The organism is Azospirillum sp. UENF 111221, from assembly GCF_058780625.1.
Genome location: NZ_JBSNCH010000003.1, coordinates 585,877 through 641,997 on the forward strand (window position 1 = coordinate 585,877; position 56,121 = coordinate 641,997).

General features: G+C 67.0%; 53 protein-coding genes and 2 pseudogenes (2 of these 55 cut by a window edge). 19 read left to right on the forward strand and 36 right to left on the reverse strand.

The window, feature by feature from the left end; all coding sequences use genetic code 11:
* Window positions 1-298, forward strand: partial view of a YchJ family protein gene (locus ACWPN3_RS10795; protein ID WP_492242771.1) — the 3' portion only. 176 nt of this gene lie to the left of the window's left edge; only the last 298 of its 474 coding nucleotides appear in the window; the start codon falls outside the window, past its left edge; its stop codon occupies window positions 296-298.
* Window positions 299-321: 23 nt separating this feature from the next.
* On the opposite strand, the gene ACWPN3_RS10800 is transcribed toward ACWPN3_RS10795, so the two are convergent.
* Together ACWPN3_RS10800 and ACWPN3_RS10805 are read right to left on the reverse strand one after the other, a co-directional pair.
* The gene (locus ACWPN3_RS10800; protein WP_492261355.1) at window positions 322-828 is read right to left on the reverse strand and encodes a YitT family protein; all 507 of its coding nucleotides are present in this window, start codon (window positions 826-828) and stop codon (window positions 322-324) included.
* 155 nt (window positions 829-983) lie between these two features.
* Window positions 984-2,156: an amino acid aminotransferase gene (locus ACWPN3_RS10805; protein ID WP_492242772.1), complete on the reverse strand. Its 1,173-nt coding sequence runs from the start codon at window positions 2,154-2,156 to the stop codon at window positions 984-986.
* Between the two features lie 194 nt (window positions 2,157-2,350).
* Here ACWPN3_RS10805 and kynU point away from each other — a divergent pair, with 194 nt between their 5' ends.
* From kynU to ACWPN3_RS10820, 3 genes are read left to right on the forward strand one after another with little or no spacing between them, the layout of a single operon-like run.
* Window positions 2,351-3,544 (forward strand): kynureninase, encoded by a 1,194-nt coding sequence (gene kynU, locus ACWPN3_RS10810; protein WP_492242773.1) that lies wholly within the window; start codon window positions 2,351-2,353, stop codon window positions 3,542-3,544.
* Window positions 3,541-4,392, forward strand: a complete 852-nt coding sequence (gene kynA / locus ACWPN3_RS10815) for a tryptophan 2,3-dioxygenase (RefSeq protein WP_492261356.1) — start codon at window positions 3,541-3,543, stop codon at window positions 4,390-4,392. The genes kynU and kynA overlap by 4 nt, the downstream gene beginning before the upstream one ends.
* Window positions 4,389-5,222, forward strand: coding sequence for a hormone-sensitive lipase (locus ACWPN3_RS10820; protein ID WP_492261357.1), 834 nt, complete (start codon window positions 4,389-4,391; stop codon window positions 5,220-5,222). The genes kynA and ACWPN3_RS10820 overlap by 4 nt, the downstream gene beginning before the upstream one ends.
* Before the next feature lie 30 nt (window positions 5,223-5,252).
* Here the strand turns inward: ACWPN3_RS10820 and ACWPN3_RS10825 are convergent, their stop codons facing one another.
* From ACWPN3_RS10825 to ACWPN3_RS10840, 4 genes are all read right to left on the reverse strand, one after another.
* The gene (locus ACWPN3_RS10825) at window positions 5,253-5,783 is read right to left on the reverse strand and encodes a P-loop NTPase family protein (protein WP_492242776.1); all 531 of its coding nucleotides are present in this window, start codon (window positions 5,781-5,783) and stop codon (window positions 5,253-5,255) included.
* 92 nt (window positions 5,784-5,875) lie between these two features.
* Window positions 5,876-6,031 (reverse strand): hypothetical protein, encoded by a 156-nt coding sequence (locus ACWPN3_RS10830; protein WP_199237599.1) that lies wholly within the window; start codon window positions 6,029-6,031, stop codon window positions 5,876-5,878.
* A 22-nt stretch (window positions 6,032-6,053) separates the two neighbouring features.
* Window positions 6,054-6,356 (reverse strand): cytochrome C oxidase subunit IV family protein, encoded by a 303-nt coding sequence (locus ACWPN3_RS10835; RefSeq protein WP_492242777.1) that lies wholly within the window; start codon window positions 6,354-6,356, stop codon window positions 6,054-6,056.
* Between the two features lie 11 nt (window positions 6,357-6,367).
* Window positions 6,368-6,982: a cytochrome c oxidase subunit 3 gene (locus tag ACWPN3_RS10840; RefSeq protein ID WP_109447056.1), complete on the reverse strand. Its 615-nt coding sequence runs from the start codon at window positions 6,980-6,982 to the stop codon at window positions 6,368-6,370.
* Window positions 6,983-7,212: 230 nt separating this feature from the next.
* Here ACWPN3_RS10840 and ACWPN3_RS10845 point away from each other — a divergent pair, with 230 nt between their 5' ends.
* From ACWPN3_RS10845 to nirK, 6 genes are all read left to right on the forward strand, one after another.
* The gene (locus ACWPN3_RS10845; RefSeq protein WP_109447054.1) at window positions 7,213-7,665 is read left to right on the forward strand and encodes a c-type cytochrome; all 453 of its coding nucleotides are present in this window, start codon (window positions 7,213-7,215) and stop codon (window positions 7,663-7,665) included.
* A 13-nt stretch (window positions 7,666-7,678) separates the two neighbouring features.
* Window positions 7,679-9,028: a cbb3-type cytochrome c oxidase subunit I gene (locus ACWPN3_RS10850; protein WP_109447052.1), complete on the forward strand. Its 1,350-nt coding sequence runs from the start codon at window positions 7,679-7,681 to the stop codon at window positions 9,026-9,028.
* Between the two features lie 76 nt (window positions 9,029-9,104).
* Window positions 9,105-9,908 (forward strand): CbbQ/NirQ/NorQ/GpvN family protein, encoded by an 804-nt coding sequence (locus ACWPN3_RS10855; RefSeq protein WP_492242778.1) that lies wholly within the window; start codon window positions 9,105-9,107, stop codon window positions 9,906-9,908.
* Between the two features lie 25 nt (window positions 9,909-9,933).
* Entirely contained in the window at window positions 9,934-11,850 is a 1,917-nt protein-coding gene (locus ACWPN3_RS10860; RefSeq protein WP_492242779.1) for a nitric oxide reductase activation protein NorD, read from the forward strand.
* A gap of 46 nt (window positions 11,851-11,896) precedes the next feature.
* A complete protein-coding gene (mog, locus tag ACWPN3_RS10865; RefSeq protein ID WP_492261358.1) occupies window positions 11,897-12,418 on the forward strand; it encodes a molybdopterin adenylyltransferase in 522 nt (173 codons plus the stop codon).
* 147 nt (window positions 12,419-12,565) lie between these two features.
* A complete protein-coding gene (gene nirK / locus ACWPN3_RS10870; RefSeq protein WP_109447044.1) occupies window positions 12,566-13,633 on the forward strand; it encodes a copper-containing nitrite reductase in 1,068 nt (355 codons plus the stop codon).
* 313 nt (window positions 13,634-13,946) lie between these two features.
* On the opposite strand, the gene ACWPN3_RS10875 is transcribed toward nirK, so the two are convergent.
* The 3 genes from ACWPN3_RS10875 to ACWPN3_RS10885 form a co-directional block, all read right to left on the reverse strand.
* Entirely contained in the window at window positions 13,947-14,966 is a 1,020-nt protein-coding gene (locus ACWPN3_RS10875; RefSeq protein ID WP_492242781.1) for an SDR family oxidoreductase, read from the reverse strand.
* Between the two features lie 156 nt (window positions 14,967-15,122).
* Window positions 15,123-16,610, reverse strand: coding sequence for a SulP family inorganic anion transporter (locus ACWPN3_RS10880; protein ID WP_492242782.1), 1,488 nt, complete (start codon window positions 16,608-16,610; stop codon window positions 15,123-15,125).
* Window positions 16,611-16,943: 333 nt separating this feature from the next.
* Complete coding sequence (locus tag ACWPN3_RS10885) at window positions 16,944-17,177, reverse strand: hypothetical protein (RefSeq protein WP_492242783.1); 234 nt, start codon at window positions 17,175-17,177, stop codon at window positions 16,944-16,946.
* Window positions 17,178-17,317: 140 nt separating this feature from the next.
* Between ACWPN3_RS10885 and hypF the strand changes: the two genes are divergently transcribed.
* Window positions 17,318-19,558 (forward strand): carbamoyltransferase HypF, encoded by a 2,241-nt coding sequence (hypF, locus tag ACWPN3_RS10890; protein ID WP_492261359.1) that lies wholly within the window; start codon window positions 17,318-17,320, stop codon window positions 19,556-19,558.
* Here hypF and ACWPN3_RS10895 read toward each other — a convergent pair.
* The 21 genes and pseudogenes from ACWPN3_RS10895 to ACWPN3_RS10995 form a co-directional block, all read right to left on the reverse strand.
* Complete coding sequence (locus tag ACWPN3_RS10895) at window positions 19,528-19,890, reverse strand: hypothetical protein (RefSeq protein ID WP_492242785.1); 363 nt, start codon at window positions 19,888-19,890, stop codon at window positions 19,528-19,530. The genes hypF and ACWPN3_RS10895 overlap by 31 nt on opposite strands.
* 136 nt (window positions 19,891-20,026) lie before the next feature.
* Window positions 20,027-20,821, reverse strand: coding sequence for a Ni/Fe-hydrogenase, b-type cytochrome subunit (cybH, locus tag ACWPN3_RS10900; protein WP_492242786.1), 795 nt, complete (start codon window positions 20,819-20,821; stop codon window positions 20,027-20,029).
* Window positions 20,822-20,846: 25 nt separating this feature from the next.
* Window positions 20,847-22,661, reverse strand: a complete 1,815-nt coding sequence (locus ACWPN3_RS10905) for a nickel-dependent hydrogenase large subunit (protein WP_109447030.1) — start codon at window positions 22,659-22,661, stop codon at window positions 20,847-20,849.
* A 2-nt stretch (window positions 22,662-22,663) separates the two neighbouring features.
* Window positions 22,664-23,737 carry a hydrogenase small subunit gene (locus ACWPN3_RS10910; RefSeq protein ID WP_492242787.1) on the reverse strand — a complete coding sequence of 358 codons (1,074 nt, stop codon included), beginning with the start codon at window positions 23,735-23,737 and terminating at the stop codon, window positions 22,664-22,666.
* A 193-nt stretch (window positions 23,738-23,930) separates the two neighbouring features.
* Entirely contained in the window at window positions 23,931-24,479 is a 549-nt protein-coding gene (locus ACWPN3_RS10915; RefSeq protein WP_492242788.1) for a HupE/UreJ family protein, read from the reverse strand.
* Between the two features lie 57 nt (window positions 24,480-24,536).
* Entirely contained in the window at window positions 24,537-25,871 is a 1,335-nt protein-coding gene (locus ACWPN3_RS10920) for a sigma-54-dependent transcriptional regulator (protein WP_492261360.1), read from the reverse strand.
* 199 nt (window positions 25,872-26,070) lie between these two features.
* On the reverse strand, window positions 26,071-26,403 hold the full coding sequence (gene hypA, locus ACWPN3_RS10925) for a hydrogenase maturation nickel metallochaperone HypA (RefSeq protein ID WP_492261361.1): 333 nt from the start codon (window positions 26,401-26,403) through the stop codon (window positions 26,071-26,073).
* Window position 26,404: 1 nt separating this feature from the next.
* Complete coding sequence (locus tag ACWPN3_RS10930) at window positions 26,405-27,256, reverse strand: [NiFe]-hydrogenase assembly chaperone HybE (protein ID WP_492242790.1); 852 nt, start codon at window positions 27,254-27,256, stop codon at window positions 26,405-26,407.
* Window positions 27,253-27,756 (reverse strand): hydrogenase expression/formation protein, encoded by a 504-nt coding sequence (locus ACWPN3_RS10935; protein ID WP_492261362.1) that lies wholly within the window; start codon window positions 27,754-27,756, stop codon window positions 27,253-27,255. Before ACWPN3_RS10935 ends, ACWPN3_RS10930 begins: the two co-directional genes overlap by 4 nt.
* A 363-nt stretch (window positions 27,757-28,119) precedes the next feature.
* Window positions 28,120-28,548 carry a thioredoxin domain-containing protein gene (locus ACWPN3_RS10940; RefSeq protein ID WP_492242792.1) on the reverse strand — a complete coding sequence of 143 codons (429 nt, stop codon included), beginning with the start codon at window positions 28,546-28,548 and terminating at the stop codon, window positions 28,120-28,122.
* 4 nt (window positions 28,549-28,552) lie between these two features.
* Window positions 28,553-28,864, reverse strand: coding sequence for a HypC/HybG/HupF family hydrogenase formation chaperone (locus tag ACWPN3_RS10945; RefSeq protein ID WP_492261363.1), 312 nt, complete (start codon window positions 28,862-28,864; stop codon window positions 28,553-28,555).
* A gap of 19 nt (window positions 28,865-28,883) precedes the next feature.
* A complete protein-coding gene (locus tag ACWPN3_RS10950; protein ID WP_247873013.1) occupies window positions 28,884-29,486 on the reverse strand; it encodes a HyaD/HybD family hydrogenase maturation endopeptidase in 603 nt (200 codons plus the stop codon).
* 261 nt (window positions 29,487-29,747) lie between these two features.
* Window positions 29,748-31,043 (reverse strand): hypothetical protein, encoded by a 1,296-nt coding sequence (locus ACWPN3_RS10955; protein WP_492261364.1) that lies wholly within the window; start codon window positions 31,041-31,043, stop codon window positions 29,748-29,750.
* A gap of 625 nt (window positions 31,044-31,668) precedes the next feature.
* On the reverse strand, window positions 31,669-32,586 hold the full coding sequence (locus tag ACWPN3_RS10960) for a nickel-dependent hydrogenase large subunit (protein WP_492261365.1): 918 nt from the start codon (window positions 32,584-32,586) through the stop codon (window positions 31,669-31,671).
* 262 nt (window positions 32,587-32,848) lie between these two features.
* Window positions 32,849-32,971, reverse strand: a pseudogene (locus tag ACWPN3_RS10965) (hypothetical protein); the annotation flags it as partial.
* A 166-nt stretch (window positions 32,972-33,137) separates the two neighbouring features.
* A complete protein-coding gene (locus ACWPN3_RS10970; protein ID WP_492261366.1) occupies window positions 33,138-35,501 on the reverse strand; it encodes an NADH-quinone oxidoreductase subunit B family protein in 2,364 nt (787 codons plus the stop codon).
* A gap of 58 nt (window positions 35,502-35,559) precedes the next feature.
* Complete coding sequence (locus tag ACWPN3_RS10975; protein WP_492261367.1) at window positions 35,560-37,866, reverse strand: FUSC family protein; 2,307 nt, start codon at window positions 37,864-37,866, stop codon at window positions 35,560-35,562.
* Between the two features lie 10 nt (window positions 37,867-37,876).
* Complete coding sequence (locus ACWPN3_RS10980; protein WP_492242800.1) at window positions 37,877-38,794, reverse strand: efflux RND transporter periplasmic adaptor subunit; 918 nt, start codon at window positions 38,792-38,794, stop codon at window positions 37,877-37,879.
* A gap of 93 nt (window positions 38,795-38,887) precedes the next feature.
* The gene (locus ACWPN3_RS10985; RefSeq protein WP_492261368.1) at window positions 38,888-39,250 is read right to left on the reverse strand and encodes a MarR family winged helix-turn-helix transcriptional regulator; all 363 of its coding nucleotides are present in this window, start codon (window positions 39,248-39,250) and stop codon (window positions 38,888-38,890) included.
* A 269-nt stretch (window positions 39,251-39,519) separates the two neighbouring features.
* A complete protein-coding gene (locus ACWPN3_RS10990; protein WP_492261369.1) occupies window positions 39,520-40,128 on the reverse strand; it encodes an MFS transporter in 609 nt (202 codons plus the stop codon).
* An 85-nt stretch (window positions 40,129-40,213) separates the two neighbouring features.
* A pseudogene (locus ACWPN3_RS10995) lies at window positions 40,214-40,765 on the reverse strand (MFS transporter); the annotation flags it as partial.
* Window positions 40,766-40,797: 32 nt separating this feature from the next.
* On the opposite strand from ACWPN3_RS10995, the gene ACWPN3_RS11000 reads away from it, so the two are divergent.
* The 3 genes from ACWPN3_RS11000 (at window position 40,798) to mazG (ending at window position 44,670) form a co-directional block, all read left to right on the forward strand.
* Window positions 40,798-41,784, forward strand: coding sequence for an AraC family transcriptional regulator (locus ACWPN3_RS11000; protein ID WP_492242802.1), 987 nt, complete (start codon window positions 40,798-40,800; stop codon window positions 41,782-41,784).
* A 353-nt stretch (window positions 41,785-42,137) separates the two neighbouring features.
* Window positions 42,138-43,751, forward strand: coding sequence for a sensor domain-containing diguanylate cyclase (locus ACWPN3_RS11005; protein ID WP_492242803.1), 1,614 nt, complete (start codon window positions 42,138-42,140; stop codon window positions 43,749-43,751).
* A 109-nt stretch (window positions 43,752-43,860) separates the two neighbouring features.
* Window positions 43,861-44,670, forward strand: coding sequence for a nucleoside triphosphate pyrophosphohydrolase (gene mazG, locus ACWPN3_RS11010; protein ID WP_109446550.1), 810 nt, complete (start codon window positions 43,861-43,863; stop codon window positions 44,668-44,670).
* Window positions 44,671-44,674: 4 nt separating this feature from the next.
* Here mazG and ACWPN3_RS11015 read toward each other — a convergent pair whose 3' ends face one another.
* The 6 genes from ACWPN3_RS11015 to crtI form a co-directional block, all read right to left on the reverse strand.
* Window positions 44,675-45,787 (reverse strand): sulfotransferase family protein, encoded by a 1,113-nt coding sequence (locus ACWPN3_RS11015; protein ID WP_492242804.1) that lies wholly within the window; start codon window positions 45,785-45,787, stop codon window positions 44,675-44,677.
* Window positions 45,784-46,953 (reverse strand): glycosyltransferase family 2 protein, encoded by a 1,170-nt coding sequence (locus ACWPN3_RS11020; protein ID WP_492242805.1) that lies wholly within the window; start codon window positions 46,951-46,953, stop codon window positions 45,784-45,786. Before ACWPN3_RS11020 ends, ACWPN3_RS11015 begins: the two co-directional genes overlap by 4 nt.
* Entirely contained in the window at window positions 46,950-47,561 is a 612-nt protein-coding gene (locus ACWPN3_RS11025) for a lysophospholipid acyltransferase family protein (RefSeq protein ID WP_492261370.1), read from the reverse strand. The genes ACWPN3_RS11020 and ACWPN3_RS11025 overlap by 4 nt, the downstream gene beginning before the upstream one ends.
* Before the next feature lie 258 nt (window positions 47,562-47,819).
* A complete protein-coding gene (locus tag ACWPN3_RS11030) occupies window positions 47,820-48,233 on the reverse strand; it encodes a phytoene desaturase family protein (protein WP_492261371.1) in 414 nt (137 codons plus the stop codon).
* 97 nt (window positions 48,234-48,330) lie between these two features.
* Window positions 48,331-49,374, reverse strand: a complete 1,044-nt coding sequence (locus tag ACWPN3_RS11035; RefSeq protein ID WP_492261372.1) for a phytoene desaturase family protein — start codon at window positions 49,372-49,374, stop codon at window positions 48,331-48,333.
* On the reverse strand, window positions 49,371-50,924 hold the full coding sequence (gene crtI / locus ACWPN3_RS11040; protein WP_492242808.1) for a phytoene desaturase family protein: 1,554 nt from the start codon (window positions 50,922-50,924) through the stop codon (window positions 49,371-49,373). Before crtI ends, ACWPN3_RS11035 begins: the two co-directional genes overlap by 4 nt.
* A 63-nt stretch (window positions 50,925-50,987) precedes the next feature.
* Between crtI and ACWPN3_RS11045 the strand changes: the two genes are divergently transcribed.
* The 5 genes from ACWPN3_RS11045 to ACWPN3_RS11065 all read left to right on the forward strand — a co-directional run.
* Complete coding sequence (locus ACWPN3_RS11045) at window positions 50,988-52,460, forward strand: aldehyde dehydrogenase family protein (protein ID WP_492242809.1); 1,473 nt, start codon at window positions 50,988-50,990, stop codon at window positions 52,458-52,460.
* Window positions 52,461-52,525: 65 nt separating this feature from the next.
* Window positions 52,526-52,987 carry a DUF4126 domain-containing protein gene (locus tag ACWPN3_RS11050; RefSeq protein ID WP_492242810.1) on the forward strand — a complete coding sequence of 154 codons (462 nt, stop codon included), beginning with the start codon at window positions 52,526-52,528 and terminating at the stop codon, window positions 52,985-52,987.
* Between the two features lie 182 nt (window positions 52,988-53,169).
* On the forward strand, window positions 53,170-53,793 hold the full coding sequence (locus ACWPN3_RS11055; RefSeq protein ID WP_492242811.1) for a TetR/AcrR family transcriptional regulator: 624 nt from the start codon (window positions 53,170-53,172) through the stop codon (window positions 53,791-53,793).
* Between the two features lie 211 nt (window positions 53,794-54,004).
* On the forward strand, window positions 54,005-55,366 hold the full coding sequence (locus ACWPN3_RS11060) for a methyl-accepting chemotaxis protein (RefSeq protein ID WP_492261373.1): 1,362 nt from the start codon (window positions 54,005-54,007) through the stop codon (window positions 55,364-55,366).
* 108 nt (window positions 55,367-55,474) lie between these two features.
* On the forward strand, window positions 55,475-56,121 hold the 5' portion of the coding sequence (locus ACWPN3_RS11065; RefSeq protein ID WP_492242814.1) for an AbrB family transcriptional regulator. 439 nt of this gene lie beyond the right edge of the window; 647 of the gene's 1,086 nt are visible here — the first part of the coding sequence; its start codon is at window positions 55,475-55,477; the stop codon falls past the right edge of the window.

Genomic DNA, 56,121 nt, shown 5'->3' on the forward strand with positions numbered 1-56,121 from the left:
CAGCCGCGCCGATGTGGAACGGGTGGCGGACGAATGCGACTGGGGGCCGCTGACCGTCATGAAGGCGGAGGAGGCCGGCGACGACGGGATGGTTGAGTTCTTCCTGACCTTCCATCGCGATGGCGAGGAGTGGCCGCTGCATGAGCGGTCGCGCTTCCGCCGCGTCGACGGCCGCTGGTTCTATGTCGACAGCGTCTTGAACCCGAAGGACCCGCCGCGCCGCGTGGTCAAGGTCGGCCGCAACGATCCCTGCCCCTGCGGTTCGGGGAAAAAGCACAAGGCCTGCTGCGGGCGCTGACCGACGCCCGCAGCGGTCGCCTCTCAGCTGATGCCGAGATAGCGGCCCGGCTTGTGGTTGATCGCCAGCGTGACGTTGACGATGGTCGCCCCCAGCACCGACAGCAGAAGTCGGTCCGGCGCGAGGACGAAGAAGGCGCCGGCCAGGATCGCGAAATCGACACCCAGCTGGAAATAGCCGGCGCGGATGCCGTAGGTCTCCTGCAGGTAGATCGCCAGGATGTTGACGCCGCCCAGACCGGTGCGGTGGCGGAACAGCATCAGGAGGCCGGTGCCGCACAGGCCGCTCCCCACCACGGTGGCATAGACCGGATCCAGATGGGTGAAGCCCACCCATTGGTCGGTCAGGCGCGAGAACAGCGTCACCAGCGCCACGGCGGTGAAGGTGCGGGCGGTGAATTTCCAGCCCAGCCGCTTCCAGGCCAGCCAGTAGAAGGGCAGGTTGATCGCGAAGAAGATGATGCCGAACTGGACCTTGGTGACATAGCTCAGCAGCAGAGCCAGCCCGGCGGTGCTGCCGGTCAGCAGCATCGTTCTTGGAATAGATCAGCATGCCCAGCGCGATGAACAGCGTGCCCATCAGCATGGCAAGCGCGTCTTCATAGAGCTGGTGACGCTCCACCGCGGCGGGCGGAGCCTGGAGGGTCGCGGCCATCGTCGTCTGTCCCCGGATCAAACCAAAGGGCTCAACGAAGAGCGGCGAATTTCGCCACCACATCGTCCACCTCGGCCGTCTTCAGGCCGGCGATGTTGATGCGGCCGGAGGTCGGCATGTAGATGGCGTGGTCGGCGCGCAGCCGCAGCACCTCCGCCTCGGTCAGCGGCAGCAGCGAGAACATGCCCTCCTGCTCCGCCACCGCGGCCAGGGTGGGGAAGGCGCCGGCCAGACCGGCGGCCAGCTTGCGGCGGATGCCGGTGATACGGGCGCGCATGACGTCCAGTTCCGCCGTCCAGTCGGCGGTCAGCGCGGCATCGCTCAGGATGGTGCGGACGACGGCGGCGCCATGGTCGGGCGGCATCGAATAGCTGGTGCGGGCCAGCGCCATCAGGTTGGACTTGGCGAGATCGGCGGCGGCCGGTGCCGCGGCAACGGCGAAGATGGCGCCGGTGCGCTCGCGGTAGAGGCCGAAGGACTTCGACGACGACACGGCGACCAGCGTTTCCGGCACGACGCCGATCAGGTGGCGCAGCCCCTCGGCATCCTCGTCCAGACCGCGGCCGAAGCCCTGATAGGCAAGGTCGACCAGCGGCAGGACGCCGCGCTTTTCCAGCACCGCCGCCAGTTCCTTCCATTGGTCGAGCGACAGCGGCGCGCCGGTGGGGTTGTGGCAGCTGGCGTGCAGCAGGGCGACGTCGCCGGGCTGCGCCGCCTCGAACGCCGCGACCATGCGGTCGAACAGCACGGTCTGGCCGGCGGTGTCGAAGAAGTGATGGCTGACGACCTCAAGGCCGGCGGCGGCGAAGATGCCGACATGGTTGGGCCAGGTCGGCTGGCCAACCAGCACCCGTTTCGACCCGCCGCGCAGGACGAGGTCGGCGGCCAGCCGCAGCGCGCCCGACCCGCCGGGGGTCTGCACGCCGGCCGTGGCGACCTTGGTGCCGGCGCCACCGCCGACCAGCGACCACAGCCGCTCCAGATACCCGGCGTCGCCTTCCAACCCCAGATAGGCCTTGCTGTCCTGCCCGTCGAGCAGCAGCCGTTCCGCCGCCTTCACCGCGCGGAAGACCGGGGTGCGTCCCTCCTCGTCCCGGTAGACCCCGACGCCGAGATCGACCTTGCCCGGACGCGGATCCTGCTTGTAAAGCCCGATCAGGGCGAGCAGGGCATCGTCGGGCTGGCGGGAAAGCGCGTTGAACATGGCGGTTCGTCCGGTCCTTGGGTGAGTGGGAAGGGAGCAATATTGGCCGGTTGCCCCGGCCGGTGTGATCCTCCACTTTCGCGGCCTCCGGGACAATGGCGATTTCCTATCGTCTGATACGCTTGATTGTCGCAACAATTTGCAATCCCAGCGATAGATCGGCATCCTTTGCCGGGGAAGGAGCAGTCAGATCGATGACCGATTTTCAGAAGACCCGCGCCCGCTTCCGCATTCCGGATGGCGTGATCTATCTCGACGGCAACTCGCTGGGACCGCTGCCCATCGGGGTGGAGGAGCGGGTGGCCCGTACCCTCGCCCGGGAATGGGGCGGCCAACTGATCCGCGGCTGGAACAGCGCCGGCTGGATGGTGCAGCCGGGCAAGGTCGGTGACCGCATCGCCCGGCTGATCGGCGCGCCGTCCGGCAGCGTGGTGGTCGGCGATACCCTGTCGATCAAGGTCTATCAGGCGCTGGCCGCGACCCTGGCGATGCGGCCCGACCGCCGGGTGATCCTGTCCGACAGCGGCAACTTCCCAACCGACCTCTACATGGCGGAAGGACTGATCGAAACGCTGGGTCGTGGCCATGTCCTGAAAGTCGTGGCGCCGGAGGAGGTTGAAGCGGCAATCGGCGAGGAAGTCGCCGTTCTGATGCTGACCCAGGTGGATTACCGGACCGGCCGGCTGCACGACATGGCGGCGCTGACCGCCAAGGCCCATGCGGCGGGGGTGGTGACGGTGTGGGACCTCGCCCATTCCGCCGGTGCGCTGCCGGTCGATCTGGCCGGCGCCGGGGCCGACTTCGCGGTCGGCTGCACCTACAAATACCTGAATGGCGGACCGGGGGCCCCGGCCTTCATCTATGTCGCTCCGCAACATGCGGCGACGGTTCGGCCGGCCCTGTCCGGCTGGATGGGGCATGAGGCGCCCTTCGCCTTCGATCCCTCCTACCGTCCCGGTGCGGGGGTGGAGCGCATGCGCGTCGGCACACCGCCGGTGATCGCGCTGGCGGCACTCGACGCAGCGCTGGATGTGTGGGACGAGGTCGAGATGGCCGATATCCGCCGCACCTCCATCGCGCTGTGCGACCTGTTCATCGGGCTGGTCGAGGCGCAGTGCCCGATGCTGGAGCTTGCCTCCCCGCGCGACGGCAACCGGCGCGGCAGCCAGGTGTCGTTCCGCCATCCACAGGGCTACGCCATCATGCAGGCGCTGATCGACCGCGGCGTGATCGGCGATTTCCGGGCGCCGGACGTGCTGCGCTTTGGCTTCACGCCGCTCTATATCGGCGAGGCGGAGGTGCGCGGCGCGGTCGCCGTGCTCAAGCAGGTGATGGATGACGGGCTTTGGGACCGGCCCGACTACCACAGGAAGGCGATGGTGACATGAGCGGGCAGGATACCAAGAAGCCCTACGATCCGGCAGCGGAGGGGGCCGAAATGGCCTTCGATGGGCGGATGTCCTATGGCGACTATCTGCAGCTGGACCGCATCCTGGGTGCGCAGACTCCACGCTCCACCGCCCATGACGAGATGCTGTTCATCGTCCAGCACCAGACGTCGGAGCTGTGGATGCGGCTGGCCGTCTACGAGATCCGCGCCGCCCGCGAGGCGATCCGCGAGGACCGGCTGTCGCCCGCCTTCAAGATGCTGACCCGCGTCGCCCGCATCTTCGAGCAGCTGAATTCGGCCTGGGACGTGCTGCGCACGATGACGCCCAGCGAATACACCCGCTTCCGCGACGATCTCGGCCAATCCTCCGGCTTCCAGTCCTACCAGTACCGGGAGATTGAGTTCCTGCTGGGCAACCGCAACCCGGCGATGCTGCGCCCCCATGCCCACCGGCCGGACATCCATGCCCTGCTGGAACAGGAACTGTCGCGGCCCAGCCTGTATGACGAGGCGCTGCGCCTGCTCGCCCGCAACGGCATTCCGGTTCCGGCCGAGGTGCTGGAGCGCGACGTGTCGCAGACCCACCAGCCCCATGACGGCGTGACCGAGGCATGGCGGATCGTCTATCAGTCGCCCGAAGCCCATTGGCCGCTCTACGAGCTTGCCGAGAAGCTGGTCGATTTCGAGGATTACTTCCGCCGCTGGCGCTTCAACCATGTTACGACGGTTGAACGGGTGATCGGCTTTAAGCGCGGCACCGGCGGGACCGGCGGCGTGTCCTACCTGCGCAACATGCTGGCCGTGGAACTCTTCCCGGAACTCTGGCGGGTGAGGACGGTGCTGTGACGGAACTGCACAGGATCACGGATTGGGACGACGCCTACAGCAACGGTGCCCACATTCCCGGCGGCGACGCCTACCCCGCGCGCTGGGCGGAGCGGGCGGCAGCTTTCCGGAGCGAACGCGCAGCCGCCGGACGGGCGGAGCTGGATTTGCCTTATGGCGAGGGGGAGCGGGAGCGCTACGACCTGTTCCGGCCGGAGGGAACCGCGAAGGGCACCGTGGTCTTCGTCCATGGCGGTTATTGGATGGCCTTCGACAAGGCGCGCTGGTCGCATCTGGCCGCCGGGCCGCTTGCACGAGGCTGGGCGGTCGCCATGCCCAGCTACACGCTGTGTCCCGAAACCCGGATCGCCGGCATCACCCGGCAGATGGCCTGGGCGGTGGAGGTCATCGCAAGGGCTGAGGCCGGTCCTCTGCGCCTGACCGGCCATTCCGCCGGTGGTCATTTGGTCAGCCGGCTCGTTTGCGCGGACGCCCCGCTGTCGGACGATGTCCGGGTGCGGGTGGAGCATGTCGTCTCCATCAGCGGCCTGCACGACCTGCGCCCGCTGCTGAACACCCGCATGAACGCGACGCTGCGGCTGGACGAGGCGGAGTCCGCGGCAGAAAGCCCGGCGCTGCTGCGCCCGCAGCCCGGCATCGGCATCACCTGCTGGGTCGGGGCGGCCGAGCGGCCGGAATTCGTCCGCCAGACGGAGCTGCTCGCCAATGTCTGGCTTGGATTGGGCGCTGCGACCGCGCTGCGGTTGGTGGAGGGGCGGCATCACTTCGATGTCATCGACGATCTTGCCGACCCGGAGTTCGATCTGGTTGCGGCGTTGCTCGATTCTTAGGGGGCTACGCCGGGGCGGAGGGAAGCCGGGCTATCTCTCCAAGCCCCATAGCCGGTAGCAGTCCTTGATCGCGCGGATCGACGGCAGGCGAATTTTCGGCAGATCGGCCTGATCGAACCGGGCCGCATTGCGGCTTCGGTTCCGCGGAGTGACGACGGCGATGTGATGGATCATGTCCCATTTGATGCTGTCCCGCCCGCCATCCAGCCCGCCGAGCCGTTCGCGCTCGAACAGGGTCCGGCGGAAATACCGCAGCAGGCTGGTCGGCATGGCGATGTCCAGCATGATCAACCCGGTCGCCCGCGCGAAGCGCTGCTGCATGCAGACGGAGTAGTTTCCGTCCATCACCCACCGGTCGCCGCCGATGGCGTCGTCGTGCAGGCGGACGAACTCTTCCCTGGGGCGGGGCTCCCAATCGGTGCCGGGCCGATGGTAAAGCTGGTCGAGGTGAATGACCGTCAGGCCGCACTTTCGCCCGATGGCCGACGCAAGGGTGGATTTGCCGCTGTTGGACGGTCCCAGGATGCAGATGCGCTGTCCCAAATCCTCAAGCTGCATCATTTCCGCTTTTCCCGCCCGACGCCGATCCGAACCGGCGATCTTACGCATACGGATCGTCGGGTCCAGCGGCGTCGATGGCGGGCGGGCTCCGATTATTGGGTAAAGAACATCGCGGCGAACACGGTGGCGGTGGCGGCGATCACCGTCACCAGTCCATTGCGTCCCAACGCGCGCTGGCGATAGAGCGCCACCGCCATGGTGATGACGGCGATGCTGGTCAGGATCAGGCCGAGCTTGGCTTCGGTCATGGCGGCTTCCCCCGGTCTTTTTTCAGTGTGGGCCGACCCAGCCCAGGGTGCCGGCGGCGGTGATCAGCAGGATGGCTCCGCACAGCAGGACCAGCCATCCGGTCATCAGAAACCGCCAGCCCGGACCGGCATGGTCCAACTCCAAATAATGCAGCAGGATTTCCCGTCCCTTCGTCACCGCCAGCGTCAGCAGCAGTGCCGCCCCGGCGATGCCGACGCTGCCGCCCGCATCGCCATGGCGCGCGAACAGCAGGGTGACGGCGGTCAGCCCCATCAGGATCAGCCAGGACAGCGTCAGCCGGTCGATGTTCTTGAAAACAGTCATGGCCGGTCTCCTCAACGGATCAGATAGACGAGCGGATAGAGGATCACCCAGACCAGATCGACCATGTGCCAGAAGGCCGCTCCCGTCTCCAGATTCTCCACCAGCGTGTCGGGGCCGGAACGGCCGACCAGCAGCAGGATGACGATCCCCAGCACCACATGCAGGGCGTGGAAACCGGTCAGCAGGAAATAGAGGGTGAAGAAGCCGTCGGTGTCGATGGTCAGCCCGGCGCCCAGCGTCGCCGAATATTCCACCGCCTTCACCGCCAGGAACACCGACCCGACGGCCGCCGCCATCAGCATCGCCCGGCGGGCCTGCGGCACGGCACCGCGCCGTCCGGCGGCAACCCCCTTGGCGGCCAGATAGCCGCTGGTCACCAGAACCATGGTGTTCAGCGCGCCGGCCGTGCCGTTCAAATGGGCCTGACCGGCGGCAAAAATCGCCGGGTCCAGCACGCGGGCGATGGCGAAGCCCAGGAAGGCGACGCCGAACACCGCCAGTTCGCTGAAGATCAGGATCCACATCATCAGGTTGCCGGGCAGGGCGGCAAGGCCGCTTCCCCGCTCCACCGGACCCGCGGCTTCCGCACCGCCGGTCTCCAGGCCCGTCATCTCAACGTCGGCCATATCCACTATCCAAAGCTTGTCATCATGTACGCGAATGATAGGGCGGCGATCCGCGGACCGGCTTGACCGCGGTCAAGGAATGCCCTTCCTCCACGGTCAATTATTCGCCCGACCCGTGGCGATAGGACGCTGCGACGCCCGGCTTCCCGCCTCCGGCCTCGCGCACCCGACGCCCTTCCGAACCGACCCCCTCTCGACCGACAGATCGAGATTTCCAGGGATCCCAAGCGATGACCGAACGCTTCACCAAGGCGGCCGCGCGAAACATCTTCTATGGCGGATCGCTGTTCTTCTTCGCGACCTTCGTCGCGTTGACCGCGCTCAGCCACAATTACATCGTCAATACCAGCACCGACAAGAAGACGCTGACCGATGCGGTCGCCCGCGGCAAGCATGTGTGGGAGAAGAACGCCTGCATCAACTGCCACACGCTGCTGGGCGAGGGCGCCTATTTCGCCCCCGAACTGGGCAATGTCTGGCTGCGCTATGGCGGCGACAAGGACCCCGAGGGCGCCGTGATGGCGCTGAAGGGCTGGATGGCGGCACAGCCGTCCGGAATTGAAGGCCGGCGCCAGATGCCGCAGTTCCACCTGACCGAAGGCGAGGTCGAGGATCTCGCCGCGTTCCTGGAATGGACCAGCCGGATCAACACCCAGAACTGGCCGCCCAAGCTGTCGGGCTGAGGAGATTTCCGTTATGAAGTACGAATCGCAAAAAGTCGCCCTCTATTACTTCGCGGCCGCCATGGGGCTGTTCGGTGTGCAGATCCTGGTGGGTCTCCTGGCCGGTACCGTCTATGTCCTGCCCAACACGTTGTCGGAGCTTCTGCCCTTCAACATCATCCGGATGATCCACACCAACTCGCTGATCGTCTGGCTGCTGATCGGCTTCTTCGGCGCCGCCTACTACCTCGTGCCCGAGGAGGCGGAGACCGAGCTGTACAGTCCGAAACTGGCGCTGATCCAGCTCGGCCTGTTCGTCTTCGGCGCGCTGGCGGCGGTCGTTGGCTATGTCTTCCGCATCCATGAAGGGCGGGAGTTCCTGGAACAGCCGCTGTGGATCAAGGCCGCCATCGTCGTGGTCGCGCTGATGTTCCTCTACAACATCACGATGACGGTGCTGAAGGGCCGCCGCACGGTCATCACCAACATCCTGCTGGTGGGCATGTGGGGCATCGCTCTGTTCTTCCTGTTCTCCTTCTACAACCCGGCCAACCTGTCGCTGGACAAGATGTACTGGTGGTACGTTGTCCATCTGTGGGTCGAGGGCGTGTGGGAACTGGTCCTGGCCTCCATCCTCGCCTTCCTGATGATCAAGATGACCGGCGTCGACCGTGAGGTCGTCGAGAAGTGGCTGTACGCCATGGTCGGTCTCGCCCTGTTCAGCGGCATCCTCGGTACCGGCCACCATTATTACTGGATCGGCACGCCCGGTTACTGGCAGTGGATCGGCTCGCTGTTCTCCACGCTGGAAGTCGCCCCCTTCTTCACCATGGTCGTCTTCGCCTTCATGATGGTGTGGAAGAGCGGCCGCCGTCACCCGAACAAGGCGGCGATGCTGTGGTCGCTGGGCTGCGCGGTCTTCGCCTTCTTCGGCGCCGGGCTGTGGGGCTTCCTGCACACGCTGGCGCCGATCAACTACTACACCCACGGCACCCAGGTCACCGCGGCGCATGGGCACCTCGCCTTCTACGGCGCCTATGCGATGATCAACCTCGCCATCATCACCTACGCCATGCCCTACCTGCGCGGCAAGCAGCCCTACAACCAGATCCTCAACATGTGGAGTTTCTGGCTGATGAGCGGCGGCATGGCCTTCATGACCTTCGCGCTCACCGTGGCCGGCGTCGTTCAGACCCATCTGCAGCGGGTCCTGGGCATGAGCTACATGGAGGTCCAGGAGCAGATCGCGCTGTTCTACTGGATGCGGCTTGGCGCCGGTTTCGCCGTGGCGGTGGGCGTCGCGCTTTACCTCTACGCCGTCTTCGGCCCGGCCCGCGAGGAACGGCCCGCCTCGATCCCGGCCAGCTACCAGCCTGCCGAGTGACGTCCCCTTCGGCCCCTGCAACCTACCGGATGCCCGGTCGGTGCAGGGGCCGTTCCATTCACGGAGTTCCATCGCGATGCCCGACAGCGCCGTCCCCATCCTGCCGTCCCTGCCGTTCTATCAGCCGACCGCCGACGAGTGCGCGCTGTTCGAGCATGCCTACACTCATCGCTTGCCGCTTCTGCTGAAGGGGCCGACCGGCTGTGGCAAGACCCGCTTCGTCGCCCATATGGCGGCCAGGCTGGGCCGGCCGCTCTACACCGTGTCCTGCCACGACGACCTGACCGCCGCCGACCTGACCGGCCGCTATCTGCTGAAGGGCGGGGACACCGTCTGGGCGGACGGGCCTCTGACCCGTGCCGTGCGCGAGGGCGCCATCTGCTATCTCGACGAGGTGGTCGAGGCGCGCAAGGACGTCACCGTCGTGCTGCACCCGCTGACCGACGACCGCCGCATCCTGCCGCTGGACCGCACCGGTGAAACGCTGGAAGCGCCGCCGGGCTTCATGCTGGTGGTGTCCTACAACCCCGGTTACCAGAATGTGCTGAAGGCGCTGAAGCCCAGCACCCGCCAGCGCTTCCTGGCCGTCGAATTCGACTTCCCGCCGCCGGAGCGCGAGATTCCCATCGTCTCGACCGAAAGCGGCCTGCCCGAGAACCGCGTCGTCCCGCTGGTCCGCCTCGCCAACGCCCTGCGTGCCCTGAAGGGCCAGGATTTGGAGGAAGGCGTTTCGACCCGCCTGCTGATCTATTGCGCCACGCTGATCCGCTCCGGCATGAAGCCCGAGCGCGCCATCCGTGCCGCCCTGATCGAGCCGCTGACCGACGACCCGGACATCCGCGCCGCCCTGCTGCGCGTCGCCGAGGTCACGCTGGGCTGATCTGAAAGGGCCGAGGGCTATCGCCATGCTGGAGTTTTTCGACCCGGAAGAGACCGTCGGCCGTTTGTGGCACCGCCTGATCGGCGGGCGGTCGAGCTATCCGCACCATCCGGACGCAGCCGTCACGCTGGAGACGATGCGCCCGCGGCTCGCGGTGTTCTTCCGGGCGCTGGGCGGCGACCGCGGCGTTCGGCTTGCCGCCGGGACCGCCGCGGTGTCGGGGCACCGGCTGTCGCTGCTCGGCCGCATCGGGCTGGGGCAGGAGCGGGTGGAGCGGGCGGCATTGGACGGCAATGTGCTCCAGTTGCCGACTGCCATCGACCTGTTTCCCGACGCTGCCCTGAACGAGCGGTTGTATGAATGGCTGGCCGCCTTCTTTGCCAATGCCGAGGGCGAGCCGGCCCCCGCCGACCCGTTGCAGGCCGATGTGCAGGCGCTCCGCAGCGCCGCCACTACCACCGCGCGGGTTCTGACGCGCTGGCCCGGCCTGTCCCGCATGCATGCGGAACTGGCCCGCGCCGTCGCCGCCACCCGCCCCGCCCGCCGCCCGCCGCCGGTCGAGGCCGATGTCGAGCGCGCCGTCCTGGCGCTGCTCGGCGCCGGTGCCGTCACCAGCGACGGCGCACGCATGCTGGCGCCCAGCGTTCCGCTGTCGGATTTCACCGCCCCTTACGGTTATGCCCGCATGCTGCCGGTGCCGCTGTGGGGGTTGGTGTCGCCAAGCGTCGGCCGTGACGCTTCCGCTGCCGTCGAAAGTCCCGGCGAAGGCGGACAGGCGGCCGAGGGCGACCAGCGCCGCCGGGCCGCGACGCGTCGGCAGACCGACCAGATCCAGCGCAACGACCCGCTGATCCTCAACCGCTTCGAGAAGATGCTGAGCCTTGCCGAGGCACTGAACATCCCGCGTGCGGTCGATGACGACGATGCGGAGAATGCCCGCAAGGCCGCCGACGATCTGGACGAGATCGCTGTCGGCGCGCACCAGCGCAAGGCATCGACCACGCTGAAGCTCGACCTCGACCTCGGGGCGCCGGCAGTCGACGACACGCCGCTGGCGGCAATCCTGACCTATCCGGAATGGGATCATGGCCGGCAGGCCCATCTCCCCAACCACTGCCGGGTGATCGCGGAAACCGCACCGGCCGACGGCGACTCCTGGCAACCCGATGCCGCCGCCCTGCGCCGCATCCGTCAGGTGCGCCGCCAGTTCGAGGCGTTGCGCCCGCGCCGCATGCTGTTCACCGGTCAAGCCGACGGCGACGAACTGGATCTGGCCGCCCTGGTGCGCAGCCGGGCCGATCTCCGGGCCGGCGGTTGCGGCAGCGACCGTGTGCACCAGCAGGTGCGCAGCGCCGCCCGCGATCTGGCGGTGGCGGTGCTGGTCGACGGCTCCTTGTCGACCGATGGCTGGATCGAGGGACGACGGGTTCTGGATGTCGAGAAGGAGGCGCTGCTGGCACTGAGCCATGGGCTGACCGCCTGCGGCGACGACCACGCGCTCTATTCCTTCACGTCGCGGCGGCGCCACTGGGTGCGGGTCCAGACGCTGAAAGGCTTCGAGGAGCCGCTGGGGCCTCCCGTCACCCGCCGGGTCGGTGCGCTGAAGCCCGGCTACTACACCCGCATGGGGGCGGCGATCCGTCACGTGACCTCCCAGCTTGCCGACCGGCCGAACCGGAACCGGCTGCTGGTTCTGCTGACCGACGGCAAGCCGAACGACGTGGATCATTACGAGGGCCGTTACGGCATCGAGGACACGCGGCAGGCGATCCGCGAGGCGCGGCGCGACGGGCTGGCGGTTTTCGCCATCACCGTCGATGCGCAGGCCCGCGACTATATCCCGTATCTGTTCGGACGCGGCGCCTATGCCATATTCCCGCAGGTTTCCCACCTGACCAAGGCGTTGCCGGCACTCTACCGGCAGGTCGCCTGCGCCGCCTGACCGAAAAGGACCTTGAGACATGACCGCACCGGTGAAGATTGGCCCCGTGAAGATCGGAATCGTCACTGTCTCCGACCGCGCCAGCCGCGGCGTCTATGAGGACAAGGGCGGCCCGGCGATCAACGAGGAGCTGTCACGCATCATCTCCTCCCCCTGGGTGGCGGAAGCGCGGGTGATCCCGGACGAGTTGGACCTGATCGCCTCCACCCTGGTCGAGCTGTGCGACGTTGCCGGCTGCGGTCTGGTGGTGACCACCGGCGGCACCGGCCCGGCCCCGCGCGACGTGACGCCGGAGGCGACGGAGCGGGTCTGCGACAAGATGATGCCGGGTTTCGGCGAACTGATGCGGTCGGTCAGCCTGCGGGTGGTGCCCACTGCGATCCTGTCGCGCCAGACCGCCGGCATTCGCGGGAGCAGCCTGATCGTCAATCTGCCGGGCAAGCCGTCCGCCATCCATGATTGCCTGGAAGCGGTGTTTCCCGCGATCCCCTATTGCCTGGATTTGATCGGTGCCGGCCGGATCGAAATCGATCCCGAGATCTGCGTTTCCTTTCGTCCGAAATCTTGACGCCCAAAGTCATTATACTTAGTGTGGAAATAAAAAGGAGCATGCGACAAAATAGCGTTCGGTAGTTACACTTGACGGCGGTCAAGCATCGATCTCGGAAGCGGGAGGAATATTACCTCACAAGAAACATTCAACCGAGACGACGCCATGAAGACCAAGCTCTCTCTCGTCACCGTCAGCACCGCCGCCCTGATGATCCTGTCCGGTATCGGTGCCGCCTCGGCCGCCGACACGCTCTATGCCGACCCGAAGGTCAAGCAGCCGACGGTCAGCGTCGTCCAGGACCCCGCCGCCGTGCCGGCTCCGGAGAAGGCCGGCAAGCGCGCGCCGAAGACCCACAAGGTCTCGCTGATGACGACCGAGGTCGAATCCAAGCTGGACGATGGCACCACCTACACCTACTGGACCTTCAACAACACGGTTCCGGGGCCGATGGTGCGGGTGCGGGTCGGCGATACGGTGGATGTTTCGATCTCCAACGCGCCGGAATCGACGATGAACCACTCCGTCGACTTCCACGCCGCGACCGGCTTCCTCGGCGGCGGCCAGATCACCCAGGTGGAGCCCGGCCAGACCAAGGCCTTCAGCTTCAAGGCCCTGACCCCCGGCGTCTATGTCTATCACTGCGCCACGCCGATGGTTGCCCACCACATCTCCAAGGGCATGTACGGCCTGATCGTGGTGGAGCCGGAAGCCGGCCTGCCGCCGGTCGATCACGAATTCTATGTGATGCAGCAGGAAATCTACGCCACCAAGGCCAAGAACCTGGCGAATGCCGAGGACGACTATGACGGCCTCGTCAACGAGCGTCCGAGCTATCTGGTGTTCAACGGCACGGTCGGCGCCCTGACCAAGGACAAGCCGCTGAAGGCCAAGGTCGGCGAGACGGTTCGCCTGTTCTTCGGCGTCGGCGGTCCGAACCTGACCTCGTCCTTCCACGTCATCGGCGAGATCTTCGACAAGGTCTATAATCTGGGCGGCCTGGAAAGCGAGCCGGCCAAGGGCATCCAGACCGTCACCGTCGCCCCCGGCGGCGCCACCATGGTGGAGTTCAAGGTCGATTACCCCGGCAAATATGCCCTGGTCGACCACGCGCTGAGCCGCGCAACCAAGGGCCTGATCGGCATTCTGGAAGTCGAAGGCAAGCCCGACGACAGCATCATCCTCGACAAGAGCGGCGACAGCCGCAAGAAACTGGGCGAGATGCAGCACTGATCCTGCCTATGGATTAAAACAAAGCCCCTTTCCCGAGAGGGTGGGGGGCTTTGCATATCCAAAAACAAAGAAGGGCCGCCGTTTCCGGCAGCCCTTCCATTGTCAATCCGTGTGTCGTCGACACCACGGCGCAGTCCTTAGCGGACCGAAATCCCTTCCGCGAAGAAAGAGACCTCGGCCTTGGCGCTCGACGACGAGTGAGACGGACAATGAGACACGAGATCACCTCCTTTCAGTTGTTGACGTACGACACCCTATATAGGCGGCAAGGCGGAGGCCGCAAGTGCCGCCCCTGACCGCTCCGCTGTGACATTTACCGGTGAGTTGCCCGGCTCATCATGAAGCCCAGCCCGCCTGCCAGGATCAGGCCGGCGGCCATTGCCAGCCCCCTCGCGGCGCCGCTGGGTGCGGTCAGGCGCAGGCTGTTGTGCGGCAGTCCGAAGCGCCCGCGGGCGCGGTGCAGACCGTAGACGGGGTGGTAGAGATTGTCGGGCCGGCCGGGGATTTCCTGCTCCTCCGTCATCTGGCCCTCCACCGCAGTGTTGGCGAGGTAGCGGTCGGCAAAGCCCGGCGCCAAAAAATTGCCGAGGATCGCCTGCATCGCCGATCCGCCCAGCCAATATTCCCGGCGGGGAGTCTCGGCGGCGTGCAGGATCGCACGGGCGATGTCCTCCGGCTGGAAGATGGTCCCCATCGGCCGGGCCCGGCGCGGCATGTGGCTGCGTGCCCAGTCGAATTGCGGGGTATTGACCGCCGGCAGATGCACGGTGGTCAGCCCGATCCGGCTGTTGTCATGGATCAGTTCGGAATGCAGGCTGTCGATGAAGCCGGTGATCGCATGCTTCGCCGCGCAATAGGCGGACTGCAGCGGGATCGACCGGTAGGCCAGTGCCGAGCCCACCTGCAGGATCGTGCCGCTGTCCCGCAGCCGCATCCGCCGCAAGGCCGTCTGGATGCCGTAGGCGGAGCCGAGATAGGTCACCTCGGTCACCCGCTTCAACTCCTCCGGCGTTACGGCATGGACCGGCCCGAAGACGGTGACCATCGCCACGTTGATCCAGACGTCGATGGGGCCGAAGGCGTCCTCCAGTTGGTCGGCGGCCGCCTCCAGCGCGTCGGGGTCGGCGACGTCCAGCGGCAGGACCAGTGCCCGGCCGCCTAGCCGTTCGACCTCCAGCTTCACCTCTTCCAGCGCATCGGACGATCTGGCGATCAGGCCGATGGAGGCTTTGCGATAGGCGGCGAAGGCCAGCGCCGTTGCGCGGCCGACCCCGGCGGAAGCGCCGGTGATGCAGATGACGGGGGACTTCTGAACGCCGTCGGTCGGGTGCATGGCGAGGGTCCTGTCGCAGGGATCGGGCCGGAATTCGGGTGTCACACCGCGGGCGGGGGGCGCGCGGGCTGCTCAATCCAGTCAACCCTCCGGCACCGCCTGCGGTTCCGGCGCGTTCGCTCACGACGCCCTCCCAAAGGCCGGGAGCGGCGTCGATCAGTGCGCCGGAGCGCGGTCCCCGGCCCCCGGCTTGTCATGGATCGCGAGCCGGTCGACGATGGTTTCACTGGCCGCGTTCAGGCCGGCGAGCCGCACCTGGATCCCGGCGCGGCGGAACTTCAGCACGACGCCGTCAAGAGCCGCCACGCTGGAGATGTCCCAGATGTGGGCGCCGGAAACATCGATCACCGCCATGTCCAAACCTTCCCGTACATCGAAAGCCGCAGAGAAATCGTCGGCGGAGGCAAAGAAAAGCTGCCCCTCGACCCGATAGGTGCGGGTGCGGCCATCCTCCGACAGGGTGGAGGTGACGCGGAACATCCGGGCGACCTTGCCGGCGAAGAATATGCCGGACAGCAGAACGCCGATCAGCACGCCGATGGCGAGGTTGTGGGTGAGGACGACGCCGGCGACCGTCGCCAGCATCACGGCGCTGGAACTGCGCGGATGCGTCACCAGGCTTTTCAGGGATTGCCAGCTGAAGGTGCCGACCGACACCATGATCATCACCGCCACCAATGCCGCCATCGGAATGCGCTTCACCCAGTCGCCCAGCACGACGATCAGGAACAGCAGGAACAGGCCGGCGCAGAAGGTCGACAGCCGGCCCCGTCCGCCCGATTTCACGTTGATCACCGATTGTCCGATCATCGCGCAGCCGGCCATGCCGCCGAGGAAGCCGGACACCATGTTGGCGATGCCCTGGCCGACGCATTCTCGGTTCTTGTCGCTGCCGGTCTCGGTCATGTCGTCGACGATGGCTGCGGTCATCAGCGATTCCAGAAGCCCGACCACGGCGATGCCGGCCGAATAAGGCAGGATGATCCGCAGCGTGTCCAGGGTCAGCGGAATGTCGGGAAGCAGGAAGACGGGCAGGGTGCTGGGCAGTTCGCCCATGTCGCCGACCGTGCGGACTTCGATCCCGAAGCCGATGGTGACTGCGGTCAGCACCAGGATGCTGACCAGCGCCGACGGCACCGCCCTGGTCAGTCGCGGCAGCAGATAGATGATCGCCAGCCCGGCGGCGACCAGCGCATAGGTGACGGTCGGCACCCCCACCAGCTCCGGCAGCTGGGCCAAAAAGATCAGGATGGCGAGCGCATTGACGAAGCCGGTCATCACCGATTTCGACACGAAGCGCATCAGCGCCCCGAGCCGCAGGAAGCCGGCGCCAACCTGCAGCAGTCCGGCCAGTACGGTGGCGGCCAGCAGATATTGCAGGCCGTGCTCCTTGACCAGCGTGACCATCAGCACCGCGGTGGCGGCTGTCGCGGCGGAGATCATGCCGGGCCGGCCGCCGACAATGGCGATTGTCATGGCGATGGCGAAGGAGGCGTAGAGGCCGATCTTCGGATCGACCCCGGCGATGATGGAAAAGGCGATGGCTTCCGGAATCAGGGCAAGGGCGACGACAAGCCCGGACAGCAGATCGCCGCGCGTGTTGCCGAACCACTCCTGGCGGAGCCGTTGCAGATCGATGGTCATGGGTCTCGCAAGCTCAAGCGGGGACGGCGGCAGGGCGCACCGGCAAAGGCCGGATGGTGGGCCGCCGTCGACGATGATCGGATGAAAGTCGGAAATTGGGGTCGCTGCGAAACGGCGGCCGTCCGGTGACCGGGCGGTCGGGTTTCAGGTCAATGCGGAGGGCAGGCCGTCAGGGCGGCGTGACGCGATGCAGCATGGACGCAGGCGTAACAGAATGTCGCAGGGCTTGGCAACCCCATGCCATGCGAGGCCTCGCATGGCTGTACGGCGCGGATACGAAAAAAGGCGGCGCCTCGGTGGAGCGCCGCCCTAATCGTCCGATGATCCTGTCCGTCAGGCCTGACGGGGACGCAGCGGCGGGCCGTCCCGGAAGGGCTTGTCGACCCCGCCCTTGTCGTTGGTCTGGTTTTCCACGTCGCCCTCGAAGGTGGACTCACCCTGGGCCAGATCCAGGTCGTCCGGCGTCATGCCGGCGGCGCGGGCGCCCTTCGATCCGCCGATCTGCGGGTTGTCCTTCAGGTCGGCATCGGTCGGCTTGTCGGTCTTCTCGTGCTTGCTCGCGCTCATGGCGGCATCTCCGTTCCGGTTCCGCATGTCCCCCTGTCAACCGGCGCCGTGCCGGATGGTTGCAAAATCCCTTCTTCCTTTTGGGGAGGCGGTTAGGATGTTGGACATCGGTGCAGCCGAAGACCATTCGACAGGCTCTCATGTCACACAAAGGCGAACGTCTGCGGATCCGCGTGCGCGGGCGGGTGCAGGGGGTGGGGTTCCGCCCGCATGTCCATGCGCTGGCCAGGCGTTTCGGCCTGACCGGCTGGGTGCTGAACGACCCGCAGGGTGTGCTGATCGAGGTGCAGGGCAGGGGCGTCGCCGCTTTCCAGGCGGCCCTGTCGGCCGAAGCGCCGCCATTGGCCCGCATCGATGCCGTCGAGTGCGACGCTGTTCCGCATGTTCCCGCCGAGATCTCCTTCGCAATCCGCCACAGCCTGTCCGCCGGCGCCGTCGCGACCGGCATCGGACCCGACGCCGCGGTCTGTCTGGCCTGCCTGGGCGAACTGTTCGACCCGGCCGACCGCCGCCATCGCTATGCCTTCCTGAACTGCACCCATTGCGGCCCGCGCTACACCATCACGCGGCAACTTCCCTATGACCGGCCGCAAACGGCGATGGCCGGCTTCCCGCTCTGCCCGGAGTGTCTGGCCGAGTATAAGGACCCGGGGAACCGCCGCTTCCATGCTCAGCCGACGGCCTGTCCGACCTGCGGCCCCCGTTTGTCGCATCCGCCGGAAGACATCGTCGCTGCACTCCGCGCCGGCAGGATCGTTGCCATCAAGGGTCTGGGCGGCTTCCATCTTGCCTGTGACGCCACGCGCCACGATGCGGTGGAGCGGTTGCGTCGGGTCAAGCAGCGCAACGGCAAGCCCTTCGGCCTGATGGTCGCCAACACCGAATCCGCCATCCGCCATGTCTGGATGGACGGCGGAGAACGGGCGTTGCTGGAAGGGGTGGCGCGCCCCATCGTCCTGCTGCGGCGGCGGGACGATGCGCCCGAACTGGCACCGGAAATCGCTCCCGGTCTGGCTTGGCTGGGCGTCATGCTGCCCTATACCCCGCTGCATTACCTGCTGTTCCACGAAGCGGCGGGGCGGCCGGACGGTACCGGCTGGCTGGACGCGCCGCAGGATCTGACGCTGGTGATGACCTCCGCCAACCCCGGCGGCGAACCGCTGGCCATCGGCAATGCGGAGGCGCGGGAGAGGCTGGCCAGCATCGCCGACCTGATCGTCGACCATGACCGCGACATTGTCATCCGTGCCGACGACAGCGTCGTGCGCAAGCTGGCCGGGGCCCCCGCCTTCCTGCGCCGCGGCCGCGGCCATGTGCCGGAGCCGATCCGGCTGGCCCATCCGGTGCCGCCGGTCCTGGCGGTGGGCGGCCATCTGAAGACGACGGTCTGCGTCACCCGCGGCGACGAGGCTTTCCTGTCCCAGCACATCGGCGACCTCGACAGCGCCGCGACGCTGGGCTTCCTGGAGGAAACCGTCGCACATCTGCTGCACGTCCTGGGGGTCCAACCGGTTGCGGTCGCCCATGACCGGCATCCCGATTTCCAATCCACCCGTTTCGCCGAAATGAGCGGCCTGCCGACGGTGCCGGTCCAGCATCACCACGCCCATGTCGCCGCCGTGATGGCCGAACACCGGGTCGAGGGGCCGGCCGTCGGGCTGGCGCTGGACGGCTTCGGCCTGGGAGAGGATGGCGGGTCCTGGGGCGGCGAGATGCTGCTGGTCGATGGGCTGAGGTCCGAGCGTCTCGGCAGCCTTGCGCCGCTGGCCCAGCCCGGCGGCGATGTGGCGGCCCGCCAGCCCTGGCGCATGGCCGCCGCCGCCCTGGCGCGGATGGGACGTGCCGATGAGATCGCCTCCCGTTTCGCCGCACAGGGTCCGGCCGAAGGTGTCCGGCGGATGATCGAGCGCGGCATCAACGCACCGCTCACCAGTTCCTGCGGGCGCTGGTTCGATGCCGCCTGTGGCCTGCTGGGCGTCCGCGCGGTGGCCGGGTTCGAGGGCGAGGCGCCGATGACGCTTGAATTGCTCGTACGGCAGACCCGCGTGGCCGATGGCGCGTGGCGGATCGACAACGGCGAATTGGACCTCACCCCCCTCTTGGAGCGGCTTCTGACCGTCGCCGATGCGGTGGAGGGGGCGGAACTGTTCCATGGTACGCTGGCGGCAGCGCTGGTGGACTGGACCCTGCCGGTTCTGAGTGCCCATGGCCTGGGCCGGGTGGTGCTGTCCGGCGGTTGCCTGATGAACGCGGTGCTGGCGGAGGAACTGGTGGCCGGCTTCTGGTCCGCCGGGGTGGAGGCGCTGCTGCCGAGGCTGGCCCCCGCCAACGACGGCGGGCTCAGCCTCGGTCAGGCGTGGGCGGCGTCCTTCGCCCTGTAGCCGAACAGCGGCATCTGCACAGGCGCCCGGACCTTCTTGCGCAGAGGCGGGAAATCGGCGGCGCGGTTGGTCTTGTCGAATTTGTACAGGCCGCGATATTTGCCGATATATCCTTTGCGGCAGGCACGGTGAAACCGCTGCGACGCGGTTTCCCAATCGTCGCCCGGCCGCAGCCAGCTGACATGGGCGGTGCCGGTGCGCGGGTCGGTGCGCAGGAACCGACCGCGTCCCTTCTCACCCCGCACCCATTGGCCGGGGTTCAGCGTCAGCGCCCCGCGCGCCAGCAGCATCTTCACCTGCGGGGTCAGGTCGATGGTCGGAAAAAAGGGCATGACGTCCTCCTGACGCACCCGCATGGGGCGGCGCCGCTCTGGGAGACTCCGTGGTTTTCGGAACCTCCCAGAGATGGGAACACATGATGAACAATTCAAGATTTTCAACGGGTGCAGCGTGCCGGGTAAGGTAATCCTACCCCATCCGCGCCGCCTTCTTCACCGGGCGCTCATGCTCCTCGTCCGCCGGCGCCTCGGTGTCCTTGAAGGTGCGCACGCCGCTGATCATGGTGGAGATGATCGACTGGCGGGACATGATGTCCTCGCGCACCGCGGCATAGACATGGACGATCACGAACAGCAGGATCGCCCACATGCCCAGATGGTGCCAAGTGTGGACGTCCATGCTCTGGCCGAACAGCGGGATGACCCAGCCGAACAGCTTGTCCTGCCAGCTACCCTGGCCCGCTCCCTCGCTGTAGAGCGCGAAGCCGGTGACGATCATGAAGACGCTGCCCACCGCGATGGCCCAGAACATGGAGAATTGCGCCAGCGGGTTGTGCCCGACATACAGCTTCGGCTTTCGTTCCAGGAACAGGTACCAGCGGGCTTCGAGGAACAGCTCACCCCACCAGTGGCGGTCCCAGAAGGGAAAGCGGAACAGCTGCTTGGCATGGTGGTTGCCGACGAAGGCCCAGTAGAGCCGGCCGATGAAGCCGATGGCGAAGATGTAGGCCGCCGCGAAATGGACGAAGCGGATGTAGCCCATCAGGAAATTGGCGCTGGCCTCGCCCGGCATGGTCGGCAGCGGATTGGCGATCAGGTAGCCGGTGACCGACAGAACCACGATCGCCAGCGCGTTGACCCAGTGCCAGACCCGTACCGGCACCTCGTACACATAGATCGCCTTCAGGAAACGGCCGGCCGCCGGAGCGGCCGTCCCTTCCTCGTCCGGTGTCGCGACCGGCTTCGCATCGTCGAGAGGAGCCATGACTTAAATCCTCCTCGGCTGCCGGTCAGCGTACGGTGACGCGGGCCAGTTCGGCGCCGTCCGGCGCCATGACGTGGGTGGAGCAGGCAAGGCACGGGTCGAAGCTGTGCAGGGTGCGCAGGATCTCCACCGGCTCGTCCGGGCGGGCCATCGGCGTGTTCAGCAGCGAGGCCTCGAAGGCCCCGATGTTGCCCTTGGGATCGCGCGGGCTGCCGTTCCAGGTCGTCGGCACGACGCACTGGTAATTGTCGATCTTGCCGTCCTTGATCTTGATCCAGTGGCCGAGCCCGCCGCGCGGCGCCGCGACGGTGCCCACACCCTTGGCCTCCTTCGGCCAGGTCTTCGGGTCCCATTTCTCGACATTGGCGGTGGCGGTATCGCCGGCCTTGATGTTGGCGATCAGGGCGTTCCAGTCGTCCATCATCATCGTGCAGCAGTACTGGCATTCCAGCGCGCGGGCCAGTGTGCGGCCGATGGTGGTCGGCAGCGCCTGCTGCGGCGTGAAGCTCGTGCCGGCCAGCGCGTTGAAGGCGCCCAGAGATTCGGTGATCTGGTCCTTCACGTAACCGACACCCTGGGCATAGGCCAGGATGTAGCGGGGCAGGGGGCCGACCTCCACCGCATGGCCGCGCCAGCGCGGGGCCTTGATCCAGGAATATTTGGCGGCCTCGTCCAGCTCCTTGATGTCGGTGCGGGTGCCCTTGGTGTTGGCGCCCAGCTCGAACTTGGCCTGGGTCACGCCGTCCCACGGGTGCAGGCCCTTGCTCTCGTCCTCGTAATGGTACCAGCTGTGGGCGACGAACTCCTGCACCTGCGCCGGGTCGCGCGGGTCGATGGGATGGACCTCGTTCCAGTTGCCGTTCAGGATGACGCCGCCCGGCAGCTGGCAGGTCGAATGGTCGTACGGCACCTTCTCGTAATCGCCATAGTCCATGACGTTGGTCGCCGACAGGCCGCCGCCATAGAGCCAGTCCTTGTAGAAGCTGGCGATGGCCAGCACGTCCGGCAGATAGACGTTCTCGACGAAGGCGGTGGCTTCCTGGATGCGGGCGCGGATGAAGTTCAGCCGCTCCATGTTCAGCGGCGCGCCCGACGACCCGGTGCCGTCCATGTTGATGGCGCAGGGAACGCCGCCGACCATGTAGTTCGGGTGCGGGTTCTTGCCGCCCAGGATGGTGTGGATCTTGACGATGTCCTTCTGGAGGTCGAGGGCCTCCAGGTAATGGGTCACCGCCATCAGGTCGGCTTCCGGCGACAGCTTGTAGGCCGGGTTGTCCCAATAGCCGTTCTTGAAGATGCCGAGCTGGCCGCTCTCCACGAACTTCTTCAGGCGGGTCTGGACGTCGCGGAAATAGCCGGGGCTGGACTTGGCATGGCGCGGCGACACCGCTTGCTGGAGCGCCGAGGTCGCCTGCGGGTCGGCCTTCAGCGCGTTGACCGGGTTGACCCAGTCCAGCGCGTGCAGGTGATAGAAATGGACGATGTGGTCATGGACCTGCAGCGTCTTCGCCATGATCTCGCGGATCAGGTGGGCGTTCTTCGGGATGCGGATCTGGAGCGCATCCTCCACCGCGCGGACCGAGGTCAGTGCGTGGCAGCCGGTGCAGACGCCGCAGATGCGCTCGACGAAGGCCCAGGCGTCGCGCGGGTCGCGGCCCTTCAGGATCACCTCGAGCCCGCGCCACATGGTGCCGGTGGAGACGGCGTTGCGGATGATGTTGTCGCTGTCGACATTCACCTCGCAGCGCATGTGACCTTCGATGCGGGTAACCGGATCGACGACGATGCGCTTGCCGCCGGTGTCGAGCGAGAAGCCGTTCGGGGTCTGGACGATGCCCATGGTCAGACGTCTCCCTTGTGCTGTGCGCGCTTCAGGGCGCTGACCGCCGCATGGGCGGCGATGATGCTGCCGACGCCGATGGCGGCGGTGGTGCCGATCTGGTCGGCGTTGGCCTCGATCCCGAACTGGAGGATGTCGGATTGGCGGGCGTACCAGGACCCCTTGTCCCAGAAGCCGTCCTCCGAGCAGCCGATGCAGCCGTGGCCGGACTGGATGGGGAAGCTGGTGCCTTCGTTCCAACGCACGGTGGAGCAGGCGTTGTAGGTGGTCGGGCCCTTGCAGCCGACCTTGTAGAGGCAATAGCCCTTGCGAGCGCCCTCGTCGTCGAAGGATTCGACGAACTGGCCGGCGTCGAAATGCGGCCGGCGATAGCATTTGTCGTGGATGCGCTGGCTGTAGAACATCTTCGGCCGGCCCTGGCGGTCCAGCTCCGGGATGCGGTCGAAGGTCAGCATGTAGGTGATGACCCCTGTCATCACTTCGGCGATCGGCGGGCAGCCGGGAACCTTGATGATCGGCTTGTCGGTGATGACTTCATGCACCGGGGTGGCGCGGGTCGGGTTCGGGCGCGCCGCCTGGACGCAGCCGAAGGACGCGCAGGAGCCCCAGGAGATGATCGCCTTGGCGTCCTTGGCGACCTTGCGCAGCTGGTCGGTGAAGGGCTTGCCGCCGATGATGCAGGACATGCCATCCTGGTTCAGTGGCGGGTTGCCTTCCACCGCCAGGATGTAGTTGCCCTTGTAGTTCTCCATCACCTCGTCGAGGATCGCCTCGGCATGGTGGCCGGCCGACGCCATCAGCGTGTCGTCATAGTCCAGCGAGATCATCGACAGCACCACGTCCTTCACCAGCGGGTGCGCCGAGCGGATGAAGGATTCGGAGCAGCAGGTGCACTCAAGCCCGTGCAACCACAGCACCGGGGTGCGCGGCTTGGTTTCCATGGCGTGGACGATCTGCGGCACCAGTTCCGGCCCCAGCCCCAGGGCCGCGGCGGTCAGCGAGCAGTATTTCAGGAACGAACGGCGTGTGATCCCCTGCCGCCGCATCACCTCGTAGAAGGTTTCCAGCGTTGCCATCGGTTTGTTTTCTCCCGTCGGGCAGCACCGGCGTGCGAGGGTCCGGTGTGCTTCTCCCGCGGGCATAGGCAACAATCGTGCCGTGGTACGAACATTTGGCAAACCAACGGTCACAAGGCTGTAAGGGCTGGTGCCGCTGGCAACTCCCCGGCCGAAACGACGGCCGGGGTGGAAAGTCCCTTGCCGGTGGCGATCAGGCCGTCCGGCCACCCTCTTCCGGCCGGCCGATCAGGCGGTGGAGCGCCCAGCCGATGGCCACGCCGGCCGCATGCAGCCCGGCGGTGCTGGCGAGGAAGCCGGCGGCATAGCCGAGTGCTGCGGCGTCGGCCGGCATCTCGGCACCATGGGCGAAGCCGTGGAACAGGCCGAAGCCGGCGGCGAAGACGATGCCGGTCAGGCTGTTGCGCGACATCGGCATGACGCACAACAGCGCCAGCACGACGGTGGAGGCATAGATGGCCGGCTCGACCAGCGGCAGCTCGCCGCCAACCAGCGCGAACAGGCCGCCGGCCAGCATCGCGGCCAGGAACGCCCCCGGCACCGCCAGAACGGCACGTCCGCCGATGGTGGCGCCATAGACACCGACCGTGACCATCGCGATCAGATGGTCGAGCCCGCCCAGCGGATGCGCGGCACCGTCGAGGAAGCCGGCCCCGGCGAGATGGCCGGGATGGGCAAGGGCAGGGGTGGCGGCAAGCACAATGGCCGCGGAGACCGCGGCGAGGCGGGTGATTTTCGACATATCGAACGGCTCCTCGGGGATTCTTGTGGTTTTGGTGATTTGGGCGGGAAAGGATGACTAATGCCGCTGCGCAGGCCCACGCTCGATGCCGTAGCGTTCCAGCTTGGCGCGCAGTCCCATGCGCGACAGCCCCAGCTCGTCGGCGGCCTTGCTCTTGTTCCAGCGGCAGCGGACCAGCGTTTCCATCAGGATGCCGGCTTCCACCCGCTCGATCCGCGACTTCAGCGGCCCGCCCTGGCCGATCAGGTCGAGCGGCGGCAGCGGCCCATCCTCCGGCGAGGCCGGGCGGGCATTCAGCGCCGCACCGCGCAGCACAGGATCGGACAGCAGGTCGGCGCTTAACGTGTCGCCTTCGCACAGAACCAACATGCGCATGATCTCGTTCTGCAACTCGCGCACGTTTCCCGGCCAGCCATAGGATTCCAGGCAGGCCAGCGTGTCGGGGGCGAAGCCGCTCACCGGCTTGCCATGGGCGGCCGACAGCCGGTCGAGGATGTGGCGGGCCAGCACCGGGATGTCGTCCGGCCGGTCGCGCAGGGGCGGCATGGTCAGCGTCATGGTGCTGAGCCGGTAATAGAGATCCTCGCGGAAGCGGCCGGCCTTCACCTCGGCGGTCAGGTCGCGGTGGGTGGCGGCGACGACGCGGACATCGACCCGCCGCGTCTCGTTGGACCCGACGGGCCGGATTTCACCCTCCTGCAGGAAGCGCAGAAGCCGGACCTGGAAGGCCGGGCTGATGTCGCCGATCTCGTCCAGGAAGATGGTGCCGCCGTCCGCCTGCTCCAGCAGGCCGACGCGGTTGCTGTGGGCGCCGGTGAAGGCGCCCTTCTTGTGGCCGAACAGTTCGCTTTCCAGCAGCTCGTCCGGGATGGCGCCGCAATTCTCGCAATAAAACGGCTGGTCGGAGCGCGGGCTGCCGTAATGGATGGCGCGGGCCAGCAGCTCCTTGCCGGTGCCCGTCTCACCCAGCACCAGAACCGGGACGTTGAAGCCTGAAACCCGTTCGGCCTGCCGGCAGACCTCGTCGACCGGGCTGCCCTCGGCACGGATCAATCCGTCGAAGCAGTAGGACTGCCGGACCCGCTCGCGTCTGGTCGCCACCCGCGTCTCTGCCAGCGGTGGCAGCAGCTTCAACTCGCTGGTCAAGCGGTCGTGCTCGCGCTGGAGCCGGTAGAGCCTCGCGGCGTTGCGGGCGGTCAGCAGCAGATGGTCGGGGTGCCAGGGCTTGGTGATGAACTGGTGGATGCCGGCGGTGTTGATGGCGCCGATGATGTCCTCGGGGTCGATGTAGCCGGTGATGACGATGCGCACCACGTCGGGCCAGCGCTCGCGGACCTGGGTCAGGAATTCCACCCCGCTGACCTCCGGCATGCGCTGGTCGGAGAAGACCACCTGGAATCCATTCCGTTTCCAGCAGGCGCAGCCCCTCTTCCGCCGAAAGGGCGGTGAAGACCTCGAACTCCTCGTCCAGCAGGCGGGCGATGACCTCGACGGAGCGCGGCTCGTCATCCACCACCAGGATGCCGGGGCGGGCGGGATCGGTCATCGCGCGGAGTCCTTCTTCATCGGGCCTGCCTCTTTCGAGCTCGCCTCATTCAACCTCGAGATCCTTGATCGTCATTTCGGTGCCGCCGTTGGGATGCAGCCGGCTGCCGCCGCAGTGTGGGCAGGACGACAGCCGGTCGTCCAAATCCACCGTGTCGTTGCAATCGAAGCACCAGCCGCGGCCCGGCACCTCCAGCACCACCAGGTCCGCCCCGTCGGCCAGCGATCCCCGCGTCACCACGTCGAAGCCGAAGCGCAGAGCCTCCACCTCCACCCCGGCGAAGCGGCCGATCTCCAGGCGGACCTTGGTCACGCGGCTGAAGCCATTCGCCCGCCCGGCCTCCTCCATCGCCTGGAGCAGGCTTTCGCAGAGCGCCATCTCATGCATCCGCCAAGTCTCCGGTCCCGATATTTCCGGTCCCCATTCCCAGCAGTGCCCGGCGCGACGGGTGCGCCGGCTCGGCCGGGGCCGGTGCGGCGTCAGGGGGCGGCGCCAGTTCCTCCTCGCGCCGGCGGCGGATCTCGGCGGTCTGGGCGCCGTCTTCGCGGATGGAGGAATCAAAGAGGGAGACCAGAGCCGCCGAGGCCGTTTCCGTCGCCTGGAGCATTGAGGCGAACTCGAACATCGGCGAGAAGAGCGAACAGGCCTTGTAGGCGCCGACGCCCTTGCGGTTGGCATGGACGAATTCATACCAGCCGGACGGAAACTCGATCAGTTCCTTCGCCCCCGGCACCAGCCTCGACCACTCGTCGCCCTCGCCCGGCAGCAGGACGAGGTTGAGAAACCAGGGGGTCACCAGGGCGCCGAGCCAACGCTCGCCATGGCGGCGGAAGCCGACGGCCTTCACTGCAAGCGCGTCGTTGACGATGGGCATGCCGCGCATCTGCGCCGTGTGGATTTCCCGGAAAGCCGCTTCCAGCCGAGCGATGGCCTCGGCCGGCAGGGCCGGGCCGGTCACCGGCGCAACGGCAACCGGCAGGGATGCGGTTTCCGTGGCCATCGGCTCGCCGTCCAGCGCCATGAACTGGTCGCGGGCACCGTCGCAGACCGGGCATCGCCAATGGTCGGGCAGGGCGGCAAAGGCCGTGCCGGGCGGCACCTGCCACTGCTCGCATCCCTCCGCCGGGTCATAGACATGCCAGCAGATCTTGCATTCCATCCGCGTCGCAGCGCCGATGCGGCTGGCGTCGCCGAGATAGGAGCCCTCGAAGCGGGAGGCAACGGCGCTCATCGCACCCGCTCCAGGTCTGTCGCCAGCGCGTCTAGGATCTCGGCCAGCCGTTCCGCGCTGTCGGCGATGTCCTCCACAGCGGCGCAAACCACCGCCGGCACGTCGACGATCTCAACCGTGTCGAGGATCAGTGTGTCAACCGAATTGTAATAGCGCACCCACCAGACATTCGGCGTCGCCGTGGCGGTGACGCGGCAATTGCCGTACCCGCGCGACAGGATGGTGGTGGCGCCGACACCCAAACGCTGCTCGACGAAGGCCAGATCCTCCGGCGTGTGGGGCAGCAGGCTGAAATTCACCGCATGGGGGCCGTCGCCGCGGCGCCAGGCGGCGCTGCGGTCCAGAAGCTCGGTCAGGATCGGCTGGCCATTCATAAGGCCGGCGGGCGCCGGGCCCGTTGCAGCCGGGGTGCCGGCAGTAAAGGCGCGGTTCAGCGCCACTTTTGGGAAGCTGCCGACCAGCAGGCTTTCCCGCGACGGCCCATCGCCGAAGGCGCGCACGCGCCAGACGCCGGCGAGGGACGCCTCCTGAAATCTCCAGCCGGTCGCCGGCCCGCTCCACCTTGACCGCGACCTCGCCCTCGCCCAGCGCCTCGTCGACCAGGGCCAGGACGGGAAAGTCGAGATCATCGACCGGAATGCGGATTTCCTCGCCGGGCGACCAGTCGGCAAGCGCCCTTTGGATGCGGACGAGCACCGCGCGGGCTGCTGCCGCACAGGCGGGATCGACGACCTCCGGCAGGTGCGGTTCATAGACGCGCATGCCGGACGGCATCGGCAGATACTCCAACCCTTCCTCGCTGGCGTCGGGCTGGCTGCCGGGGCCGAAGCCGACCGGCGGATGTGTCATGCCGAACAGGGAACTCATGCCGCACCGCCTTCCAAGGAGCCATCCAGGATCTCGCCGATCCTTTGCAGATAATCGTCCCAGTCACGCACGCGCGGGATGCTGCCCAGCAACCGGTCGCCGCGCAGGAAGACCAGCGACGGCAGGCTCATCATGCCGGCCAGCGCCAGGATCGCGCGCTCCGCTGCTTCGCCCGCCACAGCCGGAACCAAGCGCGGGTGCAGCGCGCGGACCAGTTCCGGCAGGATGACGGCCACGTCGGCGGTCTCCGCATTGCCCTTGCCGTGGCCGGGCAGGAAGACCACCCAGCTTTTCTTCGGATCGTCCAGCCACGGCCGGTCGTCGGCATGGTCGAGCCGCAGGTAGCCATGCACGTCGGTCAGCAGATCGACCAGCGGCGGCAAGGGCAGCCGCTGCTTGGCGGGAGGAGGGGCAAGGTCGGTCATAGCGTCAGGCCTCCGTCAGGCCGGCCGCGCGGGCCGCCTCCAGGTGGGGGGGAAGGGTCGGCTCTTGGCCGGTCAGGTCAGCGAAGGCGCCGTCGAGGCTTTCCCCATCCAATGCCGCGGCCATGGCCGCCAGCGCGTCGAGAATCTGGTCGGCCTCCTCCGGCTCCAGCATACGGCGAGCCGTGCCGAGGAAGCCGAGCACCCAGTCGCCGGCGCCGGCCTCCGGAACCAGCGACAGGTCGACGGCCGAGCCGTTCTCCGCCCGGCCGACCACGCCGTCGACGCCGGTGAGGCGCAGGGGAATGCCGATGCACATGCTCTGGGCGCTCCCGGTTTCAGGCCTGGTTGGCGGACAGCGCCGCCAGGATGCGGGGATCGCCGATGCGGCAGGCCTCATCGGCGCTCGGGCGTCCGCCTTCATAGGCATCGCGGGCGATGGCCGGGGCGGCGAGGTCGGCGGCGGCATCGCGGCGCGTGCCCTCCACCCCGAATTCGTCGCGCAGAAGCGTGAGGATGATCCCGATGGTCGGAGCGACCTGGGCGGCGACGGTGTCGGTCAGGCCGCCACCGTAATCCTCCAGGCACTCCGGCTGAACGCCGACCAGGATCAGCGTTTGCGGACAGCGGCCCAGCAGCATGGCGCTCGCCAGCACCTCCTGGAAACCGGTCTGATGCAGGCTCATCTTCTTGGCGCCGAGGAACGCAGGCACGTCATCGCCCTGGAAGACGCGGCTGGTGCCGGGCGGCAGCCCATAGTCGATGGCGTCGACCACGATCAGCGCGTCCGCGCATTCCAGATGCGGCAGCAGATACAGGCCCTGGGTCCCGCCATCCATCACGGTGACGGTGTCGGGGAAGCGCCAATCGGCGGCCAGGCGCTCGACTGTGCGGACGCCGAATCCCTCGTCGGCCCACAGGATGTTGCCGATGCCCAGCACCAGGATTCGCGCCGTTCTCCGACCGCCCTCGTTTCCAGCCAACTCCATTTGTGCCCCGGCATCCGTCCAATGATGCGGCGTCCTGCCGCCGGACCATCGTTCGTACAAGTTCCATGCCAGGATCGGCGGCCGGGTCAGGCCATTGATCAGATTGAATATTTCCGCAGCCATCGCTCGACATAGCAGCGATTGTGGATATCAACATTACAGCATGCGTGGAAGCTGGCAACCAGCTTGCCAGTATGGCTGGAAGCTTGCCGGTCAGTGGTGACGGGTGGTCTTGGCGGATTTCTGGATCAGTTCCCGTTCGGTCATGCGCTTCATATGGCCGGGCACGTCGGTGTCCTGGCCGATCAGCGGTCCCGCCACATAGGACGCCCCGGCGTCCTCGGCGATTCGCAGCATGGCCGCCGACCGGATGCCATCGACGAAGAAGATCATGCCATGGCGCTGCACGTGGATGCCAAAGTTATGGAGGCGATTGGTTGCCCGTGCATCCGGTTCTCCGGCATGAACCGTTATGCCCATGCCGCGAACGCCCGCCTGGGCGAAGGCCGCGAGATTTGGCGCTCCGTCGTCGAGCAGGACAAGGACGGCCCGCGAATATGGCTTCAGGATCGTCGTGATTTCGGAGATTCGGCTGTAGGGGACGCCGGAGGGAACCCCTTCTATGACGAATACGATGAAGGGTATGAGATGCGACGGGATCGAATGGCAGCGAGCGAGGTATTCCCGCCGGTGCCGGCCAATCGAGAGGGTCGAAAGGCTCACCGTAAGATTCTGGATATAGCGGAAGCTGTTTTTGTACAACTCCTCATAAATTTCTATCGACTGGCTCAGGAGCTCCATATCAATTCTAAATCTGTAATCCTCGCTTCGCGCATCATCCGCCGACAAGGTATTCAGGATACGTTTCGTTTCCTCATCGGCGTGGCACACATAGGTGGACAGCACCTTGTGGGATGTGTCGAACACCGGGCGATAGCAGATGGTTGGGTGGAAACTGCCGCCCTCGTGCGCATTGGCGGCTGGAGCCGTCCGAACATCGCCGGCATCGGGCGCCTCGTTTTGCAAAGAAGCGGCGCCCTGCAGGGCGGCTCTCGCAATCAACTGATCGAGCTGCATCGCTTCGACGGCGATGTTGCCATCGAGTTCGGTCACGATGCTGCGCACGGTTATCTGGCTCGTGTCGCTGTTTCCCAGCATCAACCGATGCAGTTCCGACACGATCCTGCCGCAGATCAGTTCGGCAGCCTGCCGGTCGAGCGTCGCGAAGACCACCAGATAGTTCGCCTCGTCGGCCCGCAGCCAGACGTCGGTGGGAGGCAGATGGCGGTCGAACAGTCGTTCGGTCTGCTCATAGATGCGCTCCTTGACGATGTCCCAGCGCTTGCCCAGCCGGTCGCGCAGGGTGCCCAGTCCGATCAATTGGACCGCACCCGCCGAATGACGCTGTCCTCCAGCCAGAATGTGCCGCAGGCGTTCCTTCGTCTTTTCCGGGATTGCCGGCGTCTCTTCAACCGATGGGGCGGGATCGGCGAATGTCTGGTCAGTCATGGCAGCATCCCCTTTTATCGACGCACGGGAACGGGGCTTCCGATCAATGCAAAACTTTAAATCAGATTCTTAAAAAACAAGGATTTATAATGACAATTATCGTCGATCATTTAGAATAATATAAGTGTGGAGAGGAGGTTTTGTTTCTGATCTAAGTCCGCTTCATCCGTCATCTGATTTAGTGTTCCAACAAATGTTGAAGGAAATCCTCTAAAAATCTGACGCGGTCAGCATAGGTGAAAACCTGTACCTTCCAGGGACGCCGTCGCCGTGATGCAGAATTCGCTCTTTTCCCGTTTTTTGGGCATCGGCGAGCGGGAGGCACGAGCGGGCGATGGATCGTCGGCGCGCTGTCGACAGGGGCGGGCGGCAAGCACCGTTCATTGTTCCAAAACTCCGAACGGTAAATCCGGGAACTGGGCGTTTATCCCGATGCGGACGAGGCGTCAAATCCTTTGGAAAGGAATGAACCCCCGGTCCCAAGGAGATTGAAAATGGCCCCGATGGTCTCTCTGCTGATGTTCGTCAGTGTAATGTCCTATGCTGCCTTCATCATCTCATAAGAAAAACCTCAATGCGGATTTCTAGTATTCTTGGCACCTATAGTATAATTAAGTAAAAATAATCAATGAACTGTACATGCCATGCAAGGATCGAAAAATCTTACGATGTGCTGAACAGAAAGCGGCGTGCGTTCTCCTTCCCTAACTGGGGCTCCGACAAGGGCCTTCTCCAAAGGACCGGGTACTCCGTCCAGATCACGCGGTGAAAAGTTCCAGGTGGTCGGGGCGATGATCTGGTAGGAGGCGATCTTCCCGCGTTCAACCCGCAGCCAATGGCCCAATGCGCCGCGCGCGGCCTCCGTCAGCCCAATCGCCTGCGCGCTGTCCGGCATTTCCGAAGCCGCACACCATGAGGCGGACGGATCGATGGCACGCAGCCAGCCTTCCATCGCGTCGGTGGTGCGGGCCAGTTCCAGCAAACGAGCGATCACGCGGCTGCGCACCGAACCGCCATCCTGTGCAGTCAGCGCCCGGATCAACGGATGGCCATCCACCAGTTGCCGGGCAATGGCACCGGTTTCATCGGGCATGCCATCCAGCCGCGGCGCCTTGCACCAGCTGTAGCCGGTCTCGTCCATGCCATCCGGAACGGTCGAACCGGAGAAAGGCGGATGCGGGCGGTCCTGCCCGGCCATGCAGCTGAAGCGGTGATGCTCCGCCACCCGATCCGGATCGAAGGGGCCGGCGTGACCGTCGGCGAAGATGCCGCGGCGATAGAGATGTCCGCCCTCCGGCTCGGCATAGGCGCCGTGGCTGAGGAACCGGCCATAGGCCCGGCCGAGGCCCGCAAGCTCCAGATCGTCGGCGATCTCCAGGAACAGACGGAAGTCGCCGGCCGGACCGGAGATGCGCCAACGTTCCGAGATCCTCCGGCCCTGCGAGGGCCAGCACCCGGTCGAGCGGCGCGCCGAACAGGCTGTCCTCCAGGAAGCGGCGGAAGCTGCGGACGGTGGCGAGCAGCCGCACCCGGTCACGCGCATCCACTGCACGGGTGACGCCGCCGGGCTGGAGCGTCAGGGTGTGCGGCCATTTGCCGCCCAGGATGCCCAGCACATGGAACAGCTCCGCCCGCGCCGCAGTGGCACTGCGCACCGCAATGCCGTGGGCGGCCTTGAACCGCGCCTCCGCCCTCTCGAACCAAGGTCGGCCCTGGTAGGCGGGGCGGGCGAAGTCGGGCATGAAGAACAGGTGGAAATGGGTCAGATGGTCGGCGATATTCTCGGTCGCCGTCATCAGGTTGGTCGCGAGCAGTCCGTTGCGCGGCACCTCCAGCCCCATGACGCCGGCCAGCGCCAGCGCCGCCGCATGGCTCTGGGAGACGGAGCAGATGCCGCAGATCCGCGGGGCGACCACCAGCGCATCCATTGGGTCGCGCCCTTCCAGAATGCGCTCGAACCCGCGGAACAGCGGCGAATTTACGTAAGCGGCAGAGACACTTGTGCCGTTTATCTCAAGCCGGACTTCAAGATCGCCTTCCACTCTGTTGAAAGGACCGACGATCAGACGGCGGTTTGGGGCTTCACTCACCCGATCAGCCTTTCCGGGTGGGACGGATGGTGGGAGCGACGAGGATGCGGTCGGCGGCGGCGTTCCGGCGCACCCGCTCCGGCGTCGCTGCCTTCGCCAGGGAGGCCAGCGCGACGAACCACGCCTTCGGCATATCGGTGGGCAGGCCGATGGGAATGCCTGCGAATTTTGGCGTCTGCTGGAACGGATGTCCGGGCTCCTCGAACCCCGGTGCCGTGCAATTGATGCAGGCGTACCCGCCACGGGTGCAGGAGCCTTCGCCATTCCACAGGCGGGTGTTGCAGTCGGCATGCGCCTGTGTGCCAAGGCAGCCCATATGTTCCATCAGGCAGCCGAGATCGGATGGCTTCTCCGCACTCGCCTTGTACTCATAATGCTCGTTGCGCGGACAGCCATGGTGGACCAGATGGTCGGCATAGAAGCGCGGGCGCTGGTAGAGATCGAGGTCGGAAGCGGCGAGGGCGTTTTCGGCCAGCAGCATCAGCGTTTCGGTCACCCAGTTCGGATGGGTCGGGCACCCCGCGACATTGACCACCGGCAAGCCGCCACGCGCGCGGAACTCCGTCCCCAAGGCGCCACCGCGCTGCGTGCCATCATACTGCAGGCCGCAGGCGTCGGCGATGTTCTCGCCGCCTGCCGTGATGCCGCCGAAGGCCGCGCAGGTGCCGACGGCGACGACGGTGCCAGCGACGGCGGCCAGATCGCGTACCCAGTCGATGGTCGGCCGGCCGGTCCCCGCCAGAACATGGAAGCGCCCGGTGCCGTTGGGGCCGCGCAGCAGCGATCCCTCGACACACAGCACATCGAGCGGCTCCGCCCCCGACAGGACGCGCTCGAACAGCTCGACTGCCTCCGCCCCCGTTTCTTCCGACAGGCTGGGATGCCAGAGCAGGCGGATGCCGGCGGTCTCCAGCAGCAGCAGCAAATCCGGGGATTCGGCGCAGAGCAGCGACATGGTGCAGCCGCCGCAGCCGCCCGATTGGAGCCACAGCACCGACAGCGGGCGTTCTCTCATCGTCCGGCTCCTTCGCGCTGACCGGCGGCCGGCAGGGTCAGGGTGAACAGCGCCCCGCCTTCCGGATGATTGGCGGCGGACAGTGCGCCGCCATGGTCGTGCACCAGCTGGTAGCTGATCGACAGGCCGAGGCCGGTGCCCTTGCCGACAGGCTTGGTGGTGAAGAAGGGATCGAAGATGCGGGCCAGGATGGCATCGGGAACGCCGTGGCCGGTGTCGCGGATGGTGACGACGATTTTTCCGGCCTCCTCCCGGCCATGCAGTTCCAGCCGCTTGACCGCAGCGCCGGCCATGGCGTCGATGGCGTTCTGGACCAGAATTCATCGCGACCTGATGCAGATGGCCGGGATGGCCGGCGATATCCAGCGTGTCGGGCAGGTCGAAAACGACGGTCAAGTCGGGCATCTGCGCCTTGGCGACCCAGGTGACCGCGGAGCGCAAAAGTCCCGTCAGATCAAAGCGTTCCGAGGCGTGCTTCTGTTCCGACGAGAAGCGGCGAAGCTCCGCCACGATGTCGCGCACCCGCTCCGTCCCTTCCAGCATGCCGTCCAGCGTCGCAGCGGCATCGGCACGGGCGCGGTCGATGCGCAATTCCTTGCGCAAGCCAGCGAGTTCCGGCGCCGCGGCACCGTCATGCACGCGGTCGAGATACGCGGTCATCCGGTCGACATAGCGGCGCATAGCATGGGCGTTGCCGTAGACGAAGGAGATCGGGTTGTTCAGCTCATGCGCCACGCCCGCCACCAGCCGGCCGAGAGAGGCCATCTTCTCCGAATGGACGAGCTGCTGCTGGGTCTGCTTCAGCCCTTCATGGGCGGCGGCAAGGTCGCGGTAGGCGCGGCGCAATTCCCCGACGGGCCGGCCGACCAGAACCAGCCCGATGGCATGGCCGCGCTGGTCGTAGCGAACCGTGCTGTTGACCGCGACCGGGAAGGGGCCGGTGGGGCCGCGCAGCGACAGCTCCACATCACTGACCTCCTCGCGCTGGAGGGCGGCGCTGCACAGCCGGGCGAAGGCGGGATGGAAAGCCGGGTCGAGGAAATCGCGCAACGGCCGTCCCGTCAGGTCACGCCCGGCGCAACCGAGCGCCCGTTCGGCCGCCGGGTTGGTCTGCTCGATCCGGCCATCGCGGTCGCAGGCGATCAGGACGTCGGTCATGGAGCCGAGGACGCTGGCGATGAAGGCCTGCGCCTCCTCCAGCTCCGCGTTCTTGCGCTCCAGCTCCACCTGTTGCGTCACAAGATTGGCGTAGGTCTCGTCCATCTTCCGGATCACGTCGATCCAGGCGCTCTCGGCGTCGGCATCGGACGTGATGCCGGGGATGGAGAAGGGCTGCGACAGCGGGGCGGTCATGGCAGGAAGACTAGCATGCCGGATGGCCCGCAGTGTGGACGATTTCAGCCGGAACGGGTCAGGCCGACCAGACCGACCACAGGCCGGCAAGGCCGCTCAGCACCAGCACATAGAGCGCGAAGTCGAACAGCGGTGCATGCCACACCCAGCCATAGGCGCCGATGGCGCGCAGTCCCCGCCGCAACAGCGCCGACACCGCCCAGGCGACCACGGCCATGATCAGCAGCGGCGGCAGGAACAGGCCGTAGACATCGATTTCGCCGATCATGCGCGTGCCCTTTCCTGATGCATCGTCGGAGGGACCTCCTCGTTGGCCAGAGGCGGCGGCAGCAAGGCTGCGCCTGGGAACAGGCTGCGCCGCAGCGAGGCGAGCGCCACCACGGCCCGGTCGCGCTCGGGGCAGGGCGGGGCGATGCGGATGGCGGACGAGAAGCTCGTTCATGCTGCCCAGCAGCTCGGCCGGGGCCGGGTCGGGCCGCTTGGCCGACAGGGCGCGGAAATGGACGGCGACGCCGCGCAGAAGCCGGTCCAGCGCCGCTCCGCCTGCACGGCCCAGCACCGGGCGCGCCCGCTGAAGCTCGACGATGTTCAGCCCGACCCGCAGGTCGCGCACCGCATCGATGGCGTCGACATCGACGGACCCACCGGCCTGCGCCAGCCGGGCGGACAAGAGGCCGACGCGGTCCAGCATGCGGCTCTCGAAGCCGTCATTGGCCGGCACCCCGCGTGTCCGCGCCATATCGGCGATCTCGCGCCAGCCGATGTGCAGCAGGCGCCGGGCACTCCACGCCGCACCGACCGACCGGCACATGCGGGTGACCAGCATGGCGCCGACGATGCCGACGATCTGTCCGATGCTGCTGTTCAGGAAGGAGGCGAAATCGCCGTTGCCGGTGTCGAGCAGGCTGAGCGAGCCGCCGACGCCGAAGATCAGCGCCATCGCCTTGCCCATCGTCGCCGGGCGCGCAACGAAGATGCCCAGCGTCACCAGCGTCGGCGCCAGACAGAGCACCAGCATCGGGAAGCTGTCGAAGGATGGCAGCACCACCAGCAGATAGAAGGCGGACAGCGGCAGCGAGGCCATCGTATAGACCAGGAACAGGCGGATGCCCGGCACCGGATCGTCGAAGGACGCGAAGAAGCAGGTGAAGACCGCCACCATCATCGCCGCCGCCGATCCGGACGACCAGCCGGTCAGGATCCAGAAGGCGCAGACGCTGGTGATGCCCAGCAGGGCCGCCGCCGCCGACCATGCCGCCATCCCCTGATCCAGATGGAAGACGCCGCGCGACCGCTTGCGGGCCAGCGGATCGAGATGGTCGGGCAGGGCCTGGTCGCCCGTGGCCAGATGTGCCCGCAGATCCCGGCAATCGCGGTGGATTTCCACGAGCGACCGCAGGCGGCGGATGAAGCTGAAGCGGGTCGCGGCCTCCCAGCCGTCCGCCGACTGAGAGGATTCCGCCGCTTCCAGCCTGTCGAGCCGCTCGATCAGCCGGGCGGCGTCCGCCGGATCGGCGGCGGCACCGGCGGCGATCCAGTCGCGGACCGCGGCCACCACCGGCGCCAGATCCGGCGGCATCGCTCCATCCGGGCGGCGCAACGCGCCCAGCCGGTCATGCACGGCGGTCAGCACCGGCAGCAGGTAGACCATGCGGTCCTGCAAGGCCCGCATCGGCCGGGTCATCCAGCGCAGGTCGGAGGTGTCGTAGGGCAGGTGGGTGGTCATCACCCGCAATTCGGTCAGGTCGGTGGCCATCTTGTGGCGGTCGCGCAACCGTGCGTCGGTAGCGACCTGCTCCAGCGCGTCGAGCGTCCAGCGCTCCGCATCGCGCAGCGAAGCATCGAGCTTGCCGAGCAGGACCGGCCCCATGCCGCGTGGCAGGATGACGCTGTGGATGACGGTGGCGCAGACGATGCCGAGGATGATCTCTTCGACCCGGGCCAGCCCGGTGTCGAAGATCGCCTCCGGATTGGCGACGCCGGGAAAGACGATCAGGCCGGCGGTGTAGCCGGCCAGCATGAAGGCATAGCTGCGCGGCGTGCGGTCCAGCAGCGAGATGAACAGGCAGCCGCCGACCCACAGCCCGACCGCCAGCGACAGCAGTTCCGGCGCGTTGACCAGCTCGACCGTCAGGACGATGGCGGCGATGCAGCCGACGACCGTGCCCGCGACGCGATACACCGCCTTCGACCGCACGGTTCCCGACAGCGGGCTCGACACCACATAGGCGGTCAGCATCGCCCAGAAGGGCCGCGGCAATCCCATGCCGAAGGCGATGTAGAGCGCCAGCATGGAGGCGGCGAAGGACTTCAGCGAGAAGACCAGCTCGTTCAGGGTCGGGACCCAGGAAGATGCTTTTGGCATGGCCGTGCGCTCACTGCCCGGCCGGCAGCTGGGCAACCTTGGGCGTGCTGTCGGGAGACCCGATCACCGACACGGTCGCGGTGCGGCCGGCGACCAGCTGCAGGCCGTCCGGCACCTCGTCCAGCGCGATGCGCACGGGGATGCGCTGGGCCAGCCGGACCCAGTTGAAGGTCGGGTTGACGTTGGCGACCAGCCCGGTGCCCTCCGCCCGGTCGCGGTCGACGATGGCGCGGGTGATGCTGTCGACCCGGCCGCGCAGGTCGGCAGCGGCCCCCATGATGCGGACGGAAACGGGAGCGCCGACATGGATGCGCGGCAGCTTGGTTTCCTCGAAATAGCCCATGACATAGAAGGAATGGCTGTCGATCAGAGCCACCACCGCCTGACCGGCGGCGACATAGTTGCCGGTCTTCATCTGGAGGTTGGTGACATAGCCGTCGACCGTCGCCTTGACCTCCGTCCGCTCCAGGTTGAAGCGGGCGAGATCCAGCGCCGCCTCGCTCTGCTTGGCGGCGGCGGCGGCCTTGGACATGGCGGACGCCACCTCCTGCTTCTGGGCGGTCGAGACGACGTTGGTGCCCAGCTGCTCGTACCGGCGCGCCTCTGCGGTGCGATAGGCCAGTTCCGCCTTGGCGCTGTCGAGGTTGGCCTGGGCCTGTTCCACCGCCAGCTTGTAGCGGCCGGGATCCACGACGAACAGCAGGTCGCCCTTGTGGACCAGCTGGTTGTCGGTCACGCGGACGTCGGTCACCAGACCGGCGACGTCGGAGGACACCTGGACGATGTCGGCACGCACGCGGCCGTCACGGGTCCAGGGCTCGTTCATGTAGTAATCCCACAGCCACAGTCCGCCGCCGGCCGCCGCCACGGTCACCAACAGGGTCACGGCGATCCGGACCACCGTCCGGAAGGAAGGAAAGAGTGTCACGGTCTTGGTTCCTCAATCACCGCACCGATGCGACCGGAGGTCGCCGCGGCCGGAACCGGCCACTGGCGCGCATCCCCGGAGAACACGGCACGATCAGGTCTGTTCACGCTTGGCGTTGGTTTCGATGATGGACAGCACGCGGTAGCAGGCCTCGACGTCGGTCTCCGCCGCGTCTGCCATCAGGCGCTGTCGGACATCGTTCAGCGCCTCGTTCACCTGCACCAGCAGGTGCCGGCCGGCATCGGTCATGTGCAGGGTCTTCGCACGGCGGTCGCAGGGATCCTCGCGCTGCTCCAGCAATCCAGCACCTTCCAGCCCGTCGAGAACCCGCACGAGGGAGGGGCCCTCGACGCCCATCTCCTCCGCCAGCTCGCGCTGGCGCAAGCCGTCGCCAAGTTCGGCCAGCAGCATCAGCGGCGTGATGGCCGATGCGGAAAAGCCGCTGTCCGCCAGCACCTTGTTCGCCGCCCGTCGCCACAGATGGGAGGCGCGGAACAGGTGCAGGCCAAAATTCGGGGAAGGCGCAGCGCCTTATCTTGTAGCATCCCTATTTAATAGGTTTGCTATCTAAATCCGGCAAGAGGCCGATGCGGTCCCGAGGCCCCGTTCGCCGCATGGCTGGATTGCCGCAGTGCAAAAACACAAAGGCCCGCCGGTCGCCTGCATGGCGACCGGCGGGCCGGGAGACAGTTCCCTTCCGGGCTTATCGGTTGGGGACGCGATGTTCAGGCGGTCTCGACCGTCCGCGTGCGGACGCCGAGCAGGATGGTCAGGACGGCGATCAGCAGCACCGCTCCGGCCATGGTGAAGACCCCGGTCACGCCGCTGACACCGAAGATGGCTCCCCCGGCTGCGGCTCCCGTGGCGATGGCGAGTTGCACAGCGGCGACGATCAGGCCGCCGGCGCTCTCCGCCTCGTCGGGCACGGCACGGGTGATCCATGTCGACCATGCTACCGGAACCGCCCCGAAGGCGAGCCCCCACAGCGTCACCAGAACCGTGTCGATGGCCGGCGAACCGCCTGCACTTGCCAGCCCCAGTCCGAGCAGCGCCATCAGCAACGGCATGGCGACCAGCGTCAGGCGCATGTTGCGCTCCAGAAGCATGCCGCCCAGCGCGGTTCCGACGAAGTTGGCGAGTCCGAAGCCCAGGAGAATGCCGGAAACGCCGTCGAGCCCGACGCTGGTCACCGTTTCCAAGAACGGCCTGATGTAGGTGAAGAAGGCGAAATGCCCGGTGAAGACCAGCACCACGGCCAGCATGCCGATGCCGACGCCCGGCCGCGTCAGCACGTCGAGCAGGGTACGCAGCCGCGCATGTCCGGTCGGCGCCATGCGCGGCAGCGTCGCCGCCTGGTGCCGCCAGGGCAAGGAGCCCGAGGACGGCGCCAAGCAGGAAGACGGGCCGCCAGCCGATCAACCCGCCGACATAGCTGCCGAGCGGAGCCGCGAACACCGTTGCCGCCGACACGCCGCTGAAGATGATCGACAGGGCGCGGGGCACCAGGTCGGGTGGAACGAGCCGCATCGCGGTCGCCGCGGCCATGGTCCAGAATCCGCCGATCGCTATGCCCAGCAGCACGCGCCCGACCAGGAGGACCGGCAGATTAGGCGCGAAGGCGACTGCGAGATTGGAGGCGATCAGCAGCATGGAAAATGCCATCAGCACGATCCGCCGGTCGACCCTGCGGGTCGCAGTGGCGATCAGCAGGCTGGTCACCAGCGCAACGGCCGCGGTGGCCGTAACCGCCTGTCCCGCCAGCCCTTCCGAAACGCCGAGATCGGCCGCCATCGGCGTCAGCAGGCTGGCGGGCAGGAACTCCGCTCCGACCAGCGCGAACACGCCCATGGACATCGCGAAAACCGCGCCCCAGGCCGGCTTCGTCACATCACTCATGTCTCTTTCCCCTCGTTTGAAGGTGTTTTTGCTGCGTTGCAGGGTAGGCTTGAAGCGCCGGACGATCCATGCCATACCGTCCGGAGTTTTTGATCGAAAGTCTGGACATGTCCCTACCCGTCCCCAGACAATCCTCGGCACCTCCGCTGCGCGATGCTGTCAGCGAGCTGTTGCTCGGCATGCGGCTTTACGGGGTCAGGTACCGCCGGATGCAGTTCGCTCCGCCGTTCGGCATCAGCTTCGGCCGGGACGAGGGGAGGGCGCAGTTCCATTTCGTGGCCTGCGGAACCGCCATCCTGCGCGGCAGGACGGGGATGTTGCATGAACTGCATGCCGGCGACGCGGTCCTGCTGCCGCGGGGCGGTGCCCATGATCTGGTCTCCGATGCAGACGGGCAGGGTCTGGATCTGGGCGGCTTCGACGAAGCGGCGCTGTGTGAAACGGTCGGCAGCATCAAATCCTGCCCGGCGGACACCTGCCGCAGCAAGGACACGGTGATCTTCAGCGGCTGCATGGAATTCGACCTCGGCGCCATGCATCCGCTGATCGGCCTCATGCCGGAGGTGATGCTGGTCGGCACCCTGCTCGACCGCTATCCGGAAATCCTTCCGATGCTGGAGGCGATGGAACGGGAGGCGCGGACCGAACGTGCCGGCTTTGCCGGAATCCTGGCGCGGCTGGCCGACGTCGTGTCGGCCTTCATCGTGCGCGGCTGGGTCGAATGCGGCTGCGGCGACGCCCGCGGCTGGGTGGAAGCGCTGCGCGATCCCAGGCTGGGGCGTGTCATCGCAGCGCTTCACCGCGATCCCGGCCGCGATTGGACCGTCGCCCAGTTGGCCGCCGAAATGGGCAGCTCGCGGTCCGTCTTCGCCGAACGCTTTCTGGCGGTCACCGGCATGACGCCGCTCCAGTATGTCACCGAACTGCGGATGCGGCTTGCCGCGCAATGGATCGGGCGCGAGAACATGCCAATAGAGACCGCGGCATACCGCTTGGGCTACGGCTCGCAGGCCGCTTTCAGCCGCGCCTTCAAACGGGTGACGGGACAACCGCCGGGGGCGGCACGCAACAGATCGCCCGGCTCACCGACATAATTTCCATAATGTAAATTATGTGTTTTATTCGTGAAGAGCTAAACGATGCACTTTATCGCAACTCAAAGATGCCAATGATCGGCCGGGGCTCGACAGCATGGCCGGGTTGCGAGAAGTATGAGCAGATTTAACAAGAAGAACTGGCATTTTTGAAATCCCGAAGGCATACGGTCTCTCCAACCGGCACTATGGATGGTTCCGGTGCGTCCCTTCGGAACGCGGACGCTTCAGCGCAACTGTAACTCCAGTCTCTTTGCTCAACCGCTTACCTGTGGTGTTTTGAACCTGCGTCATCGAGATACTCCTGCCGTTCTGGAACTGACATGTTCATTGGGTCTATAAGAAAATCCATAATGAATATCTGGGGCGGTATGGGTCTGCGTGTCCGACTCGAAATTTTCATCATAACCGCATTCTTGCCATTGGTTGGTCTTGTTCTGTCGCTCTACCTGCAGCAATGGAACGCCGACATCGAGCATGCCCGTCAACGTGTTCTGACGCTCGCCGAACAAGGCGCATCCCAGCAGGCCGATGCCATCGCGCGGGTTCGCGAGACCTTGCAGACGCTGGCTTTGATCCCCGAGGTCCGTGGGGACAGGTCCGAGGATTGCGGCCCGCCCCTGCGCAGGGCCATGTCGTTCCAGACCTGGAGCACCGGCTTTGCCGTAGCCGCCCCCGACGGCCGGATCCTCTGCCGGACGGGACTTGGCGGCAGCCCGGTGACGACCGTGGCGGATCAGGATTACTTCACGCTGGCGCTGGCCACGAAGTCATTTAGCACCAGCAATTTCCGCATTGGGCGAGGCTCCGGCAAGCCTCTTCTGGCCGCCGCCCTGCCCCTTCTCGATAAGGACGGTGCCGTCAAGGCGGTTTTGTTGACCGGACTGGATTTGAAATGGCTGGGCGACCTGACGAGAGAGGCCGCGGAGGCTCCCGGCACCACGGTGACCTTGTTCGACGGCGAGGGAACGATCCTGGCGCGCGAACCGGGGCCCCGCGCCCTGATTGGCCAGCCCATGGCCGACCATCCCGTCACACGCGCGATCTTCCGGGCCGACCGCGGCATCATCGAGCGTCCCGGTTTCGAAAATCAGCCGCTGATCATCGGCTTCGCGACTCTGGAGGACACCGGCGGGCGGATCGCTGTCGGGGTGCCACGCGATCTCGTCCTCGACGAAGTGAACGGCAAGATCATGTGGGGAATCGCGATCCTGGCCGGCGTCGTCGCGACGATCGTTGCCGGTGTCTGGTTCCTGCTTGACATCCTTGTCCTGCGCGGGCTGCGTGATCTCCAGCGCTCCGCCACCGACCTGTCGGCGGGGCGGATCGATTCCGTCGCGAAGAGTGCCGCAGCCGGATTCCAGACACGGGAGATGGGCAACGCCGCGCAGGCGATCCACGACATGGGCGCCACCCTGCACGGCTTCGCTTACAAGGACCAGCTCACCGCACTGGGAAATCGCCGCTACCTCGAAGCCAGGGTTCGGGAACTGGCCGACCTGCCGCCCGGCAGGCGCCCGACGGTGGCGGCGCTCTGCATCGACCTGGATGGCTTCAAGCCGGTGAACGACCGCCACGGGCACCATGTCGGCGATGCCGTGCTGGCGGAGGTCGGGCGCCGGCTGCTCAACTGCGTGCGTGACGGCGACGAGGTCATCCGGCTCGGTGGCGACGAGTTCCTGGTCTGTCTGGCGCTTCCACAGGCCGACTGGCTGACGCCACAGGAGGTCGCGGCCCGCATCATCGCCTCGCTGTCGGCGCCGATGAGGATGGAGGAAGCGGAAATCGGCATCGGGTGCAGCATCGGGATGGCGCTGTGGCCGGTCGACGACACGGATTTCGACACGGTCCTGCGCTATGCCGACCAGGCATTGTATGCCGCCAAGCGCAATGGACGCGGGCAGGTCGGCCTGCACGGGCGTCCGGTTCCGGCGTCAGTCGATGCAGCCGGCGCTGGCTCCGCCTAGGGGTTGCCCGGTCTTACACTCATGGCGTCCCCCCACGCCGCTTCCACCGCCCGCTCCGCTCGGTTATCGTCGCGGACCTTTACCTTCCGGCAATCGGAGACGGCACGACATGACCCGCAACATCGACCGGCTGCTCGACGTGATGGCGCGGCTGCGGAATCCGGACGGCGGATGCCCGTGGGATCTGGAACAGACCTATCGCACCATCGCGCCGCACACGATCGAGGAAGCCTATGAGGTCGCCGACGCCATCGAGAAGGACGACAAGGCCGCCCTGCGCGAGGAACTGGGCGATCTGCTGTTCCAGGTCGTCTATTACAGCCAGATGGCGCGCGAAGAGGGGCTGTTCGATTTCGACGAGGTCGCCGGCGTCATCACCGACAAGATGATCCGCCGCCATCCCCACGTCTTCGGGCCGGAGGAGGTGAAGTCGTCGGACCAGCAGACCTCGCGCTGGGAGGACCACAAGGCGGCCGAGCGGGCGGCCAAGGCCGCCGAGGAAGGACGGGCGCCGTCGGCGCTGGAGGGCGTCATCGCCGGGCTGCCGGCGCTGACCAGGGCGTTGAAGCTGCAGAACCGCGCCGCGCGGGTCGGTTTCGATTGGACCGACGCCCGCGACATCCTCGACAAGATCGAGGAGGAGGTGCGGGAATTGCGGGCCGAGATGGACGCCGGTTCTGCACAGGAGCGGGTGGCGGACGAGCTGGGCGACCTGCTGTTCGCGCTGGTCAACCTCGCCCGCCGGATGAAGGTGGAGCCGGAAACGGCGCTCCGCGGCACCAACGCCAAGTTCGAACGCCGCTTCCACCGGATCGAAGCGCTGCTGTCCGCCCAGGGGCGCAAGCCGCAGGATGCCACGCTGGACGAGATGGAAGCCATGTGGCAGCAGGCCAAGCGCGAGGAGCGCGGCGGAGCCTGACGCGTCAGTAGCCCCAGCGGTCGAAGGCGAAGGCCCACCGGCGGCGCACCGCGCGGCGGGCCGGGTCCTCCAGATCGTGACGGGCCCGGCGATACCCACGCACGCTTGCCAGATAGCGTTCCATGTTCGGCTGAACCGGTGCGAGGGGGCCGAGATCGAGCCCGTCATAGATCTCGGCCAGCGCCCCCAGCGGATCGGCGACGAAGCGTTCGTAGCGGATCTCCACCAGCCGGCCGGGCGGCAACAGCGCCTGGTCGCGGTCGAATTTCGCCATCATCGCCGGGTAGAGATCCAGCACCAGATCGTCCACCGCCTGCGGATCGTAGGATTGCAGCGAGAACTCCCGCAGCAGGGTCAGCAGCATGCGACGGGTGGAGCTGAAGACCTCGTAAGGGTCGCGGTGGATGTGGACAAAAACGGCATCGGGCCGCAGCGCCAGCAGTTCCGCCAGCTTCGATGTGTGTGCAGGATTCTTGATCAGCAGCCGCCGGCCGCCGCAAAAGATCTGCATCTTGCTCAGGTAATGGTCCATCCGGCGCCGCCACAGCGCGACGGCCTGTGGCCGGCATCCCTCGAACAGCACGCCCTGGCGGAAGGCACGGTGCAGGTGCCTGGGGAAGAAGATGCCGTGGTAGTAGGACAGCGGCTGCATCAGGGCCAGCGCCAGTTCGTCCTCCTGCGGAGAGGTCGGATCGACCGGCATGGCGTCGATGATGCGGTCAGGCGGCAGCCACTCCTCCAGCCGCGCGCGCCAGAAGGAATTCAGGCCGAGGAAGCCCCAGGGCAGGCCCACCGCCAGCGGATCGGGGGCGGCGAACCGCGCATCCTGCGCCAGCAGGTTCAGCAGATGGGTGGTGCCGCTGCGCCAGTGGCCGAGGATGAACAGCGGCGGCGGCCCGGCAGCCCTGCCCTGCCCGACCAGCCCCGCCACCCGCCGCCGCTCCAGCAGGTCGAGCGGTGCGCGGATCGCGGCGGCGCCCAGAGCGGTCGCGACGCGATGCAGGTGCAGCGGCCCGACACCGCCGCCATCGCGCAGCACTGTCGCCAGCGTGGCGGCATCGGCTCCGGCCAGCGGGTGGAAGATGCGGTGGCCGTGGCGGCGCAGCCAGGGTGTCATGGAGCACCGTTTCCCGGCCCCAGCCCACTCCCCGTCGCAGCCGGATAGGCCCTGCCGCGCCATTCCGACGGCTTGCCATGGCGGGCGCGCAGCAGGGCGGTCCATTGGATCGCCAGCATGATCAGCACGCCGACCGGATGCAGCAGGGCACCGACGACGCTCTGGCGGAAGCGGACGGCCAGCAGAAGGCGGAAGGCCAGCCCGGCACCCGCCGCCAGCCCTGCCAGCACGAGTGCCGGAACGGGCAGCGGATGGAGCGCCGCCCAGCCGAGCAGAATCCAGGGCAGCACATGGCCGCCGAACAGCAGCAGCGTCCAGACCGGCAGGGCGGCCGGGGTCGCCATTCCCTCCGTCGCGTTCTTGGAGAAGCCGGACCAGACCTCGCGCCAGCCGCGGTACATGCGGCAGCGAGCAAAGCCGGTGGCGTCGAACAGGTCGGTTCCCTGCCCCGCCCGGCGGAAGGCGCGCGGCAGCGTCACCCCGTCGTGCAGAGACGTCGCGATGGCCGCATGGCCGCCGGCCTTCAGATAGGCATCCCGCCGCACCGCGATCAGCTGGCCGCAGGCGGCAGCGAAGCGCGGGTCGGTCGAGCGCCGCATCGCCGCCATCGGCAGGTAGCCCAACAGCAGGAAATGGATCAGCGGGATCACCAGGGCTTCCGCCAGCGTCCCGGTCTCCTCGCGGGGGAAGCCGCTGACCAAGCCGCATTCACCCGCCAGCAGGGCGCCGCCGACCCGGCGGGCGGCCGTCGGCGACAACCGCACATCGGCGTCCTGGAACAGCAGCACCGGGTAGCGCGCCAGCCCGGCGAGCATCTGGCAGGCATGCTGCTTGCCCGACCAGCCCGGCGGCAGCGGCGGCGCGCTCTCCAGACGGACACGCGGATCGCGGGCGGCGATGGCCTGGACGATCTCCGCCGTGCGGTCGGTGGAGTGGTCATCCAGCACAACCACCTCGACATCGACGCCACGGCTGAGCAGGGCGGCATCGACGGCTGCGGCGATGCCGCCCTCCTCGTTGCGGGCGGGGATCAGGATGCTGACGGCGGTGCCCGGCGGCGGTTCGGCGGTCGGGCGGCGATAGAGGAACAGGTTCACGATCCCCTGCCCCAGCGGCAACAGGGCCAGGATCAGAGACAGCGCGGCGATCAGGACGATGACGCTCATGGCCCCTTGATCTCCTGCTGCATCTCCTGCTGCATCTCTTGGCGGGCCGGACCTTGCCGGCCGTCCTCCTCCCGGCTGCCATGGGCCGGAGAGAAGCCCTGTCCACCGGCCAGGGCGCGCAGCCGGCGCCAGAGGTCGTAGATGCCGCCGACCCCGACCGTTCCCTCGATCAGCGTCAGGAAACGGGCTGGATCGCGGCTCTGCGCATCGAGCGCCAACTGGTCCATCTCCGTCTCCAGCCGCCCTTCCAATTCCGCCGCGATGTCCTGCACCGGAAGAGCGGAAAGAGCGGCGGCTTCAAAGGGTTGGCCGAACCGCATCAGCGCCTCCGGCGTTCGCTCGTCCCAGAACGGGTATTCGACCGCCAGCGGCACCACCAGTGCGGTGGGCATGCGGCGGACCAGATGGGCGATTCCCGGCCGCAATGTCACCGGGCGGCGGCGCGGGTCGGTGAAGGCACCCTCCGCCGTGATCCACAGCATGGCGCGCGGGTTGCCCAGGATCCGTTCGGCGTTGCGCAGGAAGGAGACGGCGCCCGCGCGGCCGGGCTCCAGCCCGAACAGGCCGATGCGGCGCATGAAGCGGTAGCGGCGCAGCATCTTCCCCATCGATCGGCCCGTAGCCAGGCCGGCCGCGGAAACGGGTGGTGCCCATCACGATCAGCAGCGCCGGATCCCACCAGGATGGGTGGTTCAGATAGACGATGACCGGACGATCCGGCGGCAGGGCGGGCCAGCCCGGCCGCGCCAGCCGCACCGCGTGGAAGCCGCGCCGCAGCCGTCGGGCCATGACCCCGCCGAAAAACCAGCAGAGCAGCCGGGACCGTAACGCAACCGGATCGTCCGTCATCCTCCCGCCGCCTTCCGTCAGGCCACGGCGCGCGCGGAGCCTGCACCGGCACCGTCATGGGCGCCGTCGCGCATGTCCTGGTCGAGGCTGTCGGCGGCGATCCAACCCGACATCAGCACCATCGGCATGCCCGGTCCGGGATGAGCGGCGCCACCGGCCAGATACAGCCCCTCCACATCGCGGGAGCGGTTGCCGGGCTTGAAGGCGCCCATGAAGCGGCCATGGCTCGCCAAGCCATAGATGGCGCCGTTCAGCACATTGTAGCGGTCGTTGATGTCCTTCGGCGTCAACACATGCTCGACGCGGATACGGTCCTCCAGATCGGGCATGCCGGCGGTGCGCTTCAGCTTGTCGAACACCACGCGGCGATAGGCCGGCAGCATGCGGTTCCAGTCATGGCGCTCGCGCAGATAGGGGGTGTGGACCAGCACATACAGCGCCTCGCCACCCGCCGGTGCGACGCCCGGCTCGGTGCGGGCCGGAGCGGCGATGTAGCAGGTCGGGTCGGGCGCGGGTTCCCCCTGACGATCAGATCCAGTCGAATTCCTCCTCCGGATCGCGCGAGAAGACGAAGTCGTGATGCAGCAGGTGATCGTAGGCGCGGTCCAGGCCCAGATAGAACACCACCCCGGAACAGGCCGGCTCGTAGCTGCGGCGCTTGGCGAAGCGCTTTGCCGGCGGGCCGCCGATCAGTTCCTGATATGTGCGGACCGAATCCATGTTCGACACGGCGGCCGAAACCGGGATGCGCTCGCCGCCGTCCGTCTCGACCGCCACCACGCGGCCACGTTCCACCTGAAGACGGCGGACGCCGGTGTTGGTGCGGATTTCCACGCCGAGCCGCCGTGCCACCCGCTCCAGCGCCGCCGGCACGGCACGGGTGCCGCCCATCGGATACCAGACGCCGTCGTTGGTCTGCATGTGGGCGATGGCGCACAGCACCGCCGGAGAGCCGTAGGGCGAGGAGCCGACATACTGGGTGAAATGGTCCAGCATCTGCGCCGCCCGCGCATCCGGCACATGGCCGCGGATGGTGCCGGCCACCGTGCTGCCCATGCGGAGCGCCAGCACGTCCGACAGGGTGCTGGCGTTGAAGCTGTTGCGGAAGTTCAGCGTGTCGCCGAGATCCTCCACCGACTTCCAGAAGAAAAAGCGTTCGGAAATGCCGTGCAGCCGTTCCGACATCGCCTGGAAGCGGCGGTAGCCCTCCCCCGCCCCGCTGCCGGGCGCCAGCTTGTCCAGCTCCGCCGCCATGGTGCCGACATTCTCCGACAGGTCCAGCACCGTGCCGTCGTCGAAGAAGCAGCGCCATTGCGGCTCCAACCGGACCATCTCCAACTCCCGGTCCAGATCGCAGCCGGCCTCCTCCAGGATGCGGCGCAGGACGCGCGGCACCGTCAGGATGGTCGGCCCCATGTCGAAGCGGAAGCCGCCTTCCTCCAGAACGGCCGCCTTGCCGCCGACCCAGGCGTTCTTTTCCAGCAGGGTCACCTTATGCCCGCGCGCCGCCAGCACCACCGCCGCCGCCAGTCCGCCCAGGCCCCCGCCGATCACCGCAATCCGATCCGTCATGCCATTCCCCCTGCAACGGCTTGCCGCAGCATGCCGGACAAACCAATGGTTTTTGTGCGCCAGGGCGTCGGCAGGCCCAGTTCCTGGGCCAGCAGCCGCGCCGTGATGCGTGCGCCTTCAAAAATGACCGGCAGGCCGCTGCCGGGATGGGTGCCGCCACCCACCAGATAGACGCCGTCCAGATCCTCGAACCGGTTGCGCGGCCGGCGGTGAAGCATCTGGTCCAGACTGTGCGCCAGATTGAAGGTAGCACCACGGTGCACGGCGAACTGGCTGTCCCAGTCGGCCGGAGTCACCACCCGCTCCACCCGGATCCGGCGTTCCAGATCGGTCAGGCCGAAGGCGGCCAGCCGGTCGAGCACCAGACGGCGATATTGCGGCGCCTCCGCTTTCCAGTCGATGTGGCCGCGCTGGTGGCCGACCGGTACCAGGATGTAGAGCGTGCTGCCGCCCGGCGGCGCCAGATCCGGATCGGTGACGCAGGCGTTCTGCACATAGATCGACGGCCGGCGCGGCAACTCCCGGCATTCCTCGATCTCTGCGAGGTTGCGGGCGTAATCCTCCGCCAGATAGACGGTGTGGTGGTCCAGCCCGTCCACTTTGCCTTCGATGCCGAGATACATCATGAAGGTGGAGCAGGAGAATTTCTTGGTGGCGAGGCGGGCGTCGCTCCAGCGCCGGCGCAGATCGTCGGGCACCAGCGTGGTCATGGCGCGGGCGAAGTCGGCGTTGATGACCAAGGCATCGGCCGGATAATCGCCGGCGTCCGTGCGCACACCGACGGCGCGGCGGCCCTGGAACTTGATGTGGCGCACCGTCTCGTTCAGCCGGACGGTGACGCCCAGGCTTTCCGCCACCCGGCGCATCGCCTCCATCACCGATTCCGTGCCGCCGCGGGGATGGAAGATGCCGTGTTCATGCTCCAGGAAGGACAGGATGGTGAACAGGCTGGGGCAGCGGAAGGGCGACATGCCCAGATATTTGCTCTGGAACGAGAAGGCGAGGCGGATGCGCGGATCCTGGAAATAGCGGGACAGGTCGCGGTCCACCGAGCGGTGCGGCGCCAGCCTGCCCAGGGCCTTCAGCATCGGCAGCGAGGCGAGCGCCCAGGGGCTGGAGAAATCGGATTCCAGAACCGGGCGGAAGCGCTCCATCTTCGCCCTGTTGTCGGCCAGGAAGCGCGGAAGCCCGTCGGCATCGCCCGGGCTGAGCTTGGCGATCTCCGCCATCAGCGCCTTCAACTGGGCATGGACCCGCAACTCCCCGCCGCCCTCGAACACCAGCCGGTAGAGCGGGTCGAGGCGGATCAGGTCGACCTCGTCCGACAGGCGCTGTCCGCAGGCCTCGAAGATTTCCTCCAAGATGCGGGGATAGAGGAAGAAGGTCGGGCCGCTGTCGAACCGGTAGCCGTCGAGCGAAAAGCCCGCCGACCTGCCGCCGATGCGGTCCTGCCGTTCCAGCACCGTCACCTTCGCTCCGGTGAGCGCCAGGAGCATCGCGGATGCCAATCCGCCCGGTCCCGCGCCGATGATCACGACTTGTCGTTCCATCCGCTTGCCAAACGCTCCTGCGCTGCCGAATTCAGTCGTGATCTCTACGAAGCTGGGTCGGAAATGGATCGCAACAACAGCCCTCCTCCTGACGTCCTATCTCCATGGATAAGAAAAGCGATCCTTCGGGAGGCGGTCGGCTCTACGTCCTGGTCCGAACGGGATATTTCCATACGCCTTTCCTCTATTCGTGGACTCCGCCATCGGATCGCCGTCGGTGCGGAAGACCTCGTCGAAGCATTGCAAACGCGCCCGGCACGGACCGCCACCGAGAGCGTCAGCGCCGAAATCCTGCCACTGGCGGAGGCCTGTCGGTTTCTGGAACGGGAAGCGTCCAGGCTGCTGGCGCCGAGGAGGCTGGGCCGGCGCGGCCGTCCGGTCTGGCTGTTCGGGGTGGAGGCGGAGGTGCGGCGGGAGCCGGTCGGTACTGTGTTGATCGTCGGTCCGTCCAATTACCCATTGCTGCTGCCGGGCGTTCAGGCGATCCAGGCTCTCGCGGCCGGAAACAGGGTGCTGGTCAAGCCGGCACCGGGATGCAGCGCGCCGATGATCCTGCTTGGAACCTGGCTGGAAGAGGCCGGACTGCCGCCGGGGCTGTACCGGGTGCTGGACGAATCCGCCGCCGCGGTGGATGAGGCCATCGAGGAGGGCATCGACAAGCTGGTGCTGACCGGATCGGCCGGTACGGGACGGGTGGTGGCGGAAAAACTGGCCCGGCATCTGGTGCCCTCGACGATGGAGCTGTCGGGCAACGACGCCGTCTTCGTCCTGCAGGGTGCGGATCTGGAGCGGGTCGCCCGCGCGCTGGCCTTCGGACTTCGGCTCAACGGCTCCGCCACCTGCATCGCGCCGCGGCGGGTGTTCGTCCCACAGGGCATGGCGGCGGGGCTGGAGGCCGCTCTCCTCCGCCATGCCGGCAAGATTCCGGCCGTGCCGGTGTCCCCGCCGACCGGACGCCGGCTCGCCGCCCTTGCCCGGGACGCGGTTGCCGGCGGAGCCCGTGCGCTGGGCGCTTTGCCGGAGGTGGACAGCCCGGCGATGGCGCCGCTGATCCTTGCCGATGCGACGCCCTCCATGGCGCTGCTGCGCGAGGAGATCTTCGCCCCGGTGCTGTCGCTGGTGCCGGTGCGGGACATGGAGGAGGCGCTGACGGTTGCGTCCGGCAGTCCCTATGCGCTGGGGGCGTCCGTGTTCGGGCCGGAGGCGCAGGCCTGGGAATTGGCCGGACGGATCGACGCCGGAACCGTGACGATCAACGACCTCATCGTGCCGACCGCCGACCCGCGCCTGCCCTTCGGCGGGCGGCACGCCAGCGGCTGGGGCGTCACCCGTGGCGCCGAGGGGCTGCTGGAGATGACGCAGGTGAAGACCGTCTCGGTCCGCAAGGGACGGCTCCGCCCCCATTTCGACCAGCCGCGCGCCGGTGACGAGGCGCTGATGCTGGCCGCACTGCGCCTGTTCCATGGCGGGCCCGGCACCCGCGGAGGGGCGCTGCGGCGGCTGGTACAGGCGGTGCGCGGACGTTCCGCCGGATGACTGTAAACTTCAGCCGATCGTTAGCCCACCGCTGACTTTGACCCCAACGAAACACGGATGACCGGATGCTTGCCCTGGCCCTTGCCTTTCTGATCGGCGCCGTCGCCGGCTCGCGCACCCTGCTCGCCCCGGCGGCCGTCAGTTGGGCCGCCTACGGCGGTTGGCTCGACGTATCGGGAAGCTGGCTGTTCTTCCTCGGGCACCCGGTGTCGCCCTGGGTCTTCACCGCCATGGCGGTGGTGGAGCTGGTCGTCGACAAGCTGCCGACCACTCCCAGCCGCAAGCTGCCCTTCCCCTTCGCCAGCCGCATTGCCGGCGGCGTTATCGCCGGAGCGGCCATCGGGGCGAATGCCGGATTCTGGATCGGCGGTCTGGTGGCCGGCGGCATCGGCGCCGTGGTGGGCACACTGGTCGGTTATGCCGCCCGCATGCGCATGGCCGCCGCCTTCGGCCGCGACCGCCCCGCCGCTCTGCTGGAGGATGCGGTGGCGCTGATCGCGGCCCTGCTGATCGTCTCCGCCGCGTGAGGGACCGCTGCTTTCCTCTCGGGCGTATCCGGCGTTTTTTTACTGCATGGAACCAAAGTTACTTCACAGTAGAACGGTAAGCCGGTTTGCTGCGCCAGCCGACCGTCTGCCGGCCTGGGCATGGGCACAGCCAAATGGGAAAGCGATTGGCCGGAAGAATGAGCGAAGGGAGCCAGCACCGCATGTCGGATTCGCCATGGAAGACCGCCGCCGACCGCCGCAGCGAACGGGAGGAAAAGCGGATCGCCGTGCTGCGGACCGCGGCGCAGGCCTTCAACGAGCTTGGCTATCACGCCACCTCGCTGGACGACATCGCCCGGCGGCTGAACGTGACCAAGCCGACGATCTATTACTATGTGAAGAACAAGGAGGAGATTCTGTTCGAGTGCGTGCGGATCGGGCTGGAGATGCTCGACACCGCGTCGAATGAGGTGACGGGTCATGGCGGCAGCGCCTATGAGGAACTGGTGGCGGTGATGACCACCTATGTCGGCATTGTCACCATGGACTTCGGCATGTGCGTGATCCGGGTCGGCGAGGAGCCGCTGACCGAGGACAGCCGCCGTACCCTGCGCAGCCTGAAGCGCCGCATCGACCTGAAGTTCCGCATTCTGATCGAACGCGGCATCGCCGAGGGCAGCATCGTTTCCTGCGATCCGAAGATCGCCGCCTTCACGCTGTCGGGAGCGCTCAGCTGGGTCGCCCGCTGGTACCGCCCGGATGGGGAGATGGACCCGGCGGAGATCGCCCGACAATCCATAGCCCTGCTGCTGAACGGCCTGCGCCCGCGTCCCGACATGGGGTGACTCCACCGCCGATCCCCGGTCGACCTTAGGCCGAAAGTATTATAGTTGGTCAGCCGTCCGCATTGCATGACCTGCCACTGCTCTCCTTATTATACATATGTGGGTATGATAAAAATGCGGTGGTGAGTTGCCATCGAGAGGCGATCCGGACGAGCATCGTTAGCGTAGAACGATCCATGCGAGGCCCCCGGAACTGAGGATCGTCCAGAAGATGACCGTCGAGCTGACAGATATGCAGGCGAAGAGACTTTCCACCTTTTCCATCACCCAGGACGATCTGGACCGGCTCAGGGGCAACCGGGAGTTCGCGGAGCAGCGCCTTCCCCTATTGCTGACCGAATGGCATCGGCATTTCGATGCCTGGCCGGAAATCCAGGCGGCGCTGCAACTGCCGGACGTGCATGCCGCCCGTCTGGATCATTGGATGCGGGCCGTGTCCGGTCGGATCGATGCCGGCTTCTCCAAGTCCGCCACACGGCTCGCGACCCTGTTCTACAAGAACGGCGTCCCGGCTTATGCGGTGTCGATCTGCCATTACATCGTCAGTTCCAACATTGCCCGCGAACTCGGGCTCACCGCCGGCGACGAGGGGCTGAGGGCCGGCCTGTTCGGCGCCGCGGCCCGCCGCAGCCGGCTGGCACAGCTGGAAACGCTGAACAAGATCGCCTGGTTCGACATCGAACTGCTGCTTGAGACCTACAAGCTGGCGGAAGAGGAGAGCAAGCGCGCCACCCTCGACCGGCTCGCCGGGAATTTCGAAGACAGCGTGAAGAGCATCGTGGAGGGCACGGTCGCCGCCTCCAACCAGATGCAGGCCAACGCCCAGCGCATGTCGCAGATCGCCAGCGGGACCAGCCGCCGCTCCGCCGATGTGGCGACGGAGACGGAATTCGCCTCGTCCAGCATGCAGACGGTGGCCGCGGCGACCGAGCAGCTCGCCAGTTCCATCTCCGACATCAGCCGGCATGTCAACGAATCCTCCCGCATCTCCACCTCCGCCGTCGATGAGGCCGAACGGACCAAGGGAACCGTCAGCGGTCTGGTGGAGGCGGCCCAGCGCATCGGCGACGTGGTCAACCTGATCAACAACATCGCCAGCCGAACCAACTTGCTGGCGCTGAACGCCACCATCGAGGCGGCGCGGGCGGGCGAGGCGGGCAAGGGCTTCGCGGTCGTCGCCAACGAGGTGAAGAGCCTCGCCAACCAGACCGCCAAGGCGACGGAGGACATCTCCAGCCAGATCGCCGGCATGCAGAATGCCGCCGGCCAAGCCGCCGAAGCGATCCATGGAGTGGGCCGCACCATCACCCACATCAACGAGATCGTCACCACCGTCGCCGCGACGGTCGAGCAGCAGACCGCCGCGACGCAGGAGATCACCCGGAACGTGCAGGAGGTCGCGGTCGGCGCCCGCCGGGTCACCGCCTCCATCGGCGAAGTGACGCAATCCTCGTCGGAGACCGGTGGCATCGCGCAGGAGGTGCTGGCCGCTGCAGGACTTCTGCACCGGCAGGCGGACGATCTCAACCGGGGCGTCGACGATTTCCTGACCCGGATCCGCATGGCCCGCTGAACCGCTGGTCGGCCGCGCATGGCTGCCGCGCCCCCTCGCCTGCTGGACGGACGGAGGGGCGGCGGGCAGCATGGGGCGGTCGAGATTCATTCGTGCAGGTATGGTTTCGTGGTCAGCGCAAAGGATGGTGGCGGAAACGGCGACCGTTGGGGGCTCCGCCTGCGGAAAATTGCGCAATGGGCGGGACTGCTCGCCCTGTCCGCGGCGGCGACGCTGGGGCTCGATGCGGCCGGGCTGCCGGCGGCTTGGCTGATCGGGCCGATGATCGCCGCCATCGCGCTGGGCGTCGGCGGCGCCACCATCCGCGTTCCGGCCTCGGGCTTCACCATGGCGCAGGCGATCATCGGCTGTCTCGTCGCCCATGCCGTCACCTCGTCGATCCTGCTGTCCATCGCAGAAAACTGGCCGCTGATGCTGGGAACCGTCGGGCTGACGGTGCTGGTCAGCGGCATCGTCGGCTGGCTGTTCGTCCGCTACGGCAGCCTGCCCGGCACCACCGCGGCCTGGGGCGTGTCGCCGGGTGCGGCCTCCGCCATGGTCGCCATGGCCGGCGACTATGGCGCTGACGTCCGGCTGGTCGCGGTGATGCAGTATCTGCGCGTCGTGCTGGTGGTGCTCAGCGCCTCGCTGGTGACGCATGCGCTGACCGCCGGTTCGCAGGGCTCCGCCATCCCGGTGGCCCCGGTGGAGGCGCTGGACCTGCGCGGGCTGGCGGCGACGCTTCTGGTCGCCGCGGCGGGCGGCTGGATCGGCCA

Excerpts from the sequence above, each read along its gene's own strand:
- hypF (WP_492261359.1), top strand. The coding sequence starts at position 17,318 with ATGTCACACAAAGGCGAACGTCTGCGGATCCGCGTGCGCGGGCGGGTG.
- ACWPN3_RS10840 (WP_109447056.1), bottom strand. The coding sequence starts at position 6,982 with ATGGCCGACGTTGAGATGACGGGCCTGGAGACCGGCGGTGCGGAAGCC.
- ACWPN3_RS11015 (WP_492242804.1), bottom strand. The coding sequence starts at position 45,787 with ATGACACCCTGGCTGCGCCGCCACGGCCACCGCATCTTCCACCCGCTG.
- ACWPN3_RS10875 (WP_492242781.1), bottom strand. The coding sequence starts at position 14,966 with ATGCACCCGACCGACGGCGTTCAGAAGTCCCCCGTCATCTGCATCACC.
- ACWPN3_RS10990 (WP_492261369.1), bottom strand. The coding sequence starts at position 40,128 with ATGGCGCCGACCGGACATGCGCGGCTGCGTACCCTGCTCGACGTGCTG.
- ACWPN3_RS10905 (WP_109447030.1), bottom strand. The coding sequence starts at position 22,661 with ATGGGCATCGTCCAGACCCCGAACGGCTTCTCGCTCGACACCGGCGGC.
- ACWPN3_RS10955 (WP_492261364.1), bottom strand. The coding sequence starts at position 31,043 with ATGACTGACCAGACATTCGCCGATCCCGCCCCATCGGTTGAAGAGACG.
- ACWPN3_RS10940 (WP_492242792.1), bottom strand. The coding sequence starts at position 28,548 with ATGACCGACCTTGCCCCTCCTCCCGCCAAGCAGCGGCTGCCCTTGCCG.
- ACWPN3_RS10880 (WP_492242782.1), bottom strand. The coding sequence starts at position 16,610 with ATGACCATCGATCTGCAACGGCTCCGCCAGGAGTGGTTCGGCAACACG.
- ACWPN3_RS10910 (WP_492242787.1), bottom strand. The coding sequence starts at position 23,737 with ATGGCAACGCTGGAAACCTTCTACGAGGTGATGCGGCGGCAGGGGATC.
- ACWPN3_RS11050 (WP_492242810.1), top strand. The coding sequence starts at position 52,526 with ATGCTTGCCCTGGCCCTTGCCTTTCTGATCGGCGCCGTCGCCGGCTCG.
- ACWPN3_RS10960 (WP_492261365.1), bottom strand. The coding sequence starts at position 32,586 with ATGCGCGTGACCGGGTGCGGCTGCTCGCCACCGTCCGCAGCTTCCGCC.
- ACWPN3_RS10850 (WP_109447052.1), top strand. The coding sequence starts at position 7,679 with ATGAAGTACGAATCGCAAAAAGTCGCCCTCTATTACTTCGCGGCCGCC.
- ACWPN3_RS11000 (WP_492242802.1), top strand. The coding sequence starts at position 40,798 with ATGTCCCTACCCGTCCCCAGACAATCCTCGGCACCTCCGCTGCGCGAT.
- ACWPN3_RS11045 (WP_492242809.1), top strand. The coding sequence starts at position 50,988 with ATGGATCGCAACAACAGCCCTCCTCCTGACGTCCTATCTCCATGGATA.
- ACWPN3_RS10885 (WP_492242783.1), bottom strand. The coding sequence starts at position 17,177 with ATGAGCGCGAGCAAGCACGAGAAGACCGACAAGCCGACCGATGCCGAC.
- ACWPN3_RS10945 (WP_492261363.1), bottom strand. The coding sequence starts at position 28,864 with ATGTGCATCGGCATTCCCCTGCGCCTCACCGGCGTCGACGGCGTGGTC.
- ACWPN3_RS10845 (WP_109447054.1), top strand. The coding sequence starts at position 7,213 with ATGACCGAACGCTTCACCAAGGCGGCCGCGCGAAACATCTTCTATGGC.
- ACWPN3_RS10805 (WP_492242772.1), bottom strand. The coding sequence starts at position 2,156 with ATGTTCAACGCGCTTTCCCGCCAGCCCGACGATGCCCTGCTCGCCCTG.
- hypA (WP_492261361.1), bottom strand. The coding sequence starts at position 26,403 with ATGGCGCTCTGCGAAAGCCTGCTCCAGGCGATGGAGGAGGCCGGGCGG.
- ACWPN3_RS11060 (WP_492261373.1), top strand. The coding sequence starts at position 54,005 with ATGACCGTCGAGCTGACAGATATGCAGGCGAAGAGACTTTCCACCTTT.
- crtI (WP_492242808.1), bottom strand. The coding sequence starts at position 50,924 with ATGGAACGACAAGTCGTGATCATCGGCGCGGGACCGGGCGGATTGGCA.
- ACWPN3_RS10915 (WP_492242788.1), bottom strand. The coding sequence starts at position 24,479 with ATGTCGAAAATCACCCGCCTCGCCGCGGTCTCCGCGGCCATTGTGCTT.
- ACWPN3_RS10825 (WP_492242776.1), bottom strand. The coding sequence starts at position 5,783 with ATGATGCAGCTTGAGGATTTGGGACAGCGCATCTGCATCCTGGGACCG.
- ACWPN3_RS11055 (WP_492242811.1), top strand. The coding sequence starts at position 53,170 with ATGTCGGATTCGCCATGGAAGACCGCCGCCGACCGCCGCAGCGAACGG.
- ACWPN3_RS10855 (WP_492242778.1), top strand. The coding sequence starts at position 9,105 with ATGCCCGACAGCGCCGTCCCCATCCTGCCGTCCCTGCCGTTCTATCAG.
- ACWPN3_RS10895 (WP_492242785.1), bottom strand. The coding sequence starts at position 19,890 with ATGCCCTTTTTTCCGACCATCGACCTGACCCCGCAGGTGAAGATGCTG.
- cybH (WP_492242786.1), bottom strand. The coding sequence starts at position 20,821 with ATGGCTCCTCTCGACGATGCGAAGCCGGTCGCGACACCGGACGAGGAA.
- ACWPN3_RS10930 (WP_492242790.1), bottom strand. The coding sequence starts at position 27,256 with ATGAGCGCCGTTGCCTCCCGCTTCGAGGGCTCCTATCTCGGCGACGCC.
- kynA (WP_492261356.1), top strand. The coding sequence starts at position 3,541 with ATGAGCGGGCAGGATACCAAGAAGCCCTACGATCCGGCAGCGGAGGGG.
- ACWPN3_RS10835 (WP_492242777.1), bottom strand. The coding sequence starts at position 6,356 with ATGACTGTTTTCAAGAACATCGACCGGCTGACGCTGTCCTGGCTGATC.
- mazG (WP_109446550.1), top strand. The coding sequence starts at position 43,861 with ATGACCCGCAACATCGACCGGCTGCTCGACGTGATGGCGCGGCTGCGG.
- ACWPN3_RS11020 (WP_492242805.1), bottom strand. The coding sequence starts at position 46,953 with ATGAGCGTCATCGTCCTGATCGCCGCGCTGTCTCTGATCCTGGCCCTG.
- ACWPN3_RS11035 (WP_492261372.1), bottom strand. The coding sequence starts at position 49,374 with ATGACGGATCGGATTGCGGTGATCGGCGGGGGCCTGGGCGGACTGGCG.
- ACWPN3_RS11005 (WP_492242803.1), top strand. The coding sequence starts at position 42,138 with ATGAATATCTGGGGCGGTATGGGTCTGCGTGTCCGACTCGAAATTTTC.
- ACWPN3_RS10975 (WP_492261367.1), bottom strand. The coding sequence starts at position 37,866 with ATGCCAAAAGCATCTTCCTGGGTCCCGACCCTGAACGAGCTGGTCTTC.
- ACWPN3_RS10970 (WP_492261366.1), bottom strand. The coding sequence starts at position 35,501 with ATGACCGCCCCGCTGTCGCAGCCCTTCTCCATCCCCGGCATCACGTCC.
- ACWPN3_RS11025 (WP_492261370.1), bottom strand. The coding sequence starts at position 47,561 with ATGGGGAAGATGCTGCGCCGCTACCGCTTCATGCGCCGCATCGGCCTG.
- ACWPN3_RS10860 (WP_492242779.1), top strand. The coding sequence starts at position 9,934 with ATGCTGGAGTTTTTCGACCCGGAAGAGACCGTCGGCCGTTTGTGGCAC.
- ACWPN3_RS10830 (WP_199237599.1), bottom strand. The coding sequence starts at position 6,031 with ATGACCGAAGCCAAGCTCGGCCTGATCCTGACCAGCATCGCCGTCATC.
- ACWPN3_RS10800 (WP_492261355.1), bottom strand. The coding sequence starts at position 828 with ATGCTGCTGACCGGCAGCACCGCCGGGCTGGCTCTGCTGCTGAGCTAT.
- nirK (WP_109447044.1), top strand. The coding sequence starts at position 12,566 with ATGAAGACCAAGCTCTCTCTCGTCACCGTCAGCACCGCCGCCCTGATG.
- kynU (WP_492242773.1), top strand. The coding sequence starts at position 2,351 with ATGACCGATTTTCAGAAGACCCGCGCCCGCTTCCGCATTCCGGATGGC.